This window comes from Paenibacillus vini, from assembly GCF_018403325.1.
GTDB lineage: Bacteria > Bacillota > Bacilli > Paenibacillales > Paenibacillaceae > Fontibacillus > Fontibacillus vini.
Genome location: NZ_BOSL01000011.1, coordinates 57,672 through 115,342 on the forward strand (window position 1 = coordinate 57,672; position 57,671 = coordinate 115,342).

54 protein-coding genes (1 of these 54 only partly in view) are annotated in these 57,671 nt (G+C 50.3%); 40 read left to right on the forward strand and 14 right to left on the reverse strand.

What is annotated here, in order from left to right:
* Window positions 1–625, reverse strand: partial view of a family 43 glycosylhydrolase gene (locus tag KJS57_RS16675; RefSeq protein WP_213655659.1) — the 5' portion only. Its footprint begins 794 nt before the window's first position; 625 of the gene's 1,419 nt are visible here — the first part of the coding sequence; the start codon lies at window positions 623–625; the stop codon falls past the left edge of the window.
* Between the two features lie 324 nt (window positions 626–949).
* On the opposite strand from KJS57_RS16675, the gene KJS57_RS16680 reads away from it, so the two are divergent.
* Entirely contained in the window at window positions 950–2,476 is a 1,527-nt protein-coding gene (locus tag KJS57_RS16680; RefSeq protein ID WP_213655660.1) for a carboxylesterase/lipase family protein, read from the forward strand.
* Here KJS57_RS16680 and KJS57_RS16685 read toward each other — a convergent pair.
* Complete coding sequence (locus KJS57_RS16685; RefSeq protein WP_213655661.1) at window positions 2,457–3,230, reverse strand: AraC family transcriptional regulator; 774 nt, start codon at window positions 3,228–3,230, stop codon at window positions 2,457–2,459. The two genes, KJS57_RS16680 and KJS57_RS16685, sit on opposite strands and share 20 nt — an antisense overlap.
* 184 nt (window positions 3,231–3,414) lie before the next feature.
* Between KJS57_RS16685 and KJS57_RS16690 the strand changes: the two genes are divergently transcribed.
* The 7 genes from KJS57_RS16690 to sigK all read left to right on the forward strand — a co-directional run bounded on the left by KJS57_RS16690 (window position 3,415) and on the right by sigK (window position 12,321).
* Window positions 3,415–4,980 (forward strand): PucR family transcriptional regulator, encoded by a 1,566-nt coding sequence (locus KJS57_RS16690; protein WP_213655662.1) that lies wholly within the window; start codon window positions 3,415–3,417, stop codon window positions 4,978–4,980.
* Between the two features lie 141 nt (window positions 4,981–5,121).
* Window positions 5,122–6,390, forward strand: a complete 1,269-nt coding sequence (locus KJS57_RS16695; RefSeq protein ID WP_213655663.1) for a cytosine permease — start codon at window positions 5,122–5,124, stop codon at window positions 6,388–6,390.
* Window positions 6,387–7,490 (forward strand): S-methyl thiohydantoin desulfurase family protein, encoded by a 1,104-nt coding sequence (locus KJS57_RS16700; protein WP_213655664.1) that lies wholly within the window; start codon window positions 6,387–6,389, stop codon window positions 7,488–7,490. The genes KJS57_RS16695 and KJS57_RS16700 overlap by 4 nt, the downstream gene beginning before the upstream one ends.
* Window positions 7,483–9,036 (forward strand): hydantoinase/oxoprolinase N-terminal domain-containing protein, encoded by a 1,554-nt coding sequence (locus tag KJS57_RS16705; protein WP_211020039.1) that lies wholly within the window; start codon window positions 7,483–7,485, stop codon window positions 9,034–9,036. The genes KJS57_RS16700 and KJS57_RS16705 overlap by 8 nt, the downstream gene beginning before the upstream one ends.
* A 64-nt stretch (window positions 9,037–9,100) precedes the next feature.
* Window positions 9,101–9,934, forward strand: a complete 834-nt coding sequence (locus KJS57_RS16710; RefSeq protein WP_213655665.1) for an AraC family transcriptional regulator — start codon at window positions 9,101–9,103, stop codon at window positions 9,932–9,934.
* 100 nt (window positions 9,935–10,034) lie between these two features.
* Window positions 10,035–11,021, forward strand: a complete 987-nt coding sequence (locus KJS57_RS16715; RefSeq protein ID WP_213655666.1) for an aldo/keto reductase — start codon at window positions 10,035–10,037, stop codon at window positions 11,019–11,021.
* Window positions 11,022–11,622: 601 nt separating this feature from the next.
* Entirely contained in the window at window positions 11,623–12,321 is a 699-nt protein-coding gene (gene sigK, locus KJS57_RS16720; RefSeq protein WP_211020036.1) for an RNA polymerase sporulation sigma factor SigK, read from the forward strand.
* A 220-nt stretch (window positions 12,322–12,541) separates the two neighbouring features.
* Here sigK and KJS57_RS16725 read toward each other — a convergent pair whose 3' ends face one another.
* On the reverse strand, window positions 12,542–13,093 hold the full coding sequence (locus KJS57_RS16725) for a helix-turn-helix domain-containing protein (RefSeq protein ID WP_213655667.1): 552 nt from the start codon (window positions 13,091–13,093) through the stop codon (window positions 12,542–12,544).
* Window positions 13,094–13,237: 144 nt separating this feature from the next.
* Between KJS57_RS16725 and KJS57_RS16730 the strand changes: the two genes are divergently transcribed.
* The 3 genes from KJS57_RS16730 to KJS57_RS16740 all read left to right on the forward strand — a co-directional run bounded on the left by KJS57_RS16730 (window position 13,238) and on the right by KJS57_RS16740 (window position 15,553).
* Window positions 13,238–13,651 carry a DoxX family protein gene (locus KJS57_RS16730; protein WP_213655668.1) on the forward strand — a complete coding sequence of 138 codons (414 nt, stop codon included), beginning with the start codon at window positions 13,238–13,240 and terminating at the stop codon, window positions 13,649–13,651.
* 46 nt (window positions 13,652–13,697) lie between these two features.
* On the forward strand, window positions 13,698–14,468 hold the full coding sequence (locus KJS57_RS16735; protein ID WP_211020033.1) for a DODA-type extradiol aromatic ring-opening family dioxygenase: 771 nt from the start codon (window positions 13,698–13,700) through the stop codon (window positions 14,466–14,468).
* A 212-nt stretch (window positions 14,469–14,680) separates the two neighbouring features.
* Window positions 14,681–15,553: a YitT family protein gene (locus KJS57_RS16740; protein WP_211020032.1), complete on the forward strand. Its 873-nt coding sequence runs from the start codon at window positions 14,681–14,683 to the stop codon at window positions 15,551–15,553.
* Window positions 15,554–15,609: 56 nt separating this feature from the next.
* Here the strand turns inward: KJS57_RS16740 and KJS57_RS16745 are convergent, their stop codons facing one another.
* Window positions 15,610–16,464 (reverse strand): SDR family NAD(P)-dependent oxidoreductase, encoded by an 855-nt coding sequence (locus tag KJS57_RS16745; protein WP_213655669.1) that lies wholly within the window; start codon window positions 16,462–16,464, stop codon window positions 15,610–15,612.
* Between the two features lie 173 nt (window positions 16,465–16,637).
* Between KJS57_RS16745 and KJS57_RS16750 the strand changes: the two genes are divergently transcribed.
* From KJS57_RS16750 to KJS57_RS16810, 13 genes are all read left to right on the forward strand, one after another.
* A complete protein-coding gene (locus KJS57_RS16750; RefSeq protein WP_211020030.1) occupies window positions 16,638–17,132 on the forward strand; it encodes a MerR family transcriptional regulator in 495 nt (164 codons plus the stop codon).
* Window positions 17,133–17,187: 55 nt separating this feature from the next.
* Window positions 17,188–18,267 carry an AI-2E family transporter gene (locus KJS57_RS16755; protein ID WP_213655670.1) on the forward strand — a complete coding sequence of 360 codons (1,080 nt, stop codon included), beginning with the start codon at window positions 17,188–17,190 and terminating at the stop codon, window positions 18,265–18,267.
* Window positions 18,268–18,538: 271 nt separating this feature from the next.
* The gene (locus KJS57_RS16760; protein WP_213655671.1) at window positions 18,539–19,687 is read left to right on the forward strand and encodes an amino acid deaminase/aldolase; all 1,149 of its coding nucleotides are present in this window, start codon (window positions 18,539–18,541) and stop codon (window positions 19,685–19,687) included.
* Entirely contained in the window at window positions 19,675–21,015 is a 1,341-nt protein-coding gene (locus tag KJS57_RS16765) for a D-arabinono-1,4-lactone oxidase (RefSeq protein WP_213655672.1), read from the forward strand. Before KJS57_RS16760 ends, KJS57_RS16765 begins: the two co-directional genes overlap by 13 nt.
* Window positions 21,016–21,217: 202 nt before the next feature.
* On the forward strand, window positions 21,218–21,484 hold the full coding sequence (locus tag KJS57_RS16770) for a CD3324 family protein (RefSeq protein WP_211020027.1): 267 nt from the start codon (window positions 21,218–21,220) through the stop codon (window positions 21,482–21,484).
* 145 nt (window positions 21,485–21,629) lie between these two features.
* Window positions 21,630–22,280: a FusB/FusC family EF-G-binding protein gene (locus KJS57_RS16775; RefSeq protein ID WP_211020026.1), complete on the forward strand. Its 651-nt coding sequence runs from the start codon at window positions 21,630–21,632 to the stop codon at window positions 22,278–22,280.
* 76 nt (window positions 22,281–22,356) lie between these two features.
* Window positions 22,357–22,665, forward strand: a complete 309-nt coding sequence (locus KJS57_RS16780) for a hypothetical protein (protein ID WP_211020025.1) — start codon at window positions 22,357–22,359, stop codon at window positions 22,663–22,665.
* Window positions 22,666–23,086: 421 nt separating this feature from the next.
* Window positions 23,087–24,946, forward strand: a complete 1,860-nt coding sequence (locus KJS57_RS16785; protein WP_213655673.1) for a sensor domain-containing diguanylate cyclase — start codon at window positions 23,087–23,089, stop codon at window positions 24,944–24,946.
* Entirely contained in the window at window positions 24,943–26,217 is a 1,275-nt protein-coding gene (locus KJS57_RS16790; protein WP_213655674.1) for an ABC transporter substrate-binding protein, read from the forward strand. Before KJS57_RS16785 ends, KJS57_RS16790 begins: the two co-directional genes overlap by 4 nt.
* A gap of 247 nt (window positions 26,218–26,464) precedes the next feature.
* Window positions 26,465–27,082 carry a helix-turn-helix transcriptional regulator gene (locus KJS57_RS16795; protein ID WP_213655675.1) on the forward strand — a complete coding sequence of 206 codons (618 nt, stop codon included), beginning with the start codon at window positions 26,465–26,467 and terminating at the stop codon, window positions 27,080–27,082.
* Window positions 27,083–27,095: 13 nt separating this feature from the next.
* Window positions 27,096–27,899 carry a pyruvate, water dikinase regulatory protein gene (locus KJS57_RS16800; RefSeq protein WP_213655676.1) on the forward strand — a complete coding sequence of 268 codons (804 nt, stop codon included), beginning with the start codon at window positions 27,096–27,098 and terminating at the stop codon, window positions 27,897–27,899.
* Window positions 27,900–27,921: 22 nt separating this feature from the next.
* A complete protein-coding gene (gene glpX / locus KJS57_RS16805) occupies window positions 27,922–28,896 on the forward strand; it encodes a class II fructose-bisphosphatase (protein WP_213655677.1) in 975 nt (324 codons plus the stop codon).
* A 310-nt stretch (window positions 28,897–29,206) separates the two neighbouring features.
* Window positions 29,207–30,394, forward strand: a complete 1,188-nt coding sequence (locus tag KJS57_RS16810) for an amidohydrolase (protein ID WP_213655752.1) — start codon at window positions 29,207–29,209, stop codon at window positions 30,392–30,394.
* Window positions 30,395–30,452: 58 nt separating this feature from the next.
* Here KJS57_RS16810 and KJS57_RS16815 read toward each other — a convergent pair whose 3' ends face one another.
* The 6 genes from KJS57_RS16815 to KJS57_RS16840 all read right to left on the reverse strand — a co-directional run bounded on the left by KJS57_RS16815 (window position 30,453) and on the right by KJS57_RS16840 (window position 38,072).
* Window positions 30,453–31,340 (reverse strand): sugar phosphate isomerase/epimerase family protein, encoded by an 888-nt coding sequence (locus KJS57_RS16815; protein ID WP_244861598.1) that lies wholly within the window; start codon window positions 31,338–31,340, stop codon window positions 30,453–30,455.
* Entirely contained in the window at window positions 31,337–32,068 is a 732-nt protein-coding gene (locus tag KJS57_RS16820; RefSeq protein WP_213655678.1) for a rhamnogalacturonan acetylesterase, read from the reverse strand. The genes KJS57_RS16815 and KJS57_RS16820 overlap by 4 nt, the downstream gene beginning before the upstream one ends.
* An 84-nt stretch (window positions 32,069–32,152) precedes the next feature.
* Window positions 32,153–33,550 (reverse strand): glucuronate isomerase, encoded by a 1,398-nt coding sequence (uxaC, locus tag KJS57_RS16825; protein ID WP_213655679.1) that lies wholly within the window; start codon window positions 33,548–33,550, stop codon window positions 32,153–32,155.
* Window positions 33,551–34,050: 500 nt separating this feature from the next.
* On the reverse strand, window positions 34,051–35,538 hold the full coding sequence (locus tag KJS57_RS16830) for a UxaA family hydrolase (protein WP_213655680.1): 1,488 nt from the start codon (window positions 35,536–35,538) through the stop codon (window positions 34,051–34,053).
* Window positions 35,523–36,959: a tagaturonate reductase gene (locus tag KJS57_RS16835; RefSeq protein WP_213655681.1), complete on the reverse strand. Its 1,437-nt coding sequence runs from the start codon at window positions 36,957–36,959 to the stop codon at window positions 35,523–35,525. Before KJS57_RS16835 ends, KJS57_RS16830 begins: the two co-directional genes overlap by 16 nt.
* 117 nt (window positions 36,960–37,076) lie before the next feature.
* Window positions 37,077–38,072: a LacI family DNA-binding transcriptional regulator gene (locus KJS57_RS16840; protein ID WP_213655682.1), complete on the reverse strand. Its 996-nt coding sequence runs from the start codon at window positions 38,070–38,072 to the stop codon at window positions 37,077–37,079.
* A gap of 170 nt (window positions 38,073–38,242) precedes the next feature.
* Between KJS57_RS16840 and KJS57_RS16845 the strand changes: the two genes are divergently transcribed.
* Window positions 38,243–40,495 (forward strand): helix-turn-helix domain-containing protein, encoded by a 2,253-nt coding sequence (locus KJS57_RS16845; protein ID WP_213655683.1) that lies wholly within the window; start codon window positions 38,243–38,245, stop codon window positions 40,493–40,495.
* Between the two features lie 84 nt (window positions 40,496–40,579).
* On the opposite strand, the gene KJS57_RS16850 is transcribed toward KJS57_RS16845, so the two are convergent.
* Window positions 40,580–41,464 (reverse strand): carbohydrate ABC transporter permease, encoded by an 885-nt coding sequence (locus tag KJS57_RS16850; RefSeq protein WP_213655684.1) that lies wholly within the window; start codon window positions 41,462–41,464, stop codon window positions 40,580–40,582.
* Window positions 41,465–41,850: 386 nt separating this feature from the next.
* Between KJS57_RS16850 and KJS57_RS16855 the strand changes: the two genes are divergently transcribed.
* From KJS57_RS16855 to KJS57_RS16890, 8 genes are all read left to right on the forward strand, one after another.
* Complete coding sequence (locus KJS57_RS16855; RefSeq protein ID WP_373316832.1) at window positions 41,851–42,708, forward strand: ABC transporter permease; 858 nt, start codon at window positions 41,851–41,853, stop codon at window positions 42,706–42,708.
* 40 nt (window positions 42,709–42,748) lie between these two features.
* The gene (locus KJS57_RS16860; RefSeq protein WP_213655685.1) at window positions 42,749–44,290 is read left to right on the forward strand and encodes an extracellular solute-binding protein; all 1,542 of its coding nucleotides are present in this window, start codon (window positions 42,749–42,751) and stop codon (window positions 44,288–44,290) included.
* 121 nt (window positions 44,291–44,411) lie between these two features.
* Complete coding sequence (locus tag KJS57_RS16865) at window positions 44,412–45,524, forward strand: glycoside hydrolase family 88/105 protein (protein WP_213655686.1); 1,113 nt, start codon at window positions 44,412–44,414, stop codon at window positions 45,522–45,524.
* A 52-nt stretch (window positions 45,525–45,576) separates the two neighbouring features.
* Window positions 45,577–46,941 carry a glycoside hydrolase family 28 protein gene (locus KJS57_RS16870; RefSeq protein WP_213655687.1) on the forward strand — a complete coding sequence of 455 codons (1,365 nt, stop codon included), beginning with the start codon at window positions 45,577–45,579 and terminating at the stop codon, window positions 46,939–46,941.
* 12 nt (window positions 46,942–46,953) lie between these two features.
* The gene (locus KJS57_RS16875; RefSeq protein ID WP_213655688.1) at window positions 46,954–48,549 is read left to right on the forward strand and encodes a glycoside hydrolase family 43 protein; all 1,596 of its coding nucleotides are present in this window, start codon (window positions 46,954–46,956) and stop codon (window positions 48,547–48,549) included.
* Between the two features lie 31 nt (window positions 48,550–48,580).
* Window positions 48,581–49,498 carry a dienelactone hydrolase family protein gene (locus tag KJS57_RS16880; protein WP_213655689.1) on the forward strand — a complete coding sequence of 306 codons (918 nt, stop codon included), beginning with the start codon at window positions 48,581–48,583 and terminating at the stop codon, window positions 49,496–49,498.
* A 95-nt stretch (window positions 49,499–49,593) separates the two neighbouring features.
* Window positions 49,594–50,574 (forward strand): pectinesterase family protein, encoded by a 981-nt coding sequence (locus tag KJS57_RS16885; protein ID WP_213655754.1) that lies wholly within the window; start codon window positions 49,594–49,596, stop codon window positions 50,572–50,574.
* A 26-nt stretch (window positions 50,575–50,600) separates the two neighbouring features.
* On the forward strand, window positions 50,601–51,578 hold the full coding sequence (locus KJS57_RS16890) for a sugar kinase (RefSeq protein ID WP_213655690.1): 978 nt from the start codon (window positions 50,601–50,603) through the stop codon (window positions 51,576–51,578).
* 24 nt (window positions 51,579–51,602) lie between these two features.
* On the opposite strand, the gene KJS57_RS16895 is transcribed toward KJS57_RS16890, so the two are convergent.
* The 3 genes from KJS57_RS16895 to KJS57_RS16905 all read right to left on the reverse strand — a co-directional run bounded on the left by KJS57_RS16895 (window position 51,603) and on the right by KJS57_RS16905 (window position 53,051).
* On the reverse strand, window positions 51,603–51,959 hold the full coding sequence (locus KJS57_RS16895) for a hypothetical protein (protein ID WP_213655691.1): 357 nt from the start codon (window positions 51,957–51,959) through the stop codon (window positions 51,603–51,605).
* A 1-nt stretch (window position 51,960) separates the two neighbouring features.
* The gene (locus KJS57_RS16900; protein ID WP_211020004.1) at window positions 51,961–52,563 is read right to left on the reverse strand and encodes an ImmA/IrrE family metallo-endopeptidase; all 603 of its coding nucleotides are present in this window, start codon (window positions 52,561–52,563) and stop codon (window positions 51,961–51,963) included.
* Between the two features lie 131 nt (window positions 52,564–52,694).
* Window positions 52,695–53,051, reverse strand: a complete 357-nt coding sequence (locus tag KJS57_RS16905) for a helix-turn-helix domain-containing protein (RefSeq protein ID WP_213655692.1) — start codon at window positions 53,049–53,051, stop codon at window positions 52,695–52,697.
* A gap of 299 nt (window positions 53,052–53,350) precedes the next feature.
* Between KJS57_RS16905 and KJS57_RS16910 the strand changes: the two genes are divergently transcribed.
* The 7 genes from KJS57_RS16910 to KJS57_RS16940 all read left to right on the forward strand — a co-directional run bounded on the left by KJS57_RS16910 (window position 53,351) and on the right by KJS57_RS16940 (window position 57,466).
* Entirely contained in the window at window positions 53,351–53,905 is a 555-nt protein-coding gene (locus KJS57_RS16910) for an ArpU family phage packaging/lysis transcriptional regulator (protein ID WP_213655693.1), read from the forward strand.
* Window positions 53,906–54,203: 298 nt separating this feature from the next.
* A complete protein-coding gene (locus KJS57_RS16915; protein WP_213655764.1) occupies window positions 54,204–54,584 on the forward strand; it encodes a hypothetical protein in 381 nt (126 codons plus the stop codon).
* Entirely contained in the window at window positions 54,581–55,063 is a 483-nt protein-coding gene (locus KJS57_RS16920) for a phage tail terminator family protein (RefSeq protein WP_213655694.1), read from the forward strand. The genes KJS57_RS16915 and KJS57_RS16920 overlap by 4 nt, the downstream gene beginning before the upstream one ends.
* Complete coding sequence (locus tag KJS57_RS16925) at window positions 55,020–55,217, forward strand: hypothetical protein (RefSeq protein WP_213655695.1); 198 nt, start codon at window positions 55,020–55,022, stop codon at window positions 55,215–55,217. Before KJS57_RS16920 ends, KJS57_RS16925 begins: the two co-directional genes overlap by 44 nt.
* A 2-nt stretch (window positions 55,218–55,219) precedes the next feature.
* Window positions 55,220–56,548 carry a phage tail sheath family protein gene (locus KJS57_RS16930; RefSeq protein WP_213655696.1) on the forward strand — a complete coding sequence of 443 codons (1,329 nt, stop codon included), beginning with the start codon at window positions 55,220–55,222 and terminating at the stop codon, window positions 56,546–56,548.
* Between the two features lie 12 nt (window positions 56,549–56,560).
* A complete protein-coding gene (locus KJS57_RS16935) occupies window positions 56,561–57,028 on the forward strand; it encodes a phage tail tube protein (RefSeq protein WP_213655697.1) in 468 nt (155 codons plus the stop codon).
* An 18-nt stretch (window positions 57,029–57,046) separates the two neighbouring features.
* Complete coding sequence (locus KJS57_RS16940) at window positions 57,047–57,466, forward strand: phage tail assembly chaperone (protein ID WP_213655698.1); 420 nt, start codon at window positions 57,047–57,049, stop codon at window positions 57,464–57,466.
* The last annotated feature ends 205 nt before the right edge of the window (window positions 57,467–57,671 follow it).

Genomic DNA, 57,671 nt, shown 5'->3' on the forward strand with positions numbered 1-57,671 from the left:
CGAAGAATTCATGTCCTTCGAAGCCGGTTCCTTTGCCGTACGGTTCGCTGGGAGCAACGAATACCGGATCTTCGGTGATGGTGAGCATATCCGGTCCGAGTACTGTAGCCATCGAGCCATGACGCGACCGGTCGCCAATCGCACAGAACCCGGTATACAGATAAGTGAGATCTCCTTCCGTCAAGACGCCCGGGTCGAATTGCGGTTCGTCTCCCTCCCGTTCACCTAAACGCGTACCGTCGGCATACCGCACGTAACCGTAGAACTCATACTTGCCGGCCGGGGTGTCACAGACGGCGACCGAGACGACGGACACCTTGTCCAGAACGTAGTAGAGGTAATAACGTCCGTCAGGGCCGCGGGTGACATCGGGGGCATATAGACACATATGGCCGTCCGGATTGAGCGGATCATCACTTTTCTTATATATCACGCCTTCGTACCGCCAGTCCCCCAGATTGTCCGCTGGAGCCGACCAACAAACATAATCGTTCAGACAAAATACATGTCCGTTAAAACGATCATGCGATCCGTATACGTAGACTCTGTCCTCAAAAACATGCGGTTCCCCGTCAGGGATGTATTCCCATGACGGCAGATAAGGGTTAACTCCTTGTAGCTTCATTTGGTATCAACTCCCAATCATACTATTAAGCTGCAATGATATCGTATTGCTTGTTTTATTTGTGCTTTCGCGTGAATCGTAACGTCCAAAGGAATAAATGTCAACAAATTATTTTTAGAATAGAATAGGAAAGATCAAGTTTGATATCCCAAGTGAAAATAGAATAAACGTTATTAATAAATAGCCATTTGGCATTTATAAATTTAATGAATATTAGAATAAATCAATTACAAGTGAGGATGCATCATTGTTTTCAGCGGGGGCTCATCTTATAATTTTCTGAATCGCCGGGAACGGCCGGAAAAAGAATAGGAGGCGTTGGTTATGCTTCGAGTCGCAAAAGTCGAAAATGGGATGGTTCAGGGACTGCCGGCAGCGGATCCCCGGATTACAAGCTTTAAGGGGATTCCGTTTGCCGCTCCGCCGGTAGGAAAGAACCGATGGCGTGCCCCCCAGCCGGCGGAAAATTGGGAAGGCGTGCTTAAAGCATATGAATTCGCACCGATTTCCTTGCAGGTAAGACAAGAGATTGACGATAACAACATTTATACCCGGGAGTGGGCCGTAGAACCGGATATCGCGATGGATGAGGACTGCTTGTATCTTAACGTGTGGACGCCGGCCAATAGCGTCGATGAGAAGCTGCCGGTGTATGTCTGGTATTTCGGCGGCGGGCTCCAGGTCGGACATACGGCGGAGATGGAGTTTGACGGCGAACGTATCGCACGAAGAGGAATCGTGGTGGTAACGATCAATTACCGTTTGAACGTATTCGGTTTTTTAGCCCATCCCGAAATCACGGCGGAAGCGCCGGACGCACCGGCTAACTTCGGCCATCTCGATCAGCAGGCGGCTACCAGATGGGTCAAGCGCAATATTGAGGCATTTGGCGGAGACCCGGATAATATAACGATCGGCGGACAGTCGGCGGGGGGCTGGAGTGTCTTGAGCCAGCTTGCATCTCCTCAGAACGAAGGTCTCTTTCAGCGAGCCATTGTTCAAAGCGGAGTATTTACGTCCCTTTATCCTAATAAAGGCATGCCTAATTTTTGGACAGAGTTGAGCGAAGCGGAACGGGCGGGCGTCACATTTTTTGAATATCTCGGCGTCTCCTCGCTTGAGGAAGCGCGGCGGCTGGATGGAACCTATCTGAGGGACAAAGCGATGGAATACCAGGGCTTCTGGGGAACCGTGGAAGACGGGGGATTTAACGTTGGCAACCCGTTTGATTGCTTCCTGCAAAATAAACGCTGGATGGTGCCGGTCATGTTCGGCCATACCTCCTCCGAGTTTTTCAGCGTCCCGAATGTCGAAACGCAGGGTGAGCTCGAGAAGATGGCCGCAGATATGTTCGGCAACGAAGCCGAAGAATTCCTGAAATTGTGCGGCGGTCAGTCAGTCGACATTGAGGAGGCCAAGAAGAGAGCCTCGGTGAGCGGCATCGAGTATGCCATCCGTTTAGCCGCACAGGCTAATGCCGATAGCGGCGCCAACACTCCGTTGTATTATTATAATTTCGATGCGGACATCCCAGGCTGGGATAACCCCGGTACTTTCCATTCCGTGGATCTCTGGTTTTTCTTTGAGACGCTCGCCAAATGCTGGAGGCCGTTTGTCGGCAAACACTACGATTTGGCTCGACAAATGTGCAACTACTGGGCGAACTTCATTGCTTCAGGAAACCCGAATGGAATAGATTCTACCGGAGAGGAGCTTCCTCATTGGAACCCCCTCATGCCCGAGACTCCTTATGGAATGCTGTTTGCGGACCGGGCCGAATATCTCGAAGAGGAACCTAGCGAAATGATGAAGTTTCTTGTAAAGCAATATTTTAAGAAAGAGCACTGTTAAGCTTCTGAAAATTTCTTGGCGTGTGGCCCGTGATTTGTTTGAACTGCCTGCTGAAGTGTTCGACATTTTGATATCCGCAACGGGAAGAAATTTCGGCGATCGATTGCGTGTTATGAATCAAGTATTCTTTGGCTATACGGATACGGTGGTTGATGACGTCATCCATGCAGGAAACGCCGAAGGTTTTCTTGTAAATGTTCTGTAAATAGCCCGTACTGATCTGAAGGTACTCCGCCATTTTCGAGACCGACCAGTCATCGCCGGGATGGTTCTGAATCGCGGTCCGCAGCCTCAATAGATTGTGGTATTGCGGCGTAAGCTCGCCGCCGTGGAAATAGGATTCAAGCAGTTTGTTGAACAGCGTACGGAGCAAGCAGTCGAGGGAAGAATGTTTATAGTCCCGCTGATTGTTGTGTTCGATGACCAGCAATTCAAACAGCTTGCCGCAATATTCCGGATCGATCAAGGCGAAAGGTACACCTGTCGGCAGCGGCGATTCTGTTATGTAAGGCTCGTTGGTCTCGAAGCGAATCCAATCATTGACGAACTGGTCGGCGCTGGAACGGTAATAAACTTTTTGGTTCGGACGGTAGATGACGGCGCAATGTGCGGGATACGTCTTGAGCTCCCCGTCGACCCAGAATTGAGCCGGGGTTTTGGTGAGAACAAGCAGCCAGTGATAGCCCACCGGCACGTCGACCACAAAATTACCGGCGTGTGACGTATTGCTTTCAACATAATGAATCGTCGTCAAACGTACTCCTCCTTTTTAGGCTGCCATCATTATATCATAGCGCGAAATCGGGAAATCCACGGATAAGGCAGCCTTTTTTTATTCGATTGGCTTTTCATCCCCATTCACTTTAAAATTTAGGAATAGCTTCAATAATCACTGAACAAGAAAAAGTGGTGAACAACATGGGGTAACCGTTAAAGATATGCTGCAATTGCCTTCATTTCGAGGGGCCAAGGTGCTGGCCGGAAAGAGTAGCCTGCATCGCATCGTCTCCTCCTTATCCGTATTGGAGGTGTCGAACGCCGATTTTTCTTCCAAAATCGTTCAAACCGTTCAGGAGGAATGGTATGCGGAAGAGATTGTAATCAGTTCCTTATACACGATTAAGGACAGCGTGGAGAAACAGTGCGAGACGATCCAGTACTTGATCGATCTCGGCGAAGTGGGACTGATCCTGTATTATGTAGGAATCATTGTTCCGAAAATCCCGGAGGAAGTGCTGCAATTAGCCGAATCGCACAATTTTATCATCATCTGCATGCCAGAGAACGATATCTCGCTTCGTTATAATGAAGTGATTTATGAAGTGATGGAAGCGATTGTGCTCGACAATCAGACGATCAATGATAATTTTGTGAATGAAACGCTGGAGAAAGTATCGTTCCTGCCGGAGCATTCGCGCAGTGTGGAAATTATGCTGAAATTGTTGTCCGACCGGCTGAAGGCCAATCTCGTACTGACGAATACGCAGCTGGACATTGCCAATCAAGTCATGTGGCCGCGCAACTCGACCTTGGACGTGGTGAGCCTCATTCGGGGATACGCGCCTCATTATATCGACGGCCGGGCACGGGGAGAGAACAACGATTCCGCTTGTTTTATCGGTCATCAAATCATCCGCCAGAAGAATGGAGAGCCTCTGTACCTGTTTGTCATTAAAGAAAATGCGAAGCTGCCGGTAAAAACCATAGATAAAATCGGCGAGGTCGTGCAAGTGGCCGTCAATCTTTGGGGAGACAAGCATAACGAGGTCAGCGAATACGCTCTGGTCAAAGCGATCCTAAACGATGAGAGCGAGAAGATGCGGAGGCTTGCCCATCTGCTTCATATCGATGTTGCGGCGGTTCAGATGATGTGGCTCGTCTACTTCGAGGATTTATCGGAGGAAAAAGACATCCGGGAGGACTTGGCGGAACATCTCTCCAAATATTATCAAACGGCCGTCATCCAGACGATCGACTACTGCATTGTTGTTCTGCTGGGCAACGGTTCGTACAAATCCAATGAAATCGAAATTGCCGAAGAGTATATGGAGACGACGAGCTACTTGTCTTCGATATCCGAAATGGTATACGCGCCAAGGATGAGAAACACGACGGACGTGCGGCGGATGTATCAGCTTGTGAATCAGGTCAGGAAGCAGATCCATCTCATTTACCATGAGCGAAAATGGTTTACGGCGGCGGAAATTCGCTCCATGAAGCGGGCCGTGGATTTGAGCGTACAGGGCGAGGAAGTTGTGGAGGAGTGGATGTCCGTAATTGCTCCTGTGCTGGAGGATCCGGAATCCGTCAGAACCTTGATGACGTTCCTGCTGGATGCGAAGGGAAGCTTTGATGCATGCAGCCAACTCTTATTCGTTCACAAAAATACAGTAAAATACCGCGTCAAAAAAATCAGCGAGCTGCTGGGATACGATATCACGAAGAACTCCGAATTTTACGATGTGTATCTGGCTTGCATGATCTACCGGTTAATAAACAGCTAAACCTGCTAAATCCGAGTCTTTGTCCAAACGACAAAAATTCGGATTTTTATTTTTATTTCCGAAAAAGACGGCCCTCCCCGGTTCTTTTACAATAAGAACAATCGTTTTTAGTTATCGATCAAGATTGGGGGGACAGGAGTTATGGGCAATAAAGAGAAAACTCAGTCTTGGTTTACACTGGGGATCGTTTGGGCCGGAGCGATGATCAGTATACCGGGGCTTTTGGTAGGGAACACGCTGATCACTGGAATGAGCTTATCCAAGACATTAACAGTTGCGTTGATCGGGTATGGCATTATCGTTGCTATCATGATTTTACAGGGAATCCAAAGCACGGATCTAGGAAAGACCACCGTTCAAGTGGCGAGTCAGGTATTCGGTAAAAAAGGATCACGTACCATTCTTTCCATCATTCTGACCATTGCCTGTCTTGGCTGGTTTGGGATTCAGGCCAATGTGTGCGGGGCGGCGCTGGCGAATTTGTTAGCGGAGCTTGATATCGCGATGCCTGTTCCTGTAGCTTCCTTAATCAGCGGCCTGGTCATGGTTGTATCTGCCATGTACGGAATAAAAGTGTTACGTGTTCTAAGCTATGTTGCCGTTCCGCTGCTGGTCGTCCTTTGCGTATACGGTCTGATTCAGGCGATAAACGGAGAAACTGTGCAGCTTATTTCAAGCTACAGGCCCGAGCAGAAGATGGGATTTATGGACGGTCTTGCGGTAACGATGGGTTCTTTTGCGCTCGGCGCGGTCATTGCCGGTGATTATTCGCAATTTTCCGGGAAGCGTTCCGATGTGTGGAAAGCGGCGATCTTCGGAATTATACCGGCAGGCGTCCTTATGATCAGTGTAGGGGCCGTTTTGACACTGGCCTACCAAACGAATGATGTTACGGCTGTCTTTTTGAATATCGCTACTCCGTTTATCGGCGGTGTCGTTTTGATACTGGCGGCATGGAAGACCAATATGGTCAATGCCATTTCGGGCGGCTTCGCCTTAATCAATGTCTTTAACGTATCCAAGGAAAAGGAAAAATGGGCCGTAGGGGTTGCCGGGCTAATCGGAACCGTGCTGGCGGTCATCGGCATATTGGATTACTTCACACCTGTGATGTCTATCTTGTCGGCGATGGTCCCACCGGTTGCGGGTGTCATGATCGCATCGTACTGGGTGATGAATAAGGGAGATAAGCGCAGTTGGAAGGAGACGGAGGGTGTGAATCGCTTGGGCGTCTATTCCTGGCTCGTCGGTTCGGTCATCGCTTGTACTCCCGTCATTTTGTCTTTATTCCCGGGCTTGCCTCAAGTATCCAATCAACCCTTGCTCGGCATTGTCATTTCATTTGTCCTGTATATCGCGGGCTATCGTTTAACGGCTTCAAAAACTGTCCTATTGGAGGAAAATCAATGAAATATCTAGATAAAGCTGCTATTGAAAATATTGCGATCGGAGCCGCGTTCCTGGGAACGGGCGGCGGCGGAGACCCTTATATCGGCAAACTGATGGCCATCTCCGCCATTGAGAAGAACGGGCCGGTCAAATTGGTTTCGGTCGACGAAATCGGCGACGAGGACTTTTTTATTCCGGCGGCCATGATGGGTGCGCCTTCCGTATCAACGGAGAAATTTCCGAACGGAAGCGAGTTTGTGAAGGTATTTCAAAAGCTGGCCCAGTACTTGGGCAAAGATAAAATTGCAGGCACCTACCCGATGGAAGCGGGCGGCGTCAATTCCATGATTCCGATCGTCGTTGCGGCGCAGCTTGGTTTGCCGCTGGTCGATTGCGACGGGATGGGCAGAGCTTTTCCCGAGCTTCAGATGGTGACGTTCAACCTGGACGGCATTTCGGCAACCCCGATGGCGATTACGGATGAAAAGGGAAACATCGGCATTTTCGAAACGATCGATAACAAATGGACGGAACGCTTAGCTCGTGTAGCCACGGTCGAAATGGGGGCCAGCGCTTTGGTTAGCTTGTACCCGACGACAGGGGCTCAAATGAAGAAAAGCGGGGTTCATCATATCGTTACCTTGTCCGAACAAATCGGGGAGATTATTTCCTCGAAACATCGGGATGCGAAGGAAAAACTGCAAGAACTGTTAAGCTTGGTATCCGGCTATGAGCTGTTCCAGGGGAAAATCGTCGATGTGATCCGGGAAACCAAGGGAGGCTTCAACCTCGGAAAAATGAATCTGGAGGGCATCGAAGCCCATAAAGGCGGCCATATGCAGGTTCATTTTCAAAATGAAAATCTCGTTGCGGAACGGGACGGTCAGGTAGTTGGGATGACCCCGGACTTACTCTGCCTGGTCGATTATGAAACATTGCTGCCCGTGACGACCGAGAGCTTGAAATACGGCAAACGCGTGCGGGTGATCGGGCTCCCTGCCCATGAAAAATGGAGAACGGACAAAGGAATTCAAACCGCGGGGCCGAGATACTTTGGATACGATTACGATTATGTTCCGATTGAACAATTGGTAAAAAAGGCGGTGGCTGATCATGTATAGAATCGGGATCGATGTGGGCGGTACGAATACGGACGCCATAATTTTGGATGAGCGGCATCAATTGATTCACGCCGTGAAATCTCCAACCAGTCTGGACATCAAGACAGGGATTGAAACCTCATTGTGGAATTTGCTACAGGAATCGAAAATCGATAAAACCTTAATTACGCATGCCATGCTCGGCACTACGCAATGCACCAACGCGATTGTGGAACGCAAAAAGCTGGCGAAAGTCGGCGTCATTCGTTTGGGCTATCCCGCAACGGCTTCCGTCGTTCCGTACACGGCTTGGCCGCAGGACATGGTCGAGAAGCTGTCGGGGAATTACGCATTGGTTCGGGGCGGCTATGAATACGACGGACAAGTTCTCGGCGAAGTCGATGAGGATGAAATTCGGGCGCTATTGGGAGAATGGCGGGGAAAGGTTGAGTCCATCGCGGTTATCGGCGTATTCTCTTCCATTAAGAATGACCAAGAGCTGAGTGTCCGAGATCTTGTTCATGAGGTATATGGAGAGGAGTTCCCGGTTTCCTGCTCTTCTCTGATCGGTTCGGTCGGACTTATTGAACGTGAGAATGCGACGATCTTGAATGCGGCGTTATGCAAGGTGATTGAGACAACGACACAAGGGTTTATTCATGCGTTGGAGGAAGAAGGAATTACGGATGCGGCCGTGTATTTATGTCAGAACGACGGTACTTTAATGTCCATCGACTACGCAAAACAATTTCCGATCCTCACGATTGCTTGCGGTCCGACGAACAGCATCCGCGGCGCCTCTTATTTGGCGCAGATCAAAGACACGATGGTGCTTGACGTTGGTGGAACGACATCGGATATCGGGGTGCTGCAGGACGGATTCCCGAGAGAGTCGTCTGTTGCGGTCGAAGTCGGGGATATCCGAACCAATTTCAGAATGCCGGACATTATCTCCGTCGGACTAGGCGGGGGCAGCATTGTTCGCGTGGCTGACAACGGTAAAATTATGGTTGGACCTGACAGCGTAGGGTACAAGATTAGCGAAGAAGCGCTCGTGTTTGGAGGAAGTACACTAACGGCCACGGACATCGCCGTCCGGCTGGGACTTGCTGATGTAGGGGACAAAAGCTTGGTGTCCCACATCGATGAAGACTTCGCCAAAGCTGCGCAAGCCGAAATTTCGGCCATCGTCGAGCAAGCCATCGATAAAATGAAGACATCGTCCGAAGACATTCAGCTTGTTCTGGTCGGCGGGGGCAGCATTATTATCCCGGATTCCATTCGCGGGGTAGCGAGCATGATCAAACCGGAAAACGGCAGTGTGGCTAATGCGATCGGCGCCTCGATCGCCCAAATCAGCGGGCAATACGAGCAGATCTATATTTATTCGCGGGAACCGCGCGAGGCTTCGTTGAAGGATGCCGAGGAAAAGGCGGTACAACAAGCCGTCTTGGCTGGAGCGGACCCTGGTACGATCGAATTGGTCGAAGTGGAGGAAACCCCGCTCGCTTATCATCCGGAGAATGCGACAAGGTTAAGAGTTAAGGTCGTCGGCATAATGAAATAAAGATATGGATCCGGATTCATGTGATACAATAGCAGCGAATACTGCTATGGGAAGGTGTTACTTCATGCCGGCGATATTTCATCATAATCCGGATCGCCCGTTTCGCGAAAGCCCTGAACTTTATTTAAGCTATTGGGGAAAAGAACGCTGCGCCCCGCTCCATTCCTTCGGTCCCGGGGTTCGCGATATTTATAAAATTCATTTTATTCATGCGGGAAAAGGTGTCGTAAGCGCCGAAGGAATCACGCATGAATTGACTGCCGGACAAGCGTTTCTCGCTTATCCGGAACGGGTCATTTTTTATCAGGCTGACGAAGCCGATCCCTGGACGTATTCCTGGATCGGTTTTTACGGCGACCAAGCGGCCGATATTTTAAGCCGGACCCGGCTGAGCCCGGAAAATCCCGTCTTTTCTATGGACACGAGGTTTATGCCGCAGCTGTACGAATTGCTGAACGAAGCGGAGGATAATTCCGCGACCCGGGATTTGCGTCTTCAGGCGCTGCTGCACGAATTCTTGAGTATGCTGGTGGAGCTTGCTCCGGCTTCTGGGCCGCCCGTTTCGGCGCGGGATCAAGCCAGGGATTCTTATATTCACCGCTGCCTCGATTTCCTGCATGGGCATTACAGTGAGGAAGTTACCGTCGGCCAGTTGGCCGCAATCGTGGGGTTGGATCGCAGGTACTTGTCATCCCTGTTTAAACAGGCAACCGGTTTGCCGCCGCAGCAATACTTGCTCCATTACCGGATGGATAAAGCCTGCGGGCTGTTGAGAGCAGGCCAATACTCAATCGGTGAGGTCGCACGTTCGGTCGGATATCAGGATGCGCTGTTGTTCTCCAAAATGTTCAAAAAAACGGTCGGCGTTTCGCCCTCCGAATATCGGGATCAATCATGAAATAAGACATCATGCCATATTTAACATCCTTTCTGATATAGGTATGCTGCTTCATGTGTACTATATTGGAGCCATATCTACTTTAGGAGGGCAAGCATTCATGTATCAAGCAATGGATAATAGATATGAAACTATGACATATAACCGTTCAGGGCGGAGCGGATTAAAGCTGCCTGCTATCTCGCTGGGCTTGTGGCATAACTTCGGAGGCATCGACGTGCACGAAAACGGGCGCGCCATGGTACGAAGTGCTTTCAACTTGGGGATTGCCCATTTTGATCTGGCGAACAACTACGGACCGCCGCCGGGATCGGCAGAGGAGACGTTCGGCCGGTTGCTGCGCGAGGACTTCCGTCCATACCGCGACGAGATGATCGTCTCGACCAAAGCGGGATATTACATGTGGCCGGGACCCTACGGCGAATGGGGCTCAAAAAAATATTTAGTATCCAGCTTGGATCAAAGCCTGAAGCGGATGGGTCTGGAATATGTCGATATTTTTTACCATCACCGTCCGGATCCGGACACACCGCTGGAAGAAACGATGGCCGCGCTTGATCTGATCGTGCGTCAAGGAAAAGCCCTGTATGTTGGACTTTCCAACTACAACCCGGAGCAGACGCGGGAGGCTTCCCAAATCCTGAAGCGGCTCGGGACGCCGGCGGTCATTCATCAGCCGAACTATTCTATGATGAACCGCTGGATCGAGGAGGGTTTGCAGGACGTCCTGGCGGAAGAGGGTATCGGTTCAATCGTGTTCTCTCCGCTGGAAAAAGGCATCCTGACCGACCGCTACCTGAACGGGATCGCAAAGGATTCCCGGGCCGCCGGCCCTAGCGTTTTCCTGCGTCCCGAGGATTTGAACGAGGAACGGATCGCGAAGGTACGGCAGTTAAACGATCTGGCCGCCGAGAGAGGACAAAAACTGTCGCAAATGGCTTTGGCCTGGGTATTGCGCGGCGGCAAAGTGACCTCGGCGCTGATTGGCGCCAGCAAGGTGAGCCAAATCGAAGATGCGGTCGGCGCGCTAAGCAGCCCTTCGTTCACCGCCGAAGAGTTGAGCAAAATCGACGAGATTTTGGGTTAATGAATTGCAAAAGATGGCAAGCACCCCCGGAAGATTTCCGGGGGTGCTTTTTCGCGTGTGGCAGTTAATAACGACAAGAAAAAGTAAAACCCACTATGAATCAAAATATCCGATCATATAGACTCTAACGGACATGAGGTACCTTATTTGCACGAAAATATGCTTTTTTCTAATCTAACGGTCAGGAGAGCCGCTATTTGTATCAAAACAACTAGTATCAAGCCTATTTTTGCTAAATAAGGTCCGTGGAGTCCGTTAGAAATATAAAGTGGCCAAATTCATCGAAATAAGGGCTCTAGTGTCCGTTAGCTTATGGCTTTTTCATTTCAACCTAACGATACTCGCGGAAGTATACGGTGGAAGCAACACATTTTCCCGCGAATAAGGTAGAGGCTTGATTACGGCTTTTCATGCTTGTCCTTGCTAAAATATTCGGTCTAGAGATAATCAATCTGTTATTGGCAAGGTGAATCGGGACAGCAGCGTTTGCTGTCCTTTTTGTTTCCCGTACAGGCACAGATGGGCGCCTACCTACATACAATTGAAGTGACCCGGAAGGAATGCTTAGGTTGCTCTAGTGATTCAGCAGGAGGTGTCTTCTATGCCCGGATTGTTTACTGCCATTGCTTTATTCATCAAACAGCTGACTTTGCTCGTATCTTATGTGAAAAACAACGCGTTTCCCCAACCGTTGACGGAAGAGGAGGAAACGAAGCATTTGCAGCGGATGGCCGAGGGTGACGCGGTGTCCCGCAATTTGCTTATCGAACATAACCTGCGGCTGGTGGCTCATATCGTCAAGAAATTCGACAACACCGGCGAGGACCTCGAAGACCTGATCTCGATCGGGACGATCGGTCTGATCAAAGCGATTGAGAGCTTCCGGCCGAACAAAGGCACGAAGCTGGCCACGTTTGCGGCCCGTTGTATCGAGAACGAAATACTTATGCACTTAAGATCGCTAAAGAAGACTCGGAAAGACGTATCGCTTCACGACCCGATCGGAACGGACAAAGAAGGTAACGAGATTACGCTGATCGATATCCTGGGTACGGAAGCGGACGATGTCGTGGACCGGGTTCAGCTCAAAATGGAGAAGAGCAAGATCTATCGGAACCTTGATATTTTGGATGAGCGGGAACAGGAAGTCATCAAGGGGCGGTTCGGGCTGGAACATGGGGGAGAAGAACGGACCCAGCGCGAAATCGCCAAAGAGCTCGGCATCAGCCGGAGCTATGTGTCGCGGATCGAGAAAAGAGCGCTCATGAAGCTGTACCATGAGTTTTATAAGAAGAAATAAATATTTGTTGAAAGTACAATACAATCTAGTGTCGGACCGAGCCATGCTCGGTCTTTATTTTATCCAGGGAGCCATGTGTATTAACAGAATGAAAGATTCTTTCCCAGCAATCGGAACTACCCATCATCATTATACGGAAAAGACCATGACACCGCGGAGACAGTCCTTAATTGTAAAAAGCCCTCATTCAGCCAGCATGGCTCGATTGAGGGCTTTCCTCTTAGATGAGGTCCTGTCCGATTTCATGTTCAGTGTAGATGGAAATCAATACGATTGCCGTGTCCTCACCAATATTTCGTACTAAATGGGGAGTACATGCGTTCCAGCTGAAGGAATCGCCTTCTTCAAATTCAGCTCCGTCTTCCCCTTGTTCTGCGTATATTCTTCCTTTAATGACAACATGAATTTCCTCCCCTTCATGCGCGTGGGGAGCGACACCTGTCGAAGCACCAATGGGGATTTCCACAAGCATCATTCTCCCATTTTTTGTCGAGCTTAAATGCTCAACCTTTAAGTTCTCTGGGCCGCTTGTTGTGATAGTCCGCTCATTTTTCCGAACAATCCGCATCCGCTCTTCCTTCTTTAAAAGTAAATACGCCAGCGGCACTTTCAAAGCTTGGGCTATACTTTCTAAGGTCGAGATGGACGGGGAGGTTTTATTCGTCTCCACCTGACTCATAAAGCCTTGGGACAGGCCGGTTGTTTCGCATATTTGAGCGATGGTAATATTTTTTCGCTTCCGAATCGCCCGTATTGTAGAGCCGATATCCATCAGATCTCACCTCAAGAATATTTGTAATACAAAAGTTAATTTTATATTATCAATTTTTTTATTGACAAGTCAATGTGACTCGCGTTAAATTACTGATATAGAAATTATATTCCTATTACTAATATTCAAGGAGGAGAATAACGAATGACAAAATCAAATATAGTTTCGTTAATTATGCGAGTGGTGCTGGGCATTATATTCGTATTCCACGGTGTAGACAAGTTTCAAATGGGACTTAGTAACGTAGAGGCTTGGTTTAGCTCCATGGGTATACCGGGATTTTTGGCATATGTCGTAGCGGTGATTGAACTTGTCGGCGGGATCATGTTGATTGTGGGGTTGTTTACTCGCTATGTTTCGGTTTTGCTTGTTGTCACGCTCATCGGAGCAATTGTAACAGCGAAGCTGTCGGCCGGACTTCTCGGCAATGGCAACATGGCCGGATATGAATTGGATCTCGGATTTATTTTGGTTTTACTGCATCTAATCATTGCAGAGTCGCCGCTCTCCATCGACCGTCTTATTTCTAACAAGCGTAATCCAGTCCCTGCAAGATGAGGATGGTCAAGATGATCCGGAATTATATTAAGGAGTGAGTGTAAACATGCTGCCATCCTATTTTTTTGCGCACGGTGCACCATCCATCGTCCTTGAGGATAATAAATATACAAATCTTCTGAAGCATTTTAAGAAAGATACGCCAAGACCGAAAGCGATTGTCCTATTCTCCGCACATTGGGAGGAACCGGTACAGACGGTTAGCGCCGCTGAAACCTATGAAACCATTTATGATTTTGGCGGGTTCCAAGATGAGCTTTACCGGATGACTTATCCGGCTAAAAGCGACCTCAAACTAGTGGAGCAAATTCAATTGTTGTTTACAAAGCATGGTATTGGGAATGTTCGAAATGAAAAACGAGGTTTGGATCACGGGGCTTGGTCAGTTCTCAAACTACTGTACCCGGATGCAGATATTCCTGTTATTGCATTGTCCGTCAATCGTCATCTGCCTAATGAACAGCAATATCAAATCGGCAAGGCGCTTGCGGAGCTTCGCGAGCAGGATGTTCTGATCATTGGCAGCGGGGGAACCGTTCATAACTTAGGACGATTAAACTGGCGTTCCCAAGGAGTTGACGAGTGGGCGGAGCAGTTTGATACCTGGCTTCAGAGTAAAATCGAATCATGGGATATGGAATCGCTGTTTCAATACCGTGAATTAGCTCCTAACGCCCATGCTGCCGTACCGACAAATGAGCACTTCATACCGCTTCTCTTAGCCATGGGAACGGGCGATGCCAACCGTAAAGCGGAGCTTCTTCACCGCAGCTACCAATATGGAAATCTAAGTTTAAGCTGCTGGCAATTTAATTAAATTATTAACATAGGACATGATAATGTAAGTACCCAGCAACCGGATGTCGGTTGCTTTTTTTATTGAGCTGATTGTTACGATATGGAATTATTCGAGTTTATAAACGGGCTCCCCATTTGCCTTTTTTGTGAAAAATATTATAGACTGTTTTTTATCAGCTTTTATTAAGCGATCATTGTGTATGGTACATTAATTCTGAAAAGGGGAGTTAGATGAATAAAACGAGCAAGCGAAACTCAAGGATTCTAAGAATCATCTCAAGAGGATTATTGATTATTATAGGAGCTTTTGTAGCGGCATATGGCCTGGAATCCGTGTTGATACCCAATAATGTATCGGATGGTGGTGTGACCGGCTTAAGTATCGTCGGTTCTGAGCTGTTTGGATTACCATTAGGGCTGCTGATTGCCGTAATTAATATCCCTTTTGTCTGGCTGGGTTATAAGCAAATTGGTAAAAGCTTCGCTTTCTATTCCATTCTCGGGATTGCCTCGTTAGCGGTCGGCACAGTTCTTATGCACCATGTACCGACCATTATTGAGGGGGACACACTCTTAGTTACCGTTGTTGGCGGAATTATCATCGGTTTCGGAATGGGTTTGGCCTTGAGAAATGGCGGAGCCTTAGACGGGATCGATATGTTAGCTGTATTGCTGTCACGGAAGCTTCCTTTTGGGACAAGTGACTTAATTTTATTCTTGAATGCTTTTGTCTTCGTAGTTGTTTCGACTGTATTTGGATTGCAGGGAGCTATACTTTCGGCACTCGCTTATTTTATCGCATCCAAAGTTATACATATTGTTGAAGAAGGCTTGAGCGGGTCGAAGACCTTCAAGATCATTACCACTCAACCCGAAAAAATGGTGGAAACGATCCGCGACCGGTTAGGGCGCAGTTCAACCTATACGGATGCTTACGGCGGCTATTCCAATGAACAATACAAAGAAATCACCTGTGTCATTAACCGTCTGGAAGACAGCAAGATTAAACAAATTATTCATGAACTCGACCCGAATGCGTTTGTGGTCGTATATGATGTAGCCGAGGTTAAGGGCGGCAGTTTCAGAAAGAAAAATATACACTAATCATCTGAGTGACGCGTTGGCGGAGAAGATAAGGCTCTTTCGCCAGGGCGTTATTTTTATTCGGAACGAAGAAATTCCTGTTCATAAATCGCTTGAATCCTGTCCAATACATTCCGCGCCTGGTCTATAAATTTTAATTCCACAACTTGACCTTTCACCAAATACACGCCGGTCTTATTCCGGTGTTCCCCGAGTGCTCCCTCATACAGTCTGTCAGCGCCGCGAGTAGGAGGTGGGAAAAATAGCTTCATTAATATGCCAACCGGGAAGGGTAATCCGGATGTTTTCCCTTTTCTTAACGTATTGTTGCCGCCGGGGTCAACGCTGCGGATCAGGATGTCATCCTTGGCAAGTTCCGGCGCGATGGCGTGAGTCCAGAGCGAAAGAGCCAGCTTTGAGGTAGCGTAAGGGCCAATCAGCTTGCGGAAGGTTTTGGGACGTTCCAGGATATCGATCGTAAACTCTTTCGTAAATTTTTGTGCGGAGGATGAGGTGTTGATTACCGTTTTTAAACTGCCGCTGTTTAGGAGCTCCTTCAACTCCATCAAAATAATATACGGAACGACCGTCAACAGCTCATAATGCTTCTCGCGTCCTTGTTTCGAATAGCTTAGCTCGGGAAAGGATCCTCCGGCGTTATTGAACAGAATATCGATCCGACGCTCTTTGCCTTTGATTTCTCCCAAAGTACGTTTCAGGCTGGCATAGTCGGCAAGGTCCTCTGTTGTATAAATTCGCAGCGATCCCTTCTTGATTGCATTTTGGATGCTCATATCGTCCTCGGGAAAACCGGAACGGTTCAATGCAATCACTTGCCAGTCCTCCGACAGCAATTTCCGGGTTAATTCCAATCCGATTCCGGCGCTTGCGCCTGTAATTAATGCGGTATGTTCTCGCGGGTTTATATTCATTATGCATTTCCTCCTGTTTCGGAATATTTATTTGATAGAGCAAAGTCTATAACTTGAAGTCGACTCCAAGTCAAGGCGCAAAAGACAAAGTTTTGTCCTAAAAATAAGAGACTTGACTTGGAGCCAGCTCCAAGATGTATAATGCACAAAATGCAATTTACGGAGGGTACAAAATGAAGGAAAAGCAAACCTTTACGATAAAACAAACCGCCGAGCAAACCGGAATTACTGAGGATACGATCCGTTATTACGAAAAGATCGCGCTCTTGCCCCGTGCAGAGCGGAAGGACAACGGGCATCGCATCTATCGACAGGAGAGCATCGATACGATCCGGCTGATCGCATGTCTCAAAAAAACGGGGATGCCGCTAGAGGAAATGCGGCCTTTTTTGACGGTCTCCGTCGATACCGATCCTGCGGAATATCCCGAACTGGTGGAACTCTTAAAGAGCCACCGCGAGAGTATTGTCAGCCAAATCGCCTCACTGCAGCAGGTCGTCGATTTTATCGACATGAAGCTGGAAGAAGGGAAATATCGCCGGGATTGTTCGGATGAAAGTCCGGGGAACGAGTTGTTGGAGAAAGGGATGGGGGAGCCGGAACCCAAGCTTGTCTCACCCATGGAGATGAGTTTTTTTTCGAAGTCAGCCAAACTTTATAAGCAGTAAGGTTTATACTATAATATTTGGCATGTACAATTAATATAGTTAGGTGTGAATGAAGATGAACTTGCTGGATAAATGGACGCGCGGTGGGAAGTTTGTTCTGATTATGCTAGCCATCGTTTATTTATTTTCTCTTGTAAAACCCTTTTTCTTACCGATGCAAGCAGTCATAGGGGCGATATTAATCCCTTTGCTGCTTGCGGGATTCTTTTATTATCTGCTTCGGCCAGTAGTTGCTTACATGGAAAGATATAAAATTAAACGGTCTTTAGCGATCCTTATACTTTATGTTGTCTTGGTGATATTGACTATTGGATTTATTGCAGGGGTCTGGCCGCTCCTTGGCGATCAGTTGTTTAATTTAGTGCAAAACATTCCGAACTTTTTGGTTAAGCTTGATCTCCAAATTAAAAATCTGGGGGAGGATTCATTTCTTTCGAAGATCCTTCCTTCTGATTCGAACTTGCTTGCTAATCTGACTGATTATTTAAGCAAAGGAATCGCTTTTCTAAGCAATTATTTATCCAGTTTTATTTCTTTTCTGTCCCAATTTGCTATCGTTTTATTTACTTTTCCGATTTTGCTTTATTACATGCTAAAGGAGGGGCATCGCTTCAAGCGAGGTATAGCCAAACTTTTTCCTCTTCGATACCGGAGAACCGTGCTTCGCGTAACCAGAGATATGGACAAAGCATTAAATGATTATATTATCGGGAGGGTCATTGTCAATTTAGCATTAGGAGTTCTTATGTTTATCGGATTTATTATCATAGGACTTCCTTACGCACTTTTATTGACTTTGATTGCGGTTATACTCAACTTTATCCCCATGTTTGGCGCTATCATTTCATCAGTCCCGATTGTTATTATCGGTTTAATTGAGTCTCCATCTACCGGTATTTGGGCACTGGTAATAATCTTAGTGGCACAGCAAATTCAGGATAATGTGATCTCACCGTATGTTTTCGGGAAGAAGCTGGATATTCATCCGGTAACGACGATCCTCCTTGTTTTGGGAAGCGGAAATTGGTTTGGCATTATCGGGATGCTGGTAGTCATTCCGGTATACATGATTCTGAAAATTGTCTGGAGACGCATTTACATTTTGTTTATCAGCTCGCGTTGGGAGAATTTATAAACCGAGGACCGGTGAACGCCAGTATCTTTGAATTCAAATGAATAGCCATCAAGAGCTCCCCTTTGTGATTCCATTTGGAACCGCAAAGGGGAGTTTCTTTTTTTCGATCAAGAAGTCTCCATCCTCTGAAGGCCCCGGAAATCATGGACTATCCCTCTGTAAATCAGAATATTAATAGTACAAGAAAATTGCGTATCTACTATAGAAAGAAGGGAGGTCGAAGTAACTGCGCGATTATCGGTACTATAAAGAAGTTTGCAGCGGGCTTCCGATGCCTTTTGCCTTCGTTGATCTGGATATGCTGCAGCAGAATATTCAGAGCATTCTTCAGCGGGCAAACGGGAAGAAAATCCGCATTGCGAGCAAATCGATCCGTTCGGTTGATGTGCTCCGGCGGATTCTGAAGGCCAATGCCCGGTTTCAGGGCATCATGTGCTTCACCGTGCCGGAAGCAGTTTATTTGGCGCAGCAAGGGTTCACGGACTTGCTGTTGGGTTATCCGGCGGTGGACGAGAGTCTGCTGGCGTCCGTCGCCATGCATCAGCGTGAGGGTGGTTGCAGCATCACGCTGATGGTCGACTGCGAGAGTCATGTCGAGCAGGCGGAACTGGCAGCAGCCAAGTACGGCGTGGTGCTGCCGCTCTGTGTCGACATCGATTTGTCGATCGATGTCCCGGGGCTGCATTTCGGCGTATGGCGCTCGCCTATACGCTCCACAACTGCGGCGCTGGACCTTATCCAGCGCATCGCACAATCGAGGCACGTCGTGCTCGAGGGGCTCATGGGTTACGAAGCGCAGGTTGCGGGCTTAGGCGACCGGGTGCCGGGGCAGGCGCTGAAGAACGCCATCGTGCGGTTCCTTAAGCGCCGCTCGATCCGTGAGGCCGCAGACCGGCGGGCGGAGCTGATCGCAGCGATTGAGCGAATGGGCCTTCCTCCGCTACGGTTCGTGAATGCAGGCGGCACGGGCAGTCTACACACAAGCAGCGAGGAGTCCATTGTCACCGAGGTTACGGCCGGTTCGGGCTTCTATTCACCCGGTCTATTTGACCACTACCGGGACTTCACTTTGCTTCCCGCCGCAGGGTACGCGATCGAAATCGTGCGCCAGCCGCGCAGTGATCTCTACACCTGTTTAGGCGGAGGGTACACGGCATCAGGTGCTGCAGGCAACGATAAACTGCCGCGACCCTACCTGCCGCAAGGTGCGGCACTCCTTGCGATGGAAGGAGCAGGCGAAGTCCAGACGCCGATTCGCTACAACGGGCCGGAAAAGCTGGAACTCGGCGATCCGATCTTTATGCGTCATAGCAAAGCAGGGGAGTTATGCGAACGATTCAAGCACCTCTATTACATTTCAAATAACGGTATCGTTGGCGAGACAACGACATATCGTGGGGACGGGCTATGTTATCTATAAATTTGAAGGAACGTAATACGAAAGAATGGCGTAATTGGTCAGGATTAGTACGCGGACTGCCGAGAAGCATTGTATATCCGGCCAGCATCGATGAGGTGGTCGAGGTTGTTAAGGCCTGTGCGGCCGAAGGACGAAAACTGCGTGTCGTGGGAACCGGACATTCTTTTACAAGGCTCGTTCAGACCGATGATGTATTGGTCTCTTTGGATCAATTGCAGGGCGTGATTGCTGTTGATTCAGAGAAGGGTATCGCTGAAGTATGGGGCGGCACGAAACTGGACCGACTCGGGGAAGAACTTCATGCTTTTGGGGTGGCGCAAGAGAATCTGGGCGATATTAATGCACAATCCATTGCAGGAGCGATCAGTACAGGAACGCATGGTACGGGCGAGCGGCTTGGGAGCCTCGCAACACAAGCGGTAGGCATGACGGTGGTTACGGCGAAAGGGGATATTCTCGAATGTTCGGCCGAGCAGGACGAAGAGCTTTTTCGGGCGGTGCAGGTTTCATTAGGGATGTTCGGGATTATCGTGAAAGTGAAGCTGCGTGTTGTACCTTCGTATGCGCTCCGTTATACAAGCCGCAAAATATCATTCTCTCAATGCCTTGAACAGCTTGATCTATTCAAAAAGGAGAACCGTCATTTCGAATTTTATTGGTTCCCTTATACGGATGTTGCTCAAATCAAGCTGACAAATAAGACGAATGAGGTTCCCGGGCCGCCGAGCCGGTGGAGTTATTGGAAAGTCCTGCTGATGGAAAACGTGCTGTTCTGGGTGTTGTCGGAGTGCTGCAGGCTCATCCCGCGCCTTTGTAAACCGGTAAGCCGATTATCGGCGGCCAGCGTGCCGGATGTACAGGAAGTGGGGTATAGTCACCGTATTTTCGCGACGCCGCGGCTCGTTCGGTTTAACGAATTAGAGTACAGCGTACCGGCTGACCGCATGCGAATCGTACTTGAGGAAATACGCGAAATGGTAGATCGTCACCAGTTCGCCGTTCATTTTCCCATCGAATGCCGCTATGTTCAGGGAGATAATTTGTGGCTTAGCCCCGCGAATGGACGCGATTCCGCCTATATCGCCGTACATATGTATCGGGGGATGGAGTACGCTGACTATTTTGCCAAAGTGGAGGAGATCTGCAGGCAGCATGGCGGAAGACCTCACTGGGGCAAGATGCACACGATGACTGCGGACCGGCTCCGTTCGATCTATCCGAAGTGGGATGCATTTCACCGACTTCGCCAAGAACTTGATCCTTCGGGGATATTTTTGAACCCTTACTTGGCAGAAATGCTGCAACAGGGAGACGAGAAAATGCATTGACCCCTATGGTATACTGGAAAAGTAAAGGGGGTGCGTTACTGATGGAGAATCCGTTAGGATTGTCTGTGACTTCTTTCACTCATGCAGAGCCATTATTGGAGAAGCGTTACTTTGCATGGGGTCAAACTTTTTCTAACGCTAAATAAGCTTTTCTAATAGTTGGCTTTGCGCCTTATTTATTCTTAATAAGGAGTGAAGCAAGTTGAAATATACGAACGCCAAAAAAGTATTGCCTGAAAAGCTGATCACAGAAATTCAACAATATATCCAGGGGGAAACCATCTACATTCCAAAACCGGAGATGGAATATAAGCCTTGGGGAAGCAGGAGCGGTAGCAGACAATGGCTAGATCGCCGGAATGCCGCCATAAGACACGATTTCAAGAATAATATCAAGATTGAGCAGCTTGCTCAGGACTATTTTCTGTCCATGGAAACGATTAAGAAAATTGTCTATTCAGCAAAATAGTAACGACGGACACTGATGAAGTTATTCTTCATCAGTGTTTTTCTGTCTTAATCGATTCTAAGTTGTTGTTTACATAGGAATGACTTCATTCACACTTTAAAATAAGGGTTAGGTGATTTTTTTGCTGGAATGAGGAGGAGAACAAATGCTAACGCCATTTATGAGAAACCATGAATATAATCTAATCAAACGCCTGGTGGGGCGTCTCGATAACAATATTAAGACCACAGCCGACCAGAAAGTAATAGCTGCTACTCGCCACACCACTTGGACCCGAGTCATGGAGATGTTCCCGTCTGCGACGGAGGAGCAGAAGCGATTCTTCGATCGGATTCCGGCATTGAACCGTTCGGAGGAATTCCAAGCTTATCTAAGCGAGCTGGAGGAGTACGTTACGCCCCTCGAAAAGGTAACCGAACAGCAGTTGAAGAAGCTTTTCCGAAAAGTTAAAAAGTTGAAGCTTCCGCCGCTGGCCGAGCTCGATTTCCGGTTTCTGACCTATATCGGATGGACCGATATTTCAAGCAATAAACTCTTTATCGTCTACAACTTAGACGGGAAGATGGCGGGCGTAGAAGGACGCTTCAGTCCGACGAACAAGAAAGGGGTCTGCTGCCTCTGCAACAAGCATGAGGAGATCGCCTTTGTTACCGCACAGACGAAAGTCAAATCCGGATCGGCCCTGGATCATTTTGGGCGGGTCGGAAATTATATGTGCATCGACAGCGCCAAGTGCAACCGGAATATTACCGATGTGTCCGGGCTGGAGAGGTTTATGAATGACGTCTTAAACTAAACAGCCTTCATTGACAGAGACAAGCTTAACGATTAAGGTAATGGGGAATACAAGGTCATTTTTTTGGAGGATACTTATGAATCAACGCTTTCGAATTACGAGATCCATGCAACCAGACTCAAGCGGGCAAGAGATTTCATTGGAGGAATGCCAGCAATATTTTTCTTCCAAGGCGGATTTCACTTATCAGACGGTGCTGACTGTAAAAGGTGAGGAGAGCACCATGTCTATAAAAGGGGATTTCTTTATGTGGAAACACGGAGAAGACCTTATTCCATTCAGACACTATATGGGTGATCTGTATGTAGCTATCTCCCATCAGGAAATCGTGCCCCTCATGGTCGAAATTGCATCCGATCTTCGGGCTGATATCGTGGAAGGGTAAGAAGTACAAATCAAACACGAGCCTAATTAAGGGCAACCTCCACCGAGGTTAAATTAACTACAAGGTCTCTCCCTTCTAGACATGAAGCGGCGGGGCCTTTTGTTGTTGGATTGATTTTATTCTGCATTGAGGCGGACGCAGAGATTAACTATTTGAATTTATACGGCACCTCCGCGAACAGCGACAATTAATACAATATTGATTATCTGGAGGAACTCATCGGTTATAAACCTCTGGATGATGCAACCGAATTGCTTGAGCAAGCCAAGGCAGCGGGGCGCGAGGTGCGTCAGGATGAAACCCAGTATCAAGGCGGACAAGAGTAGGTATAAAAAAATGTTCGTAACTGTCGATAAAGGAAGTATTATTAGAGATAGGTTTCAATTTTTGTTAATGTATCATTTGCGGAGGCAACGACACTATGCGGGGCTCAAACCATCGTCTGCAAGCCAGACTGACACTCACTATATTACTGCTGATTTTTAGCTTGCTGGGCGATTTTCTATCTTTGCCTATGCTATATGGAATGAAATTTCACTTTTCTACCCTCTTTATTATCATGGCATTTATACTTATCGGAAGCCCGGCGGCAATTCTAATAGCATTTCTTACTGCCTGCAGTAATTATTTTCTGCTGGAGCTGTCCGTCTTTGACTCCGTAATTGTCTTTGCCGAGATCCTGTTCATTGCGCTCGCCTTCAGGCTTCGCAAAGGTTCTGTATTTGTGTATGACCTGCTCTTCTGGTTCATAACAAGCGCACTGTTTCTCTTCTTATCCTTGTACGTTCATCTGTTTCAATCGCATACGCAACTGCTTCTACTCCTTGCCAAATCAAGCGTGAATGGATCCTCGAACGCTTTGATGGCAGAGGTGCTGACAACCTATCTTCCTTTTATTCGCCGATTGAAAATTAAGAAGAGGAACAAGAAAATTCCCCTTCAACAAATTTTCGTCCATCTTTCGATTAGCGGCCTGATTCTTCCCTTTGTCTGCTTTATGATTATGACGGGAATCTCACAGAATCATGTCGTTAATTTACGTGCATTGCAGTTGACACAATCTACGGCGAGCAGTGTCCAGGAGCAGGTTAGCAGTTGGAGCAAGGCGGATTATCGCGCATTGGAACTTCGGGATATTATCCAGTTAGGCAAGCTGAGGGCGATTGTCAACAATGTTACGTCCGGAGCTGTTGAAGTCGTTATAAGTAATCCTGGCGGTGACGTCTTGGCAGCCAGCTCCAAGGACATTGCCGCACATACTTCAGTTAGTAATCTTCCTGAGAAAATCAACTTATTCCGGTACAATTCCAATTTATATTTGACGCTGCCTGACGACAGATATTTTACCGAGCTGTCTATGTGGAGCGGCGGATTTTATTGGTATAGCATTCCTTTGAATGAGGACCTGGATTACAACATCAATGTAAGGGTTCCCGCCTCTCATTTTTTGTATGAGGTATATAGCATTTATGCGATAGAGTTTGGACTCATCATTGCGTTTATTCTGGTCGTGCTGCTCGTTGTATATTGGTTCAGTAAGCTGATCGTCCAGATATTGATTAAACTCACTCACGAAACGACCGGCCTGCCTGATAAAATAGCGGCGACCTTTGAGAGTTATAGCGCCGAAAGTCATATTGTGGAGTTCGATAAGCTGTATAGGAACTTTCAGAAGATGGCGGTCAGGCTCAAGGAGATGTTCGCCGAAGCTATACGAATGAACAAGGTTCTAACGGAGCAGGCGCAGCAGATCAGGAAGTCTGAGCAGGAATTTCAGAAACTAGCATTTACGGACGCTCTGACAAAAATTCCGAATCGTCTCTATTTCCATAAGAAGTTGAAGCGGTTAATTGAGGAACGTTCACCAGCAGTTACGGTAATGTTTATGGATTTGAATAAATTCAAAGAGATCAACGATACATACGGACATGAAGTAGGGGATAAGCTGCTGCAGCATGTTGCCGGTTTATTAACTACTGCGGCAGGGGCCGATCAAGTATGTCGTCTCGGGGGAGACGAATTCGTCGTCGTTCTTCCGACAGCGGATCCGATGCTTGTACTACAGACAGCTGAACAGATCCTGGAGCTGTTCAAGACACCGCTGCTAATTCAAGATCTCAAACTTCAGCCGCAAACGAGTATCGGGATTGCATCCTATCCCAAAGACAATGATAATCCGGATCAATTGTTAAGGCTTGCGGATCAGGCCATGTACCTGGCCAAACAGTCCGGAACTGCATTGGTCTGGGAAAGTAATGGACAAGGAGATAGTGAGGCGTGATTAGATTCTGGAGGCTGACCATCTTGACGATGCTGTTCGTAATGACGGCATGCAGCAGTTATTTGACGGAGCTGACACCCGTTTCCCTCGATACTGAGGATTCGCAACAATCCAAGGACACTCATGGGAAAAAGGATGAACTGCTTGTTTGGACTTATTATGATACTACCGAAACGGACCGGCAATTTTTGAAGCTTTATCCTCAAATAAAGGTGAAAACCGTACGATTAAAATATGAAGATATTGCGGATGCATTAATCAAGGCTTATGGAACCAGCGAGTCGCCCGATGTGGTTTTTCTCGATAGTTCCATGGCAGGGAAGCTGAACGGTCTTGATATTTTGAGCGACCTTCGGGAACAAGGGAATCAAGTTGGCAGATTCGAGCAACAAATCCCGGCTGATATGCTTCCCCAGTTTTCGGACGTGAAGATGGATAAGCTGATCGCTTTGCCCATTGAGTTATCGACGGCCTTTACGTACTATCGTGCTGATTTACTTGAAGAGAATGGCTTCCCTGCAAATCCGGACAAATTGGCCGAATATTTAAGCGAACCGCAGAACTGGGTAGATATGGCCATCAAGCTGAAGGAAAAAGGAATTTTTCTTTTTCAGCATTATACGGACCCTATAGAGGTTGCTGCGATGTCTTCCAGCATTCTCGATCGTAATCTTGAGTTCGCCTGGGATAGTCAGACTTTTCAGGATGCGATTTATGTAGCGCGTGAGATTCGCCGGAACGGACTTGCGCTTCGAAGTTCCATATGGGATCCTTCAGGTGAGCAGGCGCTTCGTGACGGACAGCTGGCGATGCTGCACGGTGGGCCATGGACAACGGATTCACTAAAGAACTGGGCTCCGGATCAGGCGGGGTTATGGCGCGTTTCGAAGCTGCCGTTTCGTTTATACGGCTATCGGGATGGGGCAATGATCTCTATTACCAAAGACAGCGAGCATAAATCGGAAGCATGGAAATACGTTCAGACTGTAGTATTGCTGACGAAAACGTCCGACGATTCGGGTAAAGAGAGCTACCTTGGCGGACAAGATCCGAAGAGTATGGCTAAAAGCTATGCGCAATTCAATAAGGGAATATATCCAACACCTCTCGACGCGGAACTCAAGGACCTGTGGGATAAAAATATTGCCGGAATCATTGAATCCGACCAATCTATCGCCGGTCAGCTATCGCTCCTAAAAGAGCAAATGGAGCAAGTTACGGAAGAAGAGAGGACGATTATAAAGGAAGCGATCGAGTCGAAAGATGAATAACTTTGTACAAAAGAGTCTGCGACCAGCAGGCTTTTTTTGTGTTAATTGATGTCACTATGTCCCCGGTACGATCCAAGTAAACCATCACAATTAAAATATAGTGCGTATTATATATTGAAAAATAACTATATATGACGTACTATATATTCAGAAAACATTTCCAGCGGAAGGAGGCACCTCGTTCCGCTCGACAGAGCGGGCATATACGAAATACGGAGGGATCACTATTAAACTGACATCCCGTCAATTGGAAATCGTGGATATCGTGAAAAAACATGCGCCCATCACCGGGGAACAGATCGCCGAGATGCTGAATTTAACCCGTCCGACCATTCGTTCGGATTTGTCGGTCCTCGTGATGCTCGACTATATCGATGCCAAGCCGAAGGTAGGGTATTTTCTCGGGAAGCGGGCTATATCTGAAAATGAAAATAAAATCCGGCTGCTGGACATGAAGGTCGGTGACGTTCATAGCGTTCCTGTGGTCGTTCGGGAAACGACGACGATCCATGATGCGGTCGTAACTCTTTTTCTGGAAAATGTCGGGCATCTGATCGTCACGGATGAAGAGGGAAGGCTGGCGGGGATCGTGTCCCGCAAGGATTTGTTAAAGGTCACGCTCGGAAACGCGTCGGCTTCTACGATGCCGGTGAGCTTCATTATGACCCGCCGGGCCAATGTCATTACCGTTTCGCCGGAGGACACCGTTCTGGAGGCCGCGCGGATTATTATCACCCATCAGATCGACAGCCTGCCTGTCGTAGTTCCCGCTCCTTCCGGGGGAGAAGGGGAATGGAACGTGGTCGGACGCATTTCCAAAACGAACATTATCAAAATGTTGCTCGAAACGTTAGCAGAGGAATAACGGGAGGAATGGAATGAACCAGGAGCAAGCTCACTTCATAGCAATCTGCTCGGACTCGGTCGGCGAAACCGCCGATGCGGTCGTCCGGGCCACGCTTCGCCAGTTCGAACTGCCGAATACGGAAATCAAACGCATGATGAACGTCCGCTCTGAAGATGAGCTTAGCGCAATCATGGAGGAAGTAGCGGGACGCGGCGGCTTTGTTGCCTATACTTTAGTCCAGCCTGAACTGCGGGAGGTCATACGGGAAGAAGCCGTTCGTCTTAACGTCCGGGCCGTGGATATTATGGGACCGATGATGCAGGCTTTTATCGATACATTCAATGATACGCCGAAACGGACTCCCGGCCTGCTGCACCGGCTGGACGAGGATTATTTCCGCCGCGTGGAGGCGGTGGAGTTTGCGGTCAACAATGACGAAGGCAAAGACGTGGGGGCTATCCTGAAAGCCGATCTGGTGCTGCTCGGGGTCTCAAGAGCGTCTAAAACGCCGCTGTCGATATTTTTGGCCCATAAAGGCTTGAAAGTAATGAACTATCCGGTGGTGCCTGAGTTGACGCCGCCCACGCAACTGAAGGAAATAAGCGCCGGCAAAATCATCGGCCTGACGATCGACCCTACGCATCTGGTCAAAATCAGGTCGGAGCGTCTAAAGTCGATGGGACTGCCCGACGATGCCCCGTATGCCTCACTGGAACGGGTACAAGATGAACTGAAATATGCGCAGACTCTGTTTGCTTCGCTAGGCTGTCCGGTGATCGATGTGACGGATAAGGCGATTGAAGAAACCGCAGGCTTGATTATGAAGCAGCTATAGATAATTAACGGGAGGGATCCATATGGAACGTCATATTGCTTTGGAATTGGCACGCATTACGGAGGCGGCTGCGCTAGATGCGGCCTGCTGGACGGGAAGAGGCGACAAACACAGTGCGGACGAAGCCGCAACGGTGGCGATTCGGAGCTTGATTTCTTCCGTGGATATGGATGGCACCGTCGTGATCGGGGAAGGGGAAATGGATGAAGCGCCGATGCTTTATATCGGTGAGAAGGTAGGGAATCGCCGGGGGCCGAAGGTGGATATCGCCGTGGATCCCCTGGAAGGGACGGAGACGGTGGCAAATGGGCTGAACAATGCCATTTCCGTTATCGCGGCTGCCCCGCAAGGTCATCTGCTGCATGCGCCGGATATCTATATGGCGAAGTTGGCTGTCGGTCCCGCACTGGCGGGGCGGTTATCCCTGGACGATCCGATCGAAATTACGCTCGCCCAAGCGTCAGACATTTTAAGCAAGCCGTTATCCGAAATGACGGTCTCGATCCTGGATCGTGAACGCCACCGGGACATGATATCGGCGCTTAGACAAGCGGGCGTCCGGATCAAGCTGCTGAGCCACGGAGATGTAATGGGAGCCATCGAGGCTGCCGTCGAGAGCGAAGTCGATCTCTATGTGGGCTCCGGCGGCGCTCCGGAAGGCGTGCTGGCCGCAGCGGCTCTCCGCTGCCTCGGCGGTGAGATGCAGGGACGGCTGTTGCCGGGGAATCCCGAGGAAGCGGAGCGCTGCCGGCGGATGGGCCTGAGCGATCCGCAGCAGCTGCTAGGCATGGACGAGATGGTGGGCCGGGGCAGCGTGCTGTTCGTCGCCACCGGCGTAACCTCGGGCGATCTGCTCAGCGGGGTCCGCTATTTGCCGAATAACACAGCCGAGACCCATTCCGTTATTATGCACTCCTTAAACCGGACGGTCAGCTATTTGCGGACGATCCATCATTTAGCCGGAGCGGCGGACCACATCACTGAAGCTGCTATTTAATTTGTTCTAATTCTGCCGGTCAGAACAGCACCCGAAATTGTTTCGGGTGCTGTTCATTTTGCGAGATATTTTTCATTTGTCGATCGTGTTAGAAGTAGGAGGTGAAAAAATGGATGGCTACTCTGCGGATTACAGTGAACAAGAATTTGCTGAAATCTGAGTCCGTTGAATTCTTCGATACCGTGATTCCGTGGGAATAAATTAGATTAGCACGATCCGGTTTGATCCTGCGTCGCGTTGGCTTGCTCAACTCCCTCCATAGGTTTATCATAAATTTCATACAAAAGAGACCGAGGGGATGGGTTTGAAGATGCATAATGGAGCTGGAGCATGGACAGAGCAGCTTGAGCAAATAGGTGATCAAATGATTGAAATGCGGCGTCACCTTCATCGCCACCCTGAGTTAGCGAATGAAGAAAATAACACGACCACGTATATCCGGGAACGGCTGGAGGAAGCGGGGATCCGGATCGCAACGGATTTTCCGCTGCAGACCGGACTGATCGCTGAAATCGGGGGGATGCGGGGCGGACCGGTGATCGCGCTGCGCGCGGACATCGATGCGCTGCCGATCGAGGAGCAGAGTGGCGTGCCCTTCGCTTCGACGGTTGCCGGGAAAATGCATGCCTGCGGGCATGATTTCCATACGGCGGCGCTGATCGGAGCGGCCTTGCTGCTGAAGGAGCGGGAAGCGGAGCTGCAGGGCACGGTCCGGCTGTTGTTCCAGCCCGCGGAGGAGATTGCGACGGGAGCGAAGCAGGTCGTCGCGAGCGGTGCGCTGGAGGGAGTGCAGGCCGTGTTCGGCATGCACAACAAACCCGATCTGCCGGTGGGCACGATCGGGATCAAGGGCGGCCCGCTTATGGCGGCCGCGGACGGGTTTGTGGTTGAAGTGGACGGCGTGGGCACCCACGCGGCCGTGCCCGATGCAGGCGTAGACCCGATTCTCGCCGCCGCGCATATCGTGACGGCGCTGCAATCGATCGTCAGCCGCAACGTTAGTCCGCTGCAAAGCGCGGTCGTGAGCGTCACCCGGATTCAGGGCGGTACGGTGTGGAACGTCATCCCGCAGCAAGCGGTGATGGAGGGCACGCTCCGTACCTTTAATCTGGGGACGCGGGAGCGCGTGATGGAGCGATTCGCAGCCATCGCGGAGACCGTGGCCGCCGCCTTCGGCGCGACCGCCAAGGTTCGCTGGGTCGAAGGGCCGCCGCCGATCGCCAACGACGATGCCCTGGCGGATTTGGCCTGGAGCGTTGCCACCGAGTTGGGACACAACCCGGTCGTGCCCCAATTGTCATCGGCCGGCGAAGACTTCGCCGTTTATCAGCAAACGGTGCCCGGACTGTTCGTCTTCATGGGTACTGCCGGCACGCAGGAATGGCATCATCCCGCCTTTACGCTGGATGAAGGTGCATTGCCGGTCAGCGCGGAGTTCTTCATGCGCCTTGCCCAGCGGGCGTTAGAGCAGTTAGCCGGGACGGAGTCCGCCAAGTAGGCTATCTGCCTTGCTGACGGGACTATTGTATAAGCCTGCTCACAAGCTGCAAGCCAGATTACACTTCAACGTATATTTGCTGCAGGAAGGCAATGCTGTCCTTCATATCCGGTTCGGGCGTACTTTCGAGAATCCCGTGGATATGGGGGCGTTGATATTTCATATAGCTTAGTATGGGGCGAAAATTCAGTAGCCCCTGACCCACAGGGACGGTGTGTATTCGTCCCTGTTTTATTGTGAAATCCTTAAGGTGAACGACAGCGATTCGGTTGCCCAGAAGCTCAAGAGCCTCCTTAATAATGCGGTCCTGATCCGTATAATTCTCCGGGGACATCAAGTTTGCGCAATCGAGGATGATCTGAAGGTTGTTGGACGGCACCTCGTCGAGCAGCCTGCGGGCCAGCGGGGCCGAATGGAGCGGATGGTTCTGCCCGGCCTCGATGCCGACAGTGACGCCAAAACGCTCGGCTTCGGCAACCATGATCTTAACGGAGGTAACAACCTGCCGAAACGCTTCTTCCGTAAAATTATCGGGCGTATAGCCATCCCCGACGCTGCCGGTCTCCGAACCTACCAGACTGGCGCCAAAGTCTCTCGCCAAACGCAAATGAGTGGCGAAGCCGTTCAGCGCCTCCGCCCGTTTTGAAGGATCGGTAGCGACGATATTGACGTAGCAACCGAGCACCGCCAGGTGAATGCCTGCTCGCCCGAACGCGCCTCCAAAGTAGGAGGCGGCACCGGGACTTAGTTCGGACAGGCTTCTCACGCTGTCGGGAAACGACTTTTTGACGGCAAACTGGATGTTCGAAAAAGAATGCTCCTGGATTTTCTTGATGAGCAGGTCCAGCGGTACCCGCCCGAAATCATGGGCACGCACGCCAAGATTGAGCGGGGGAAACGCCGCGATTTCTGAGTTGTCTATTGCTGAGTCCTTCATTAAATTCATTCCGGCATCGCCACCTTTCCAGGGAGATAACCTTCTGTCGTTCTTATAAGATGTTGTCTTAATTCCGGAAGGGCAGCGCACTGATGGACCGCTTGGGCTACCAACCTGGCGATATGACGGGCGCCGACATCCGAGAAATGAGTGTCATCGCTGATCCCTTCAGGATAATTCGGATGGGCCTGCTCCGGCAAATGCATAAAAAGATGGCGTGTGCCCTCGATCCCGAGTGCGCGGTAAAGCTGTTGTGAAGCCGCAAATATGTCCAGCAACGGGGTTGCGGTGCCAGCCGCAACCTGGCGCATAGCCTCGGGATAAGCGCCGACCGCATCAGGGTCGGGGCTCCCATCCGCCAGGAAGCGTCGCCGGCTGACCGAGGTCAACAGGACGGGCGTCCCGCCCTTCCGGCGGGCGGATTCGATAAACCGCTCCAGGTTAGCGCGGAATTCTCTTTCCGGGTCGGCATAACGCAGAGGGTCTTCCTGTTTGCCGTCGTTGTGGCCGAACTGGATGAAGAGGTAGTCTCCCGCCTGGAACTCTTTTTCGATCGCTTCAAGCCTGCGCTCGGCCAGAAAAGATTTAGTACTCCGCCCGTTCACGGCCCTGTTGTCGATGCGGAGAGAAGGACCGAAATACGCCTGAAGATGCTCACCCCAGCCCGTCATCGGTTTTTCGGCGGCCCCTTTGATCGCCGCAGTAGAGTCTCCCGCTATAAACAAAGTACATGACATCTCGTAATCCCTCCCGATTTCTTGCAGAACGCTTCAGCTTCTTCTTCGGAATCATTTTATCCTTGCCTGCCCTGTATTTTTAGTTCATTTCATATCGAACCCGAAGTAGCTTGCGGCATTGCTGTATGCGATATCCTCAACCATTCCTCCGAGCAGGCCCTCGTCGTCAGGCGCTTCCCCGCGCTGAACCCATTCCCCGATCAGTTCGCATAAGACCCGGCGGAAATACTCATGGCGCGTGTATGAGAGAAAGCTGCGCGAATCGGTGAGCATCCCCACAAAGCCCGCGAGCAGACTATGCTCGGCAAACAACGTTAATTGCTGGCGCATACCGCTGCGGGTATCGTTATACCACCAGCCCGAGCCGAGCTGCAGCTTGCCCGGAGTTTCCTTCTGGTAACAGCCCATCAGGGTAAGCAGGGATGGATAATCCTTGGGATTCAAGGAGTACAGAATCGTCTTCGGCAGACCCGCTCCGCATTCGGCCCGGTCCAGCAGCTGTGAAAGAGGGGCGGTAATCGGCAGGTCATTCAAGGCGTCATACCCGGTATCCGGTCCCAGTTTATTGAACATCGGAGTATTGTTGTTTCTGTAGGCATGGAGATGCAATTGCATTGTCCAGTCTTTTTCACGGTACATGCCGATGAGGGCGGTCAAAAGCTCGGTACGGTAAACTGTGATTTCCTCTTGTGTCAGCACTTCTCCGGTTGTTCTTTTCCGGAAAATAGTCTCCAGCTCCGAGACATCGCCGGCCTTGTAACGCAAAATATCGAGCGCGTGGTCGGACAGGCGGCAGCCGTGATCATGGAAGTAATCGACTCTGGAGCGAAGTGCCTCTACCAGATCTTTATATGAAGCAATCGTCCGACCGGACGCCGCTTCCAGGCGTTTCAGCCAATCCGGGAAACCGGGCGCGTCGATGTTTAGTGCCTTGTCGGGACGGAAGGTCGGCAGGACGGAGAAGTCCTGTTCTTCTTCTTTCAGCAACCGGTGATATTCCAGGGAATCCGCGGGGTCGTCCGTTGTACAAACTAGCTTTACGTTTGCGTTTTTGATGATGTTGCGCCGCTTGAATGGCTCACCCGCAAGCTTCTCGTTCACGGACTCCCAAATTCGCGGGGCCGACTGTTCATTCAGCAGTTCGTTGACGCCGAAGAAACGACGCAGCTCCAGATGCGTCCAACTGAATAGCGGATTCCCGATCGTCTTGGGAACCGTCCGGGCCCAAGCAAGGAATTTATCGAAGTCCGAAGCATCCCCGGTGATATGGGATTCCGGCACGCCGTTCGCGCGCATCAGGCGCCATTTATAGTGATCTCCGTACAGCCAGGCTTCAGTGATATTTTTGAAAGGCTGGTTCTCGTAAATTTCCTTTGGATCGAGATGGCAGTGATAGTCGATGATCGGCATGTGGCTCGCATGTTTATGAAACAGGGTTCGGGCAGTCGCGGTGGAAAGCAAGAAGTCATCATTCAGAAACATGGGGTAGGCTCCTTTTAAAGTTTATAAAGTAATGACGTTTCGAACATTAGCTGTAAAACATACAGGTAATTTAGCTCTTATTGAAACGAATGATTGATGATTGAATAGCTGTAAAACATGCAGGTAATTTACTCCGAATGCATGAAAAATGGGAGATAGGGCCGAATTAACTGCAGGTTTTGCATCTAAAGTTTAGAGAATAAAAAATATTGCATTATTAGCTGCATATTTTACAGCTAAATTGCTTTACTACTATGGGCCCGGCCCAAGGCGAGACTCTGGATGAGATCAGGGCAAGGCCAGGCTTCGCGACGGCATCACCGGACCGTTCGGGTCCAGGCCTCCCCGGACGCGCTCCCCATCCGGCATCTGGCCCATCTCTGTCTGGCCTAGCTCCCGTCAGGGTCCAATGACCGCTCGGGCCCAGCGACTGTCCTGTCCAGGTACAGCCAGCGTAGGACTCAGTCCGAATCCGGTTCAGCCCCTGGCCCCGCCCGTGATCACAACGTCACGCCGGTTTTAAAGATCGCGAGCTCGCGCACTTCGTTTTGTTCGTTCCGCGTTTTTTGTCCGCTGGCGACGGCGATGATGTAATCGATAAATTGCTCAAGCACCTCGGACATGGGAGTTTCCAGCAGCGGTCCTGCGTTGAAGTCCATCCAATGCTTTTTGTTGTTGTATAACTCGTTGTTCGTCGCGACCTTGACGGTCGGAACGAAGCTGCCGAAAGGCGTTCCGCGCCCGGTCGTAAACAGGACGAGCTGGCAATCGGCGGCCGCCAAGGCCGAGGAAGCGACGAGGTCATTGCCCGGTGCTTGCAGCAGGCTAAGGCCTTTTTTGCGCAGCTTTTCCCCGTATTGCAATACATCGACCACGGGAGCGGTTCCCGCCTTTTGGGTGCAGCCGAGCGATTTGTCCTCCAGCGTGCTGATGCCGCCCGCCTTGTTGCCCGGGGAAGGATTCTCGTAGACCGGCTCGCCGTACGACAGGAAGTACTGTTTGAAATTGTTGATCAGGGAGACGATGTCCTCATAAACCTCCCGGCTTTCCGCGCGGGCCATGAGCATTTTTTCGGCGCCGAACATTTCAGGCACTTCCGTCAAAATGGTAGTCCCGCCCTGGGAGATGAGAAAATCGGAGAAGGCGCCCAGCAGCGGATTGGCGGTAATGCCGGAGAATCCGTCGGAGCCGCCGCATTTGAGACCAACATTGAGCTCGCTGATCGGCACGGGCTCGCGGCGGTCATCCTTCGCGGCCTCATAGATTTCCTCCAGCAGCGCAAGGCCTGCCTCGACTTCGTTCCCGACTTCCTGGGCCACGAGGAACTTGATGCGGCTCTCGTCATAGTCGCCCAGTATTTCGCGGAATTCGGCGACGATATTGTTCTCGCAGCCGAGACCGAATACGAGCACCCCGCCAGCATTGGGGTGATTCACGGCATCCAGCAGGATGCTGCGCGTCATCCGGTGGTCGTCGCCAAGCTGCGAGCAACCGTAAGGATGCTTAAGCACCGTGACGTTATCGAAGCTCCCGAGATCGGGATGGATGGCCTTAAACTCGGCGATCATCAGCTCGGCGACCCCGTTCACGCAGCCGACCGTTGGGACGATGAAGAGATCGTTTCGGATGCCTACCTTTCCGTTACTACGGCGATACCCATCAAAGGAGAGAGAGCGTTTGGGATAGGTTACGGGATGCAGCTCAGGCTGGTATTCGTAAGTTTCTTCCCCGACCAAATTGGTCTTCAGATTATGGGTGTGCACATGCTCGCCCTTGGAAATAGAGGTTGTTGCATGCCCGATCGGATAACCGTACTTGGTGACGATATCGCCCTCACCAAAATCGGTCAAGGCCATTTTATGGCCCTGCGGAATATCCTGGCGGGCGGTGTACGTCTGATCATCGAATATAATTTCTTCCCCGGCTTGGACCGGGCGCAGGGCGACGGCTACCGTATCCCTGGCATTCATTTTCATGAGTCGCTGCATTGAATTTCCCCTCCGATCGTTTGTTCCAGCGCGGTCCGGCAGTCTAGGGAATCTAGCAGCCGCAATCCGTCCTCCAACGCTTCCTTCAATCCGGGAACGGATAATAAATTTTCTCCCCAAAGCGAGTTGTCCTGAAGAATGACCTCAACAAAAGACTGCGGATCCTTCCAGGTTGCATCAAAAACAGCCAACACTTCCGGACCGTCCTGGCGTTGAAGGCGATCTCCCCGGTATCCGAGCAGCAGCCCGGCAAAAGCGAGGGTGATCAGCTTCGGCAGTTCTCCACGTTCCTTCCGGTAACGGAGCAGTACAGGCAGCAGGCGGGTTTTGAACTTGGAAACGCTGTTGAGATAAATGGAAGTTAATTCGTGCCGGATAAACGGATTCCGGAACCGTTCCTGTACAGCTGCCGCATAGGATTGTAATTCCTCAAGAGGCAAATCCAGCATAGGAATGAGTTCATCCTCAATCAATTGACGTACAAATGCGGAGAAGACACCGTCATTCATCACGTCTTCGACGGTTTCCAGACCGGCGAGAAGTCCAAGCGACACCATCGCGGTATGCGGCCCGTTGAGCAAATGAACTTTGCGTTCCCGGTAAGCCGTCATATCTTCCGTGACGACGACGTTCAAACCGGCCTCCGCCAGCGGCAGCTTTTCTTTCAGCCATGCCGGACCCTCGATCACCCAGAACAGGAAAGGTTCGGCGGTGACCATCAGGTTGTCGCGGTAGCCCAGTTCCTGCTCCAGTTCGCCTGCCTTGTCGCGCGGATAACCCGGCACGATCCGGTCGACCAGACTGCAGCAGAACGTGTTTTCCGTCTCCAGCCACGCGGCAAACTCCTCTCCCAGATTCCATTCCGACGCATAGCGCTGCACGATTTCGCGCAGCTTCTCGCCGTTGCGGTCAATCAGTTCGCAAGGAATGATGACGAATCCTTTTTTGCCTAATTGAAAGCGCTTGTAAAGCAGGGCCGTCAATTTGCCGGGAAAGCTCTTTTGCGGCGCATCTTCCAGTCGGTCTCCGGGATGGTAGGCGATTCCGGCTTCCGTGGTATTCGAGGTGATGAATTCGAGTGCGTCATCCTCCGCCAAGGCAAGAAAATCTTGATAATTACTGTATGGATTAATAAGCCGGCTGACGCTGGTCATAATTTCCCGGTCGCTGACGGTCCGCCCGTCCAGGATGCCGTTCAACAGAACGGTATAGAGGTAGTCCTGCTCGGCCAGCATCCCGCCAAGTCCTTGCTCAAGCGGCTGAATCAGAACCGCGCTGCCCTGGAACAGCCCTTTGTTGTTCATCTGCTGCACTTGCCAATCCACAAAGGCACGCATAAAGTTTCCTTCCCCGAATTGAATCATCCGCTCGGGATAGGAGGGCAAAGCGGGAAACGAGTTTCTGGAAAGCGGTTGTGTCATGGTCATGTTTCGCTCCTTTTCATCATATAATCGCTTAATGCACACGTGAACATTTTTGTATAAAAAAAGAGATGAACTCTTTTTTTAACGAAATTAAGTGCCTCCCGGACATGCCGTTTAACAGCTTGCGACAGTCCGGCGAATCATGAACTTCGTTTGGACCAGGGATTGCTCGGGCCTGGTTTCCGGGTCCAGCATCAGCTCAATCAGCTTCTTGGTGCCGAGCTCGCTGATATCCGTAATCGGTCTACGGACGGTGGTCAGCGCCGGGTTAGTATATTGGGCGAATACGATATCGTCGAATCCGATCAGGGATATTCCGTCCGGGACGGGAACTCCGGCTGCATAGCAGGCATTCATCGCACCGATCGCCATATCGTCGTTCGCACAGAATACCAGCGACGGAGGGGCGGGAAGGGTGAGTAAAGAGCTCATCGTCCGGTAGCCGCTTTCGATGCTGTAATCCCCGGCGGCAAAATATTCCGGGTTCGGGAGAAGACTGTGAGCCAGCAAACTGTCCAGAAAGCCTTGCTTCCGCTCGGCGGACGACTTGAAGCCTGCTTTGCCTTCGATCATCGCCAGTTTGCTGTGGCCTTGGGCTATGGCGTAGTCGATCGCTTCCCGGACCCCGCCTCTGTCGTCGGCAACGACGTTCATGATCCCTTGATCCTCCAAATGGCGGTTAAGAACGACGAGCGGGATGCGGGTTCTTTTGACATGATAAATAAATTCGTTGTCCGCGTCGCTCTGGCTCATGACGAGAATGCCGTCAAAACGCCGCGGCGAGATGCTGTCCAAATGCTTGATACTGTCGATCCCATGCACCGTCAAGCTGTAGTTTTCGTCGAGCATATGATTGATTCCCTTGATGACGTCGACAAGAAAACTTGCCGAGGTTCCCTGATCAATACTGGAAAAAAACAGTCCGATAGTATACGATTTTTTCATGACCAGGCTTTTGGCGCTAAAATTGGGAATATAATTCAGCTCGGCGGCGATTTTTTCGATTCTTTCCCTGGTATCCTTCTTGATGAGGGGGTTTCCGTTTAGCGCACGGGAAACCGTCGTATGCGAAACACCAGCGACTTTTGCAATGTCTTTGATCGTGACCATGGAATCTCTTCTTCCGGAAAATGATATTGGTTTAACGATTTCATTTTAAGTCCAAATTTCCTTGAAAGTCAAGGGAATTATATAATGCACACGTGAAAATTATCATTGCCGCCGATCCCTTGTAAGCGCTATAATTGGAATTGATCACAACTGACAAAGGAGCAGCGCGGATGCACAAAGGAAGCATGTTCTATAAAATTTTCATTCCGATTCTTGTCCTAGGGATTGGCCTTGTGGCCAGCTTTGCCAGTTATATCTATTTTAGTACGGTAAGCTCCGTGAACGAACGGATTGCGGGCAGCAAGCAAAACTTTATATCGCAAACCAAAAATAATTTAGAACAGCAAATCCGAACCATCGAATATGCGTTTGACACATACAGTACAACTACCTCGTTTAGCGAGGTCGTAAAGAACCCGATCACGGAGCAGGACTTCATCGCTTATCGGAACGTCAACACCCAGCTTAATTACATCGCCACGCTGGGCATGGAGCGGACGAATTATGCATTGATCAGCCTGGAGCAGAGCTGGAAAATTTCGAACGGCAGGTTGTCGAAGCTGAACGAGGAACAGAGGGAAGAACTGATCCACAGCTATGTGGAAAATAAAGACCAAAGCTTGTTCTGGACCAAAACGGAGACGGGGATCCGTTTCGTCAACACGCTGCCCGTCTTCTCCAAAAATAAACAAGCGATCGCCTTGTCCGACATTTCGCTGGAATCGCTGGATCAAACGATTGGGACCGGAGACGACAGCGTCGTGTACATACTGAATCGGCAGGGCGAGTTAATGTATGAGAGCAGGCCGGAGAAATCCGTTCTCAACGATGGACAATTGAAAAAGGCGGCGGCCAGTATTACCGAAGAACCCGGGCAAACCGGCGTTCTGTCTCTGCAGAAGGGAAGCGGCGAGTCTTCCCCTTTAAAAATAATCTATGCCAAGTCGGAATATAACAATTGGGTTTACTTGACCTTGCTGGATCAAAAAGAAATTTCCGGCGCCCTTAAGCTGGCCAGATTCGGGATTATCACAATGGGGACGGTACTGACATTGTTGATCGTCATTGTGGCTTACCTGTTCGCCCTTTACTTTACGAGGCCGATCCGGCAAATCAAACGCAGTCTGTCCCTGGATGGCGAGACCGGCTCCAAAAACGAGATCGAATCGATCATCCATTCCATCGATACGATATTGACGGAGAAAGAAAGTCTGGAGAACCTGATGGAAGCGGAGAAGCCGCAGCTCGAGACGCAGCTGATCATGAATCTGTTCCGTAACCGTGTTACCGCGGACGAATTGGCATCAAAGCTGCCTCGACTGGGATATCGGCTGCCGGAACACACTCTTTATGTCACGATGCTGATTCAATTGGACAATCTCGGCGAGCGGGAAGCTTCTGATAAGGACGTTTTACTGCTCGCGATCAACAGATTGGTGGAAGAACAGATCCCGCCGGAGCAGCGTATGCTTCCGATTATTTTGAACGATAAGTCCCAAGCTACCATCCTGATGTTCACGGGCAAGACGGAGCAGGAAATCCGTAAACAACTGTTTGAACAAGCTACTGCCTTAATGAAGAACGCGAGGGAATATTTGAAAGTGTCCATCAGCGTCGGAATCAGCAAAACGGTTGAAAGCTTGCTGGAGAGCAAAGAAGCCTGCGAGATGAGCAAACAGGCGTTGCACCACCGTCTCAATCTGGGCAAGGAATCGATCATCTTTTATGAAGACATTTCCGGAGTCGTGTCCGGGCCCGTGCTGCTTCACTATCCAGTCGAGCTGGAGTCCCAACTCTTCGATGCCATTCGTCTCGGCGATGAAGAACAGGTCAGCCGCACATTGTATTTGCTGCTCGCCGAAATGATGAAGAAAAATAAATACTCGATGAATTTCGAGGTCGCCCTGGTCCGGTTCGTGAACAATCTGATCCAGCTTGAACAGCTTCTCGGCATCGAGGTGCTGCTTACGCAGGACAATCACGCCCTTTATCATGTGCTGCTGGACACCCGCAATCCCGAAGAAATCGAACGGATGCTGGTGGATGAAGTGATCTTCCCGATGGTCAGAAGCATGAAGGACAAAACGAACAAGCAGTTCCGTTGCCTGTCCGAAGAAATTGCCGTAATCGTCAGGTCTGAATACGACCAGGAGTTGACATTGGAGCAGATCGCGGACCGGCTGCATTACAATCCGAACTATTTAAGCAATATTTTCAAAAAGGAATATGGGATCACCTTCAGCGACTACCTAATGAACTACAGGCTGGACATGGCTCAGAAATGGCTGGTCGAGACGAGCATGACGATTAAAGAAATTGCCGAGCGGCTCCAGTATCATAAACCGCAAAACTTTATCCGTTCTTTCCGTAAAAGAGAGCACATTACGCCGGGAGAATACCGCAAAGCCAGGAAAGCGAATTAGATACAGAAAAGGAGCCTTTCCGCTTGGAGAAAGGCTTCTTTTGGAATGTCTACACAGCGGATTATTTCTATTCAAAACTTGTCATTATCCTTTCACCGAGCCGAGCATGGCTCCCTTGACGAAATGGCGCTGAACGAAAGGATAAGCGGCTAGCATCGGCAAGGTAGCGATAACGATTACGGCCATCTTAATGGTTTGTGCCGGCGGAATGATATCCACGGAACTGTTATCTCCCTGCATCCCGCTGGAGACGATGACGATCTGCCGCAGCAGCACCTGAATTGGCCATTTGAGGGAGTCATTGATATACAAAATGGCACTCATGTAGGTGTTCCAGTACGCGACCCCGTAAAAGAGAGAAATGGTTGCGATCGACGGAAGGGACAGGGGCAGCATGATTTTGAAAAATACTCCGAAATCGGTACATCCGTCTATTTTAGCCGATTCTTCCAGAGCGTCGGGCAAGGATTGGAAGAAATTTCGCATAATGATCAGATTAAATGCGTTGATCGCGGTCGGGATAATCATGGACCAGTAGGAATCGATGAGGTGGACGCTTTTCACTACCAGGAAAGTAGGGATCATTCCGCCACTGAACAGCATCGAAAATACGACGATAAAGTTGATGGAGTTTCTGCCATAAAGATAACTTCGGGAGAGGCCGTACGCCATTAAGGCAGTCAACGCCATGCTCAGGACAGTTCCTATCAGGGTAACCCCGACGGACACGCCCAATCCTTTAAAGATCGTAGGCGTCGAAAGAATGTATTTGTAGGCGTCCAGAGAAAAGGTGGTCGGGAATAAGATGAAACGCTTTTCCACCATTTCCTGGGTCGAAGCAAAAGAGCTGGCGATGACATTCAAAAATGGCAAGAGACAAGCTAAAGCAATGAGAATCAGCAGGGTGCTGTTGACAACCGTAAAGATGCGATTGCCGATGGACTGTTTTTTACTTAATGTTTGAGCCACTTGTGTATCCTCCTCTTCGTCGATTAACAATACAAGCTAACCATGCGAGGAGGATTCCGTATATAATCCCCATTTTAGGTCTTTTCCGGCCGGCGAAAAGTGTTGAACAAACGTGAATGCTCAACAGCTTAGTTCGTAATCACCAGGTTAGGCGAACAAGCGAAAAAGACTGCTGCAATCGGGTGTTGTAATCGCTGTCATCTAATGATTATATACGGAATGCCTCCCATCAAGTACGCTAATGGACGTAAAACGGAACATCCAAGGAGGTCGCACTAGTGAAAGCATCAAGTGTCGCATCGATGGACGTGAGAGTGGAGCCGGAACTTCAACGAAAGGCTTCCCCGATCCTCACCAGCTTAAAACGCAACAAGCTTCTATACCTCATGATTTTTCCCGGGCTTCTCTATTTCATTGTATTTAAGTACTTGCCGATGGGAGGATTGGTAATCGCCTTTCAGGATTATCAGCCTTACCTGGGGATTACGGGAAGCCCCTGGGTTGGGTTGAAGCATTTTGAACGATTGTTTACGGAGCCTACGTTCTTCATGCTATTGAGGAATACGTTGATCCTGTTTGCGATGAACATTGTGTTTTTCTTCCCGTTACCGATTATTTTGGCGCTGATGCTGAATGAGGTGCGGAACAAATGGTTCAAAAGCGCAGTGCAAACCATCATTTATATCCCGCATTTCATGTCCTGGGTCATTATCGTATCGATCACGTATGTGTTTCTGAATGTGGACGGCGGTGTCATTAATGAACTCCTTGCCGTACTCGGCTTCAACAAGATCAGCTTCCTGACCTCTCCGGAGTGGCTGCGGACGATGTATATCGGACAAATCATTTGGAAGGAGCTGGGGTGGTCGACGATCATTTATTTGGCCGCCATCACGGTCGTGGATACGCAGCTTTACGAAGCGGCGGAAATGGACGGCGCAGGACGATGGAGAAAAACGTGGCATATCACCTTGCCGGCGATTCGCCCCGTCATTATTACGCTGCTGATCCTGAAGATCGGCAGTACGTTGGATCTCGGTTTCGAGCATATGTACCTGTTGCTGAATTCCTTGAACCGTGAAGTCGCGGAAATATTCGATACTTACATTTACACCGCCGGTTTGAAGAACGGTCAATTGAGTTTCAGTACGACCGTCGGATTGTTCAAGGGCGTGGTCGGGTTGATCCTGGTCATGGCTTCCAACAAGTTGGCGAAGAAATTTGGGGAAGACGGCGTGTATTAAACGCTTAACCAATAAAATTTGAGAAAAAGGGGTAGGGAATATGAAATTCAAAATGAAGCAAGTGGGAGTTCTATTGCTCGCGAGTGTCTTCTTGTTGTCGGCTTGCGGCGGAGCGAAAAACAACGGCGCTGCTGACGCCAGTAATGCCAAAACGGGAGCCAACGGCGGAAACGCGGCGGTAGACAAACCGGTCAATATCACTTGGATGAATATTTTGCATACCGCTTCAACGCCGACGGGAAAGGTCCAATCTCTCATTGAAGAGAAGACGAACACGAAAATCAAGTTTTCCTGGGTACCCGATGCATCCAAGGAGGAGCGGATCAATACCGCGCTCGCCTCTAACTCTTTGGCCGACATTGTCACCTTGACGATTCTGGACAATTCTTCCGTCCGGAACGCCCTGAAATCGGGCATGTTCTGGGAGGTCGAGCCTTACCTGGACGAGTTCCCGAACTTGGCCACGATTTCCGAGGACAAGCGGCGGTCCGCTTCGATTGCCGGCAAGCTCTACGGGGTGCCTTTCCAAAAAGACGTGGCGCGCAACGGCGTCATTATCCGCAAAGACTGGCTAGATAAGCTGGGGCTTCCGGTACCTAAAACAACGGATGAGCTGATGGACGTAGCCAAAGCCTTTACCGAGCAGGATCCGGACGGAAACGGAGTAAAGGACACCGTCGGATTCATCGACCGGAATGATTTGATTTACGGGGCATTTAAAACGCTGGGCTCCTATTTCGGGACTCCTAACTATTGGCAACATAGCGAAGACGGTAAAATGACGCCCGAGTTTGAGACCGAAGGTTACGTCAAGGCGATGGATTTTATGAAGGCCACTTACGATAACGGCTATATTAACAAGGATTTTGCCGTTACAGCGAAGACGGATCAGCAGGAAGGGTTTGCCCAAGGTAAAGCGGGCATCTATGTCGGTGCCCTGTTTGACGGCAAGAACCTGCTGAATTTGGCCAAGGGTATTCAGGACGACATGGAATTGGTGCTCGTCAACAATATTACATCCACCGGCAATGAAAGCGACCGGGCCATCTGGGCCGGAAACAACGGAATCGGCGGGCTGCTGGCTTTTCCTAAATCGGAAGTTAAAGACGAAGCGGAGCTGAAACAAGTTCTGAAGTTCGTGAATGATTTGATGGACGACGATATTTATGCACTGATGACTTACGGTATCGAGGGCGTTCATTACTCCATCGACGGGGATATGGCCGTCACCATTTTGGATAACGATCTGTGGAAACAGGAAGTACAGCCGTTCGCCTCTTCCCGCCCTAAGGAGCCGGGTTACAAAATCCATGATGCGGATCCGTTAAAGGTCGAAGCTACCAAGCTGATCCTGGAAAACGAGGAGTTTGCGGTCCTGAATCCGGTTTATTCGCTGGAATCGGAAACTTACACAACGATGGGCTCGGAGCTTCAGAAGATCATTACGGACGCCACTTACAAGTACATTCTCGGATCCATCGATCTGAACGGCTTCAAGGCGGAGGTCGAGAAATGGAAAAAGTCCGGCGGCAGCAAAATCATTAGCGAGTACGAAGCCGCGTATAAAGAAGCCAATTCTTAAGTTCGTTTATTAATTCATCTATATAGTCAGATTGTTTAAGCTTGGACAATTTTTAAGGGGTCCTTTCCATGTATCTGTGGCAAGGACCGTCATTTTTTGACCGGGAGGATGTGCAGATCAGATGAGTTGGGCTACTAAAACAGCGGAATCCCTGATGGAGCGGATGCCGAAAATGCATGAGGGCAAAGGATATGCCGGCAAATGGTCATATGATTACGGTGTGGTGTTAAGAGGCTTTACGCTGCTCTGGAAGCAGACGGGTGACCGGAAGTATTTTCAGTATATCCGGGACAACATGGATGACTTTATCGGAGAAGACGGTAGCGTAAGAGGATACCGTAAGGATGAATACAACATCGATCATATCAATAACGGAAAACTGTTGTTCATGCTGTATGAGGAAACCGGTCTGGAGAAATACCGGCAGGCGGCCGATCTGCTGAGATCGCAGCTGGCAAGTCATCCGCGCACGTCGGAAGGAGCCTTTTGGCACAAGCAAATCTATCCTTATCAAATTTGGCTGGACGGACTTTATATGGGATCGCCGTTCTATCTGGAATACCTGCTGACTTTTGAAGAGGGAAAAGGACTGGACGATGTAACGAAGCAATTTATCCTGTGCGAAAAACATACGAAGGACCCTGAAACCGGGCTGTTATATCATGCCTGGGATGAAAAAAAGATACAACCCTGGTGTGACCCCGCCACCGGATTGTCTCCAAATTTCTGGGGCCGCTCCCTGGGGTGGTATGTGATGGCTTTGGCGGATGTGCTGGAGCTGCTGCCCAAGGAGCACGGTGATTACACTGAGCTTGTCCGGATATTCAGGGATGTGCTGACGGCTTTGAGAAAATATCAGGACGAGGCCAGCGGCGTATGGTATCAGGTTGTAGATATGGGCGGACGCAAAGGCAACTATTTGGAGGCTTCGGCTTCCAGTATGATCGTGTTTGCCATTGCCAAGGGAATCCGGCTAGGGATTCTGGAAGGGGACGGCTGGCGGGAGACATTGGATTCGGCATTTCAGGGCTTGATCGTTGAATTCGTATTGGAAACGAAAGAGGGCTGGGTCAATCTGAACAAAAACTGCATGGTGGCAGGCTTAGGCGGAGAGGACCGCCGGGACGGCACCTATGCGTATTACATTAGCGAGCCGATCATTACGAATGACTTAAAGGGAGTCGGGGCGTTCCTGCAGGCGTGCGCCGAGGTTGAAGGGTTGCTGGCTCAATAAATGCCGAAATGCCGCTTGGATTATTAAAGTCGTTGGAACAGGAGGAAGAAGCATGCGAGTATATGACATTACCGATTACGGAGCGGTTGGCGACGGGCAAACCTTGTCAACAGCGGCTATTCAATCCGCAATCGATGCCGCCGGAGCCGCGGGCGGAGGAACCGTGTTCGTTCCGGCGGGTACGTATGTGACGGGCGCGATCTTTATGAAAAGCTATATCGAGCTGAATCTGAGTCCCGGTGCCGTGCTGTCCTTCAGCACGAATCCCGAGCACTATCCGGTCGTTTCCTCCCGCTGGGAGGGCGTGCTGCAAGAGGTGCACGCGTCGTGTATTTTCGGCCAGGACCTGGAGAATATCGCGATTACGGGAAGCGGCAAGCTCGACGGAAACGGCCAGCCATGGTGGGATAAGAAGCGGAACGCGCCAGAGGAGCTGGAATATCCCCGGCCGAAGCTGATCAGCTTTGACGGGTGCCGCAGGGTGACGTTGAGAGATCTGAACCTGGTCAATTCGCCAAGCTGGACCGTGAACCCGATTCGCTGCCAGGACGTCACGATCGACAATTTGTCCATTTGGAACCCTGCCGATTCGCCGAATACGGACGGCATCGATCCGGAATCATGCCGGAACGTGCGGATCAGCAACTGCCATATCGATGTGGGTGACGACTGCATCGCGATCAAGGCGGGTACCGAGGATACAGCGGAGCGGATCTCCTGCGAAAATATTACGATCGTGAATTGTACGATGGTTCACGGTCATGGCGGCGTGGTGCTGGGCAGCGAGATGAGCGGGGATATCCGCAACGTTACGATCACGGGCTGCGTATTTCAGCATACCGACCGCGGCATTCGCCTGAAATCCCGCCGCGGACGCGGGGGAATCGTCGAAGATATCCGCATCAGCAATATCGTCATGGATGATGTTCTGTGCCCTTTTATCCTGAATCTTTATTATTTCTGCGGTCCGCGCGGCAAAGACAAATACGTTTGGGACAAAAATCCTTATCCTGTGACGGAGGAGACACCCCGCTTCCGGCGCATCCACTTTGCGAACATTACTGCACGCCGGGTGCATGCGGCCGCGGGTTTCCTATACGGCCTTGCCGAGCAATACATTTCCGAAATTACGTTCGACCATATCGATATTTCCATGGCGGAGAATGCAATTCCGGGAGTTCCGGCCATGATGACGGGCATCCGCGAAATGAACAATCGTGGCTTCTTCCTCGGTAACGTAAGGGATATCCGTTTCCACCACGTCACGATCGAGAATCATGAGGGGCCGGCAATTCATGTGGAGAATGGAGAGCGGGTCGTCGTGGAACATTGCGAGTCCAGAAATACGAAGCAGGAAGAAATGCTGCTTGAGCAGGTTACTGTTCCGCCGAGTAATCCGAGCGAGGAAGAGGCTTAGAGGAGGCTGATGATGGTGAATGGCGAAGGCAAGGCAGGCTTTATTCAAAATCCGATTCTGCCGGGCTTTAACCCGGATCCTTGTATTGTACGAGTGGAAGAGGTTTATTATATCGCGGTTTCTTCATTCGAATGGCTCCCCGGCGTCCGGATTTACGAGTCGAGCAATCTCGCCGATTGGGAACACTGCAGCGATCCGCTGACTCATCAAGTGGATTTGAGGGGTAACCCGAAAAACTGCAGTATTTGGGCTCCGCAGCTTAGTTATCATGACGGTTTATTTTATCTGATGTACACCGATGTAAAAAGCACGAAGCGCCCTTTTAAGGATTGTCATAATTACTTGATAACGGCTCCATCGATCCATGGCCCTTGGTCGGAGCCGGTATATTTGAACAGCAGCGGATTCGATCCGTCCTTGTATCACGACGACTGCGGCCGCAAGTGGCTGCTCAATTGCCTGTGGGATTACCGGATCACCGAAGGCAACAAATCGAGCGGAATCGTGATTCAGGAGTATGATTCCTTGCAAGGCAAGTTGGTTGGTGAACCCAAAAAACTGTTCGACTGTACACCGCTGAAAAAAACGGAAGCGCCTCATATCTACAAGCGAAACGGCTACTATTATCTCATTACGGCCGAAGGAGGAACCGGCTCCGGGCACGCCGTTACGGTGGCTCGCTCCAAGGAACTGCTCGGCCCATATGAAGTGGATCCGCACAATCCGATGCTGACTTCGCGAAATCATCCTGAATTGGAGCTTCAATGCGCCGGGCATGGCAGTTTAATAGAGACGCCACAGGGCGAATGGTATATGGCGCATTTGTGCACGCGTCCGTTAGAAGGCGAGTATGCCATCTTGGGAAGGGAAACCGCACTGCAACAGGTGTATTGGGACGAGCAAGGTTGGCTCCGCTTAACTGCGGGGGGGAACGCGCCTCAGATCCGGGTGCCGCTGCCTAAAGGAATCGATTTCACACCGATAGTGACGGTGACGGATTTTGAAGATGATTTTACGGGTCCCGGCTTGAAAAAGAACTGGAACACGCTTCGAATTCTGGCGGATGAAAGCTGGTGTTCGCTGTCGGCCAGAGCGGGTTACCTGAGGATTCAAGCGGGAGAATCGCTGCAAAGCTTGTTTAATCACCATATCGTGGCGATCCGTCAAACGGACAAGTCGTTTCGGGCGGAGACAAAGGTGGAATTCGATCCGGTGTCCTATTTGCAAATGGCCGGGCTGATGCTCTATTTGAACGAAGATAACTATTGGTATGCCTACGTCAGCCATGAAGAGGGAAAAGGCAAGGTCCTGAGGCTAATGCGCTGCGATAGGGATGAATTTGAGCTCGAACCTGTCGTGATGGAATGGAACGGCGACGGAGCGGTCCAACTGGCCGTTGAGGTCTCCGGTGCAAAGGGACAATTCTATTACCGGGCGGACGATCAAGACGAATGGCATGCTTGGGGAGACGCCCGGCATATAGGTTTTCTCTCAGGCGGATTTACCGGCAACTTCATCGGCATCGCAGCCCATGACATGAACAGGTTCGGCGGAATCTATGCCGACTTTGATTATTTCCGGTATCAAGGCAGAGATAGACAAAGTTAAGTTAGAGGAGATGAAAGGAGGGAGCCGCCGCATGAATTGGAGTCCGCAAGAGGCACGTAAGAAATTGTTCGAATTGCTGGGGGATTTGCCGCCGGAAGAGCCGATATCGGCTCAAGTCCTGAAGGTCGAGGAGCGGGAAGGGTATTTGCTTGAAACGCTGCAGCTGGAATTGAACGGAATGGAGCCAGTGCCGGGTTACGTGGCCAAACCCCGGGAAGGCAGCGGGCCGTTTCCGCTTGTGATCTTTAATCATTCCCATGGCGGAAATTACAGGAATGGCCGCAAGGAGATGATTGTGAGCAGCCCCTATCTGCAGGAGCCTTCGTTTGCTAAGGTGCTCACCGACTTGGGCTGCGCGGTCTGCTGCATCGATATGTGGGCCTTCAACGAGCGCGGCGGTAAGACCGAAAGCGAGTTGGTCAAGGAGATGTTGTGGAACGGCCGGGTCATGTGGGGCATGATGCTGTACGACAATCGCCGTTTGCTCGATTATATGTGCAGCAGGCGGGATATCGACAGCTCCCGGGTTGCCACGATCGGTATGTCCATGGGCGGCCTGATGGCGTGGTGGTCGGCCGCGCTCGATGAACGGATCAAGGTGACGATTGACATCTGCGGGCAGGTGGAGGCGGAAACCCTGATTGCCAAAAGAGGGCTGGACCACCATGGCTTCTACTCCTATGTACCCGGCTTATTGAAGCATTTTTCGACTTTGGATATTCAAAGGCTGATCGTGCCGCGGCCCAGGATGAGCCTGGTCGGGCGGAACGACCGGCTTTGTCCGGTCGAAGGCGTGGAACTGCTCGCTACCGGGCTCCATGATGCCTATAGGGATGCCGGGAAGCCGGAGCATTGGCAGCCCGTTCTCGGTGGAGGCGGCCATATGGAGACCGCAGCGATGCGGGCGGCCTGGGTTCCATTTCTGACGAAGCATTTACTGGAAAGATAAGATAGGATGCGACCAATTGAGCTTGGCTGGCGTATCATTGCACCATAGATTTGTTTTAGTTAAGTGGAAACTGGAGGTTTCATGGAGATATGAAGTTGCTTGTGGGAAAGGAACCATTTTGTGATTTCGCATACATTCAGGAGGCGGTTGATTTTCTGGAACGTAAACCGTCTGAAGTTTCCGCACAGATTCATATTTTGCCGGGCGTCTATGAAGAGTCGGTAAAGATCTATCGCTCGAATTTGGCTCTGATTGGCATTGGACATGTCGAGATCGTTATGAACCGTTATGCCCGGGAGCGGGATGAGCGGGGGGAAGAGATCGGCACGTTCGCTACGCCGACCTTATTTTTGGGAGGCAGCCGCCTGCTTCTTGAAAATCTGGTCATCGCCAATACGGCAGGACAAGGGGATGACATCGGGCAGGCGCTGGCCGTATATGCCCATTGTGATTATACCGTGTTCAGCAACTGCATCCTGAAAGGCCATCAGGATACGTTATTCACCGGGCCGCTGCCTCCGTCTCCGAAAGATCGGCCGGAGTTTGGCGGCATCCCGTTAAGGGAGCGGCATGCCAATTGCCGACAAATATACCGCCGTTGCCTGATCGAGGGCACGGTGGATTTTATATTTGGCGGGGCTACGGCGTATTTTGAGCATTGCGAAATCCGGAGTTTGCGACATGCGAAAGAGGGCTATATTACGGCGGCCTCCACGTTAAAGGAACAGCACTATGGATTGATTTTTCGGGAATGTTACTTGACTGCGGCCCAGGATGTGCCGGAAGGCTCGGTTTATCTGGGGCGTCCTTGGCGGTCTCATGCCAAAACCGTATTCGTAAACTGCAGGGCGGACAGCCACATTCACCCGGAGGGCTGGGATAACTGGAACGACCCGGCCAATGAGACGACGGTCGGCTATGGCGAATATGACACCTCAAAGGCCGATGCGTTGCGTTCCCAACGGGTTAAGTGGGCGGAATGCTCCGGCGCCGGGGGGGACTTATGGAGCAAAGAAAGGGTGTTTTCCGACAGTGAGGGAGAACGGAAATGGTGGTTACAAGACGAGTATCTTTAGAAAAGTAGTTAAAGGAGCGAATGGACATGAAACATGCCATGACAGTGGAGGCGGCTGTGACGCCTGATGTGATTACGTTCGGAGAGTCGATGGGACTATTGATCTCGGACGATCGACGGGGGTTGGAGTACGGCTCCGAACTGAATTTGTCCTTCGGCGGAGCGGAAAGCAATGTCGCCATCGGTCTGGCGAGGCTGGGCTGCCGGTCCGGCTGGTTTGGCCGTCTAGGAAACGACCCGCTGGGCCGCCGTATTTACAAGGCGATCCGCGGTGAAGGAGTCGACGTGTCTCGAGCAGCTCTTGCCGAGGACTCTCCAACCGGATTGATGCTGCGGGAGAAGGCCTTCGGCAACAATTCGGTATACTATTACCGCCGTCACTCCGCCGCGGGCATGATGTCGCCGGAGGATCTCGATGAAGCTTACATCGCCTCCGCCAAAATTTTGCACGTGACCGGCATCACCGCGGCTCTCAGCGACACGAGCCGGGAAACGATCTTCCGGGCGGTGGAACTGGCCAAGAAGCATGGAACTAAAATAAGCTTCGACCCCAATCTGCGGCTGAAGCTGTGGAGCCCGGATGAGGCCAGAGACACTTTGCTTGCGCTCGCCGGGCAGGCGGATTACTTCTTGCCGGGCCTGGACGAACTTCGGCTGCTTTATAGCAAAGAACATCTTGAAGAGCTGGTTCCCGAGTTGAATAAACTACCGGGTGTAAAAATCATCAAAGGCGGCGACCGTGAGACTTACATATTGCAGAATGGAGAGTTGTCGAGCGTCCCGTATTTTCCGGTGGAGCAGGTCGTCGATTCGGTCGGAGCGGGCGACGGATTCTGCGCCGGCTTTCTGGCGGGGCTGCAACAGGGAGATGATCTCAAAGACGCGGTGCGGCTCGGCAACCTGATCGGCTCCATGGTTATCCAGGCTCCCGGCGACTGGGAAGGCTTGCCGACCCGGGAAGCGGCCCAGAGCATTATGAGCGGCCGGCTGCATGTAGAGCGTTAGCAGGTTTCTTTGTGACCCGAAATCTTATTCAATCCACCCGTCCTCCATCAATCGGTATCCCCATTTGTACTCCAGCACTTCCTCCGCATCGCTGATCTGGATCACGAGCAAGGTGATGTCGGCTCCGGGGTGCCGGAGGGCGAGGTTGGGCAGCACGACCCCGAGTTCCTCATTCCCCCCGCGTTTCAGGACAAGATCCTCCAGCAGCACGGATGCGCCGATCTTGTCATCGAACTGCTCCGGCTCGAACCGCTCAAACGGACCCGAGAGCGGCAGATACAAAATCTCCGTCCAATCCAGCTCACCGGGCTGAGTTTCGATCACTAGCTGCAAGGGGCGTATCCCGTCGAGTACGAAGTCGCAGTATAAAGCCAAACGCACTCTATCTTCCTCGCTTTCCGCTGCCGCTTAACTGCTTCTCCAGTTGGGCCAATACCCGTCTGGTTTCCCCGGACCAGCCGCTCACTTGCTGGTGCTGGCGGTCCGCTTCCTTGGCGGCGGCCATCAGGCTGCCGTGCAATACCCGCCGCTGAATCTGATCCAGCCGGTGTTCGGCCAGTTCGTACGGAACGCGGAACGTTTCGGCGAGAAATGGAATCGCCTCGCAATGCTGATCGGGAACAGGCAGCTTCGCAAACATGTAAAAAGGAATCGCCGCGTACAGCACGAACTGTTCCGCTTCGGTTTCCTGCGCATTTTTGAATAGGACGGGCATCCTCCTCTGGTCCCCTGCATGTCTCAGTACATGGCATAATTCATGGAAAAAGATCACTCTCGCCGTCACATCATCCGCATATTTATTGAGAAAAATCACCTGCTCCTCGTTATCGGAAAAAGAGGGGCATTCCTCGTAAACGAGTTCCACGCCAAATGCCTGGGCGATATGCTCGATATCATGCTCGGCCGTGCTCGCAATCCCATGTTGTAAATATTTGCCGCTGATCCACTGCTCCAACTCGGTTTCCCTGTAGTAGGAGAATAACATAAAATCACCCCAAAAGAGAATGTATGTTCGGTATGTATCGGAAAAGAAGGGCCCTCTGGGAAGGGCCTGTTTCGTCATCTCATTCATTGTTTTGCCTTAGAGTTATATTCGACGTTCAAGTTGTAATTCCTTTAATTTTTTTCTTTTTCGCCATCTAGCAATTTTTTCTTTTGCTCGCGGTAGGCTTTCAAGGCCGCTTCCATCATCGCAATTTCGTCCGCCGTATAAGCTTCGGGCCCACCGTAAAAAGACATGCTCATCCCTTTATCATAGGAAGGAGACGGGTCTTCGTTGCGTCCGAGCAAATAATCGGCATTCGTGTCCAAAGCATCGACGATGCTTCGCAGCGATTCCGGGTCGGGTTTGCGATCATTCGTCTCGTATCGGGACAACTGAGCGACGGTCAACCCGGCCATGGCCGCGAGATCCTTTTGCGTCAGAGACTTATTTTCCCGAAGGATTTTGATTCGATCCCCAAGACTTTGCATAGAAACTCCTCTTTTTCCGTTTCGGATAGTATAACATTGAGTTACCATTCTGGTAAATAGATAAACCAGGATAACTGCAACTGGAAAAGAATTGACATTACCAAATTGGTAATATAAAATGAGAATACACTTACCGAATTGGTAATTACGGATATTATATCAAGTGAATGTAATGAAATCAAACTTTTAAGTAAGAATTTTGTTTGGTTAAAGAAGAAAGTGTATGAAAGGTTGAAACAACTGAATTACCAAAATGGTAACCTTATAAACAGAAAATTATCATCCTGGGAGGGATCGCCGTGGGAAGAAAACGCAGTAACATCTTTTTGACCGTATTTGAGACAATGCCGATTGATTATGCAGCCTCGCGGGCAGCGGTGGAAAAACGGCTGGAGGAGGTGCGTCAATACCGGCAGGTCGGTTTTATCCGCCAAGAAGCCGGTATGACCGTCAATTACGAGCCGAGGTATCATGGCGCAACGAACCTGGTCAGCAAACCTGCGGAACAAACGGCGATCCGGAATGTAGACCGGGAAGCGGAGCTTCTCCGCAAATCCGAACTGTTGGACAAGGCTATGAGCGGCCTTACAAAAATTCAGCGTGAAGTCATCGAACGAAGTTACCTGGATGATGAAGGGGAGTACGATTTTATCAGCTGCGGGGAAATGGGAATCAGCGATCGTACTTACCGCCGCATCAAAGCCGATGCGATCCGGATTTTGGCGGTAGCCATGAAGCTGGAAGTATACGAAGTGCCCGAACGGTTGGAGGATAAGTTAGAAGATAAATTGGAGGAAGGCCCGCGGAACTTTGGGAATCGCGAAAGGTTTGAGGGACTGTGCAAAGTAAAATGAAACCTAAAAAGCTTAATGAACCGGCTGAAAGCCGGTTTTTTTATGTCCCGGGCAATAAATCACAACTAAGTTCAGGCCTTACATCGAAACGGCTCTGGAAATGACGAACCAGAATAGAAAGAATCCTATCATAAACAATACTGCAAATCCCAGTAGACTAAAAACCACGACTTTTTCCAGTTTGCTGAATGATTTCATGATAGCATCTTCCTTTGATTGTAGAGTGAATGGACGGCATTCCCCTCATTTGGGAACTAATACCTTTCCTTATATTACTATAAGAAAAGAAGAAATCGAAATGCAGAAAGGATTCCGATCAATCAAAAATAACGAACAAGTGTTCCTGTTTTTGTCCGGCATCTGCCCGATGCTTGTCCATTCTCTTCACTTTAACCATGATAAATTTGTATTGTGGAAATCGAATGAGACCACAACAACATATCCGAAAACCGCTGAATTCCTCAGCGGTTTTTCTTTTTGGGGAGGGAAGCTGAACTTGAGCACGCGTAAAAACAACAAAAATCCGCCGGCCAGAATTCCGGATGATGATGTGGACTGGTCGCAGCCCAAATGCTGCATCGGCTGCATCTGGGGACGCTTCGAAGGAAGCAGGCAGTTTTGCAGCCTGCCTAGATGCGTGTTAGAGGGGCATGGTCCCGGGAAGGTGATGGTGCCATGAACGAAGTCACTTTAAACAGCATCCGCGAAGGAGTTATGGCTTTGCTGACTGCACGGTTTCCGGGGATTGGGGTATATGGAGAAGATCCGTCTCAGGATGGACAGACACCGGGAAGTCCCTACTATTTGGTCAAGCTACTGACGGCATCGCAGGAACAGGAGCTCGGAAGGCGCTATAACCGAATGCTGTTTTTCCTGATTGAGTATGTTCCGGGCGCTTCCCAACGGGAGGCATCCCTGCATGAAACGGCAGAGTCGTTGTTTGCACTGTTCGGGGAAGCAGTGATTGAACAGACCAGATATTTTGGAAGCAAGATGAAATATGAAATTGTCGATAAGAACCTTCACTTCTTCTTTGACTTTCATTTCCTGGTCTGGCAATCGACCACCGAAGAGCCCAAAATGCAATCTTTGAAAGAGGAGGGCCATATCAAGCATGGCAATCAAGAAAATGTTCAAGCCGCGGGAGAATCGAAATGAGCCGAGGTTCTCGAAGGACCGGTTTTTAATGTCCGAACGTTATTCCGAAAGGGAAAAGGATGTATTGTCGATTCTGCTGGAGGACGGGCAGACGTATACCACTGAGGAAGCGGAACAACAAATTCAACAATTCATGACAAGGAGAGTGAAGTAATTATGGCAGGCGGTACTTTTACTGTACAAAACAAGGTAAGACCTGGCGTTTATATTAATTTCAAATCGGAGGCGAAGCCTCTCGGAAATCTGGGAGAGCGGGGAATCACGGCTTTTCCGGCCCCGCTGCCATGGGGGAAGAACGGCATCACGGTGCTGGAATCGGGAACTTATCTGGAACAGGCTTTGCCCCAATTGGGCTTTCTGCCTACCGATGCCCGTATCCGTCATATCACGGCGGCAATGGCTCACGCGAGCAAGCTGCTGATTTACCGGATCGGAGCCGCCGGAGGTAAAAAAGCGGCCGGAACGACCGGAAATCTGACCGCAACGGCAAAATATGCCGGTACCCGGGGCAACGATTTGCAGATTGTAGTACAGCCGAACATGGACCAACCCGGTGCCTATGACGTACAAACTTTGCTGGACGGCGAAGAGGTAGATCTTCAGACCGTAACCCAGGCGGAGGAGCTGTCGGCCAATAACTTTATTGACTTCAATGGTACGGGCACGATTACCGAGACGGCAGGTCTGCCGCTGGTAGGCGGAACGGACGGAGCCGGTACGGCGGGAGAATATGCCGATGCGTTCGCCGCTTTTGAAGCGGAGGAGTTCAACGTGCTGGGCGTGCCCGTCACGGATTCGGCCATCAAGGAGCTTGCGGTAGCCTTTACCAAGCGGCTTCGCGAAGATGAAGGGAACAAAATTCAAACCGTCCTTCACGATTATCCGGGAGCCGATTACGAGGGCGTAATCAGTTTGAAGAACAGCGTAATTACCTCGGATGGCCTGACCGTCGAACCGGTCCATTTGCTGTGGGAGATTGCGGCGATGGAGGCCGCTGCAGATGTGAACGAATCCTTGACCTATGCAGCCATTCCGAATGCCGTTGACGTCTTCCCGAAATATACGCATTCCGAAATCGTCCGTGCCTTGAGCAACGGGGAAATGGTAATTAGCGCATCGAACGGTCAGGCGGTAATCGAACAGGACATTAATACGCTGAAGTCTTTTACGCCGCAAAAGGATAAGAAGTTTAGCAAAAACAGAGTGGTTCGCGTGCTGGATGCGACGGCCAACGATATCCGCAAGATTTTCAGCAAAAGTTATATCGGTAAAATCGATAACAACGCGGACGGCCGCAACCTGTTGAAGGGCGAGGTTATCGCTTATCTGGAACGTCTTCAAGGACTCGGCGCAATCCAAAACTTCGATTCCCAAACCGACCTTCAAGTGCTCCCGGGGGATGATGTGGATGCGGTCATGATTTCGCTTGCGGTACAGCCGGTAGACAGTCCGGAAAAAATCTACATGAACGTAACGGTAAAATAAGGAGGGGTATCCATGGGATATTTTAATAAACAAGACGCCATCAGCGGCAAGCAGGGGAAAGCGTACGTCATTATCGACGGGCGCAACGAAGAATTGTTTTATGCCAAAACGGTTGAAGCTACGATCGAGAAAAACAAAGTTGACGTTCCCGTACTGGGGAAAACGAACACGCCACAGCGTTCTGCCGGCTGGAAAGGCAGCGGCACTTTGACGATTTATTACGTTTCCTCGGCGTTCCGCCAATTGATGCGTAAATACATTCAAACCGGCACCGATTTCTGGTTCGATCTGCAAATCGTGAACGAGCAGCCGGGCAGTACGGCCGGGAAGCAAACCGTTATTCTTAAAAACTGCAATCTCGACAGTGTCATTGCGGCGAAGTTCGATGCTACCAGCGACGATATGCTGGACGAGGAAATGCCATTTACGTTTGAAGATTATGACATTCTGGAGCCATTCAGCCCGATTCAGGGCGTATAAAAGGAGAGAAGAGACATTATGAGCAATTTGAGTCTGTTTTTTGCGCAAAACGTCGTGTCGGAAATTACGGATGAGGCGATCATTTCCGCCCGTTTCAAGGATGAACAGGGTAAACCGGTCCCTTGGAAGCTGCGGAGCATGACCGAGGAGGAAAACGAAATTATCCGTAAATCCTCCCAGCGTAAAATCAAGGAAAAGGGAATCGTCACGCTCGACACGAATTCGGACGAATATTTGGCCAAGCTGGTCGTCGCCAGCGTTGTGTTCCCCGATCTGAAGGACGCTGAGCTGCAAAAGTCATACGGGGTGCTCGGGGCCGACCAATTGCTGCGGAAAATGCTGCTGCCGGGCGAGTACGCGACTTTGATGCAAAAGGTGCAGGAAATCAACGGGTTTGACAAGGATGTCAACGAACTGGCGAACGAAGTAAAAAACTGATCCAAGAGGGCGACGGTGAGGCGAACGTTGCCTACTACGCCCTCCATAAATTCCATCTCATGCCCTGGGATTTCGTAGAACTGGATCCAAGGAAGAAAGCGGCGTTGATCGCCATGATTCAGGTACGAATCCAGGCGGAGAAGAAAGCGGCGAAAAAGTAGGACAGCCCTTTTGCCAATGTGTATAATTGGAAATAATACATGTT

Excerpts from the sequence above, each read along its gene's own strand:
- KJS57_RS16735 (WP_211020033.1), top strand. The coding sequence starts at position 13,698 with ATGCTGCCATCCTATTTTTTTGCGCACGGTGCACCATCCATCGTCCTT.
- KJS57_RS16715 (WP_213655666.1), top strand. The coding sequence starts at position 10,035 with ATGTATCAAGCAATGGATAATAGATATGAAACTATGACATATAACCGT.
- KJS57_RS16935 (WP_213655697.1), top strand. The coding sequence starts at position 56,561 with ATGGGATATTTTAATAAACAAGACGCCATCAGCGGCAAGCAGGGGAAA.
- KJS57_RS16930 (WP_213655696.1), top strand. The coding sequence starts at position 55,220 with ATGGCAGGCGGTACTTTTACTGTACAAAACAAGGTAAGACCTGGCGTT.
- KJS57_RS16760 (WP_213655671.1), top strand. The coding sequence starts at position 18,539 with ATGCCTTTTGCCTTCGTTGATCTGGATATGCTGCAGCAGAATATTCAG.
- KJS57_RS16775 (WP_211020026.1), top strand. The coding sequence starts at position 21,630 with ATGCTAACGCCATTTATGAGAAACCATGAATATAATCTAATCAAACGC.
- uxaC (WP_213655679.1), bottom strand. The coding sequence starts at position 33,550 with ATGTTTCTGAATGATGACTTCTTGCTTTCCACCGCGACTGCCCGAACC.
- KJS57_RS16900 (WP_211020004.1), bottom strand. The coding sequence starts at position 52,563 with ATGTTATTCTCCTACTACAGGGAAACCGAGTTGGAGCAGTGGATCAGC.
- KJS57_RS16705 (WP_211020039.1), top strand. The coding sequence starts at position 7,483 with ATGTATAGAATCGGGATCGATGTGGGCGGTACGAATACGGACGCCATA.
- KJS57_RS16890 (WP_213655690.1), top strand. The coding sequence starts at position 50,601 with ATGAAACATGCCATGACAGTGGAGGCGGCTGTGACGCCTGATGTGATT.
- KJS57_RS16750 (WP_211020030.1), top strand. The coding sequence starts at position 16,638 with ATGAAGGAAAAGCAAACCTTTACGATAAAACAAACCGCCGAGCAAACC.
- sigK (WP_211020036.1), top strand. The coding sequence starts at position 11,623 with ATGCCCGGATTGTTTACTGCCATTGCTTTATTCATCAAACAGCTGACT.
- KJS57_RS16925 (WP_213655695.1), top strand. The coding sequence starts at position 55,020 with ATGGCAATCAAGAAAATGTTCAAGCCGCGGGAGAATCGAAATGAGCCG.
- KJS57_RS16870 (WP_213655687.1), top strand. The coding sequence starts at position 45,577 with ATGCGAGTATATGACATTACCGATTACGGAGCGGTTGGCGACGGGCAA.
- KJS57_RS16845 (WP_213655683.1), top strand. The coding sequence starts at position 38,243 with ATGCACAAAGGAAGCATGTTCTATAAAATTTTCATTCCGATTCTTGTC.
- KJS57_RS16755 (WP_213655670.1), top strand. The coding sequence starts at position 17,188 with ATGAACTTGCTGGATAAATGGACGCGCGGTGGGAAGTTTGTTCTGATT.
- KJS57_RS16745 (WP_213655669.1), bottom strand. The coding sequence starts at position 16,464 with ATGAATATAAACCCGCGAGAACATACCGCATTAATTACAGGCGCAAGC.
- KJS57_RS16785 (WP_213655673.1), top strand. The coding sequence starts at position 23,087 with ATGCGGGGCTCAAACCATCGTCTGCAAGCCAGACTGACACTCACTATA.
- KJS57_RS16835 (WP_213655681.1), bottom strand. The coding sequence starts at position 36,959 with ATGACACAACCGCTTTCCAGAAACTCGTTTCCCGCTTTGCCCTCCTAT.
- KJS57_RS16940 (WP_213655698.1), top strand. The coding sequence starts at position 57,047 with ATGAGCAATTTGAGTCTGTTTTTTGCGCAAAACGTCGTGTCGGAAATT.
- KJS57_RS16830 (WP_213655680.1), bottom strand. The coding sequence starts at position 35,538 with ATGCAGCGACTCATGAAAATGAATGCCAGGGATACGGTAGCCGTCGCC.
- KJS57_RS16855 (WP_373316832.1), top strand. The coding sequence starts at position 41,851 with ATGATTTTTCCCGGGCTTCTCTATTTCATTGTATTTAAGTACTTGCCG.
- KJS57_RS16780 (WP_211020025.1), top strand. The coding sequence starts at position 22,357 with ATGAATCAACGCTTTCGAATTACGAGATCCATGCAACCAGACTCAAGC.
- KJS57_RS16915 (WP_213655764.1), top strand. The coding sequence starts at position 54,204 with ATGCAGAAAGGATTCCGATCAATCAAAAATAACGAACAAGTGTTCCTG.
- KJS57_RS16865 (WP_213655686.1), top strand. The coding sequence starts at position 44,412 with ATGAGTTGGGCTACTAAAACAGCGGAATCCCTGATGGAGCGGATGCCG.
- KJS57_RS16695 (WP_213655663.1), top strand. The coding sequence starts at position 5,122 with ATGGGCAATAAAGAGAAAACTCAGTCTTGGTTTACACTGGGGATCGTT.
- KJS57_RS16725 (WP_213655667.1), bottom strand. The coding sequence starts at position 13,093 with ATGGATATCGGCTCTACAATACGGGCGATTCGGAAGCGAAAAAATATT.
- KJS57_RS16800 (WP_213655676.1), top strand. The coding sequence starts at position 27,096 with ATGAACCAGGAGCAAGCTCACTTCATAGCAATCTGCTCGGACTCGGTC.
- KJS57_RS16765 (WP_213655672.1), top strand. The coding sequence starts at position 19,675 with ATGTTATCTATAAATTTGAAGGAACGTAATACGAAAGAATGGCGTAAT.
- KJS57_RS16880 (WP_213655689.1), top strand. The coding sequence starts at position 48,581 with ATGAATTGGAGTCCGCAAGAGGCACGTAAGAAATTGTTCGAATTGCTG.
- KJS57_RS16740 (WP_211020032.1), top strand. The coding sequence starts at position 14,681 with ATGAATAAAACGAGCAAGCGAAACTCAAGGATTCTAAGAATCATCTCA.
- KJS57_RS16860 (WP_213655685.1), top strand. The coding sequence starts at position 42,749 with ATGAAATTCAAAATGAAGCAAGTGGGAGTTCTATTGCTCGCGAGTGTC.
- glpX (WP_213655677.1), top strand. The coding sequence starts at position 27,922 with ATGGAACGTCATATTGCTTTGGAATTGGCACGCATTACGGAGGCGGCT.
- KJS57_RS16680 (WP_213655660.1), top strand. The coding sequence starts at position 950 with ATGCTTCGAGTCGCAAAAGTCGAAAATGGGATGGTTCAGGGACTGCCG.
- KJS57_RS16875 (WP_213655688.1), top strand. The coding sequence starts at position 46,954 with ATGGTGAATGGCGAAGGCAAGGCAGGCTTTATTCAAAATCCGATTCTG.
- KJS57_RS16810 (WP_213655752.1), top strand. The coding sequence starts at position 29,207 with ATGCATAATGGAGCTGGAGCATGGACAGAGCAGCTTGAGCAAATAGGT.
- KJS57_RS16710 (WP_213655665.1), top strand. The coding sequence starts at position 9,101 with ATGCCGGCGATATTTCATCATAATCCGGATCGCCCGTTTCGCGAAAGC.
- KJS57_RS16840 (WP_213655682.1), bottom strand. The coding sequence starts at position 38,072 with ATGGTCACGATCAAAGACATTGCAAAAGTCGCTGGTGTTTCGCATACG.
- KJS57_RS16700 (WP_213655664.1), top strand. The coding sequence starts at position 6,387 with ATGAAATATCTAGATAAAGCTGCTATTGAAAATATTGCGATCGGAGCC.
- KJS57_RS16690 (WP_213655662.1), top strand. The coding sequence starts at position 3,415 with ATGCTGCAATTGCCTTCATTTCGAGGGGCCAAGGTGCTGGCCGGAAAG.
- KJS57_RS16730 (WP_213655668.1), top strand. The coding sequence starts at position 13,238 with ATGACAAAATCAAATATAGTTTCGTTAATTATGCGAGTGGTGCTGGGC.
- KJS57_RS16815 (WP_244861598.1), bottom strand. The coding sequence starts at position 31,340 with ATGAATTTAATGAAGGACTCAGCAATAGACAACTCAGAAATCGCGGCG.
- KJS57_RS16920 (WP_213655694.1), top strand. The coding sequence starts at position 54,581 with ATGAACGAAGTCACTTTAAACAGCATCCGCGAAGGAGTTATGGCTTTG.
- KJS57_RS16820 (WP_213655678.1), bottom strand. The coding sequence starts at position 32,068 with ATGTCATGTACTTTGTTTATAGCGGGAGACTCTACTGCGGCGATCAAA.
- KJS57_RS16905 (WP_213655692.1), bottom strand. The coding sequence starts at position 53,051 with ATGCAAAGTCTTGGGGATCGAATCAAAATCCTTCGGGAAAATAAGTCT.